57 protein-coding genes and 1 other RNA gene (2 of these 58 running past the window's edge) are annotated in these 56381 nt (G+C 57.5%); 27 read left to right on the top strand and 31 right to left on the bottom strand.

Annotated elements, in window-relative coordinates:
• From ilvC to HWX89_RS20165, 3 genes are all read right to left on the bottom strand, one after another.
• Positions 1-524, bottom strand: partial view of a ketol-acid reductoisomerase gene (gene ilvC, locus HWX89_RS20155; RefSeq protein ID WP_138790921.1) — the 5' portion only. It extends 496 nt beyond the left edge of the window; only the first 524 of its 1020 coding nucleotides appear in the window; it begins with the start codon at positions 522-524; its stop codon lies beyond the left edge, outside the window.
• Between the two features lie 49 nt (positions 525-573).
• Complete coding sequence (locus HWX89_RS20160; RefSeq protein ID WP_138790922.1) at positions 574-1227, bottom strand: TetR/AcrR family transcriptional regulator; 654 nt, start codon at positions 1225-1227, stop codon at positions 574-576.
• A 180-nt stretch (positions 1228-1407) separates the two neighbouring features.
• Positions 1408-2316 carry an AraC family transcriptional regulator gene (locus HWX89_RS20165; protein WP_138790923.1) on the bottom strand — a complete coding sequence of 303 codons (909 nt, stop codon included), beginning with the start codon at positions 2314-2316 and terminating at the stop codon, positions 1408-1410.
• A gap of 190 nt (positions 2317-2506) precedes the next feature.
• Here HWX89_RS20165 and HWX89_RS20170 point away from each other — a divergent pair, with 190 nt between their 5' ends.
• Entirely contained in the window at positions 2507-3553 is a 1047-nt protein-coding gene (locus HWX89_RS20170) for an NAD(P)-dependent alcohol dehydrogenase (RefSeq protein ID WP_138790924.1), read from the top strand.
• Positions 3554-3616: 63 nt separating this feature from the next.
• Here the strand turns inward: HWX89_RS20170 and HWX89_RS20175 are convergent, their stop codons facing one another.
• Both HWX89_RS20175 and HWX89_RS20180 read right to left on the bottom strand, forming a co-directional pair.
• Entirely contained in the window at positions 3617-4882 is a 1266-nt protein-coding gene (locus tag HWX89_RS20175; RefSeq protein WP_138790925.1) for an NAD(P)/FAD-dependent oxidoreductase, read from the bottom strand.
• 75 nt (positions 4883-4957) lie between these two features.
• Positions 4958-5713 carry a pyridoxine 5'-phosphate synthase gene (locus HWX89_RS20180; protein ID WP_138790926.1) on the bottom strand — a complete coding sequence of 252 codons (756 nt, stop codon included), beginning with the start codon at positions 5711-5713 and terminating at the stop codon, positions 4958-4960.
• A gap of 231 nt (positions 5714-5944) precedes the next feature.
• On the opposite strand from HWX89_RS20180, the gene HWX89_RS20185 reads away from it, so the two are divergent.
• Entirely contained in the window at positions 5945-6643 is a 699-nt protein-coding gene (locus HWX89_RS20185; protein WP_138790927.1) for a MerR family transcriptional regulator, read from the top strand.
• 9 nt (positions 6644-6652) lie between these two features.
• On the opposite strand, the gene HWX89_RS20190 is transcribed toward HWX89_RS20185, so the two are convergent.
• Positions 6653-7780 carry an ATP-dependent DNA helicase gene (locus tag HWX89_RS20190; RefSeq protein WP_138790928.1) on the bottom strand — a complete coding sequence of 376 codons (1128 nt, stop codon included), beginning with the start codon at positions 7778-7780 and terminating at the stop codon, positions 6653-6655.
• A 145-nt stretch (positions 7781-7925) separates the two neighbouring features.
• Here HWX89_RS20190 and HWX89_RS20195 point away from each other — a divergent pair, with 145 nt between their 5' ends.
• The 5 genes from HWX89_RS20195 to HWX89_RS20215 all read left to right on the top strand — a co-directional run bounded on the left by HWX89_RS20195 (position 7926) and on the right by HWX89_RS20215 (position 11486).
• Entirely contained in the window at positions 7926-9209 is a 1284-nt protein-coding gene (locus tag HWX89_RS20195; RefSeq protein ID WP_138790929.1) for an SDR family oxidoreductase, read from the top strand.
• A gap of 8 nt (positions 9210-9217) precedes the next feature.
• Positions 9218-9697: a DUF2269 family protein gene (locus tag HWX89_RS20200; protein WP_138790930.1), complete on the top strand. Its 480-nt coding sequence runs from the start codon at positions 9218-9220 to the stop codon at positions 9695-9697.
• 97 nt (positions 9698-9794) lie between these two features.
• Positions 9795-10169, top strand: coding sequence for a COG4315 family predicted lipoprotein (locus HWX89_RS20205; RefSeq protein WP_138790931.1), 375 nt, complete (start codon positions 9795-9797; stop codon positions 10167-10169).
• Positions 10153-10710, top strand: coding sequence for an RNA polymerase sigma factor (locus HWX89_RS20210; protein WP_178340844.1), 558 nt, complete (start codon positions 10153-10155; stop codon positions 10708-10710). The genes HWX89_RS20205 and HWX89_RS20210 overlap by 17 nt, the downstream gene beginning before the upstream one ends.
• Complete coding sequence (locus HWX89_RS20215) at positions 10707-11486, top strand: anti-sigma factor family protein (protein ID WP_138790933.1); 780 nt, start codon at positions 10707-10709, stop codon at positions 11484-11486. The genes HWX89_RS20210 and HWX89_RS20215 overlap by 4 nt, the downstream gene beginning before the upstream one ends.
• Positions 11487-11495: 9 nt before the next feature.
• On the opposite strand, the gene HWX89_RS20220 is transcribed toward HWX89_RS20215, so the two are convergent.
• Positions 11496-12089, bottom strand: a complete 594-nt coding sequence (locus HWX89_RS20220) for a LysE family translocator (protein WP_138790934.1) — start codon at positions 12087-12089, stop codon at positions 11496-11498.
• A gap of 166 nt (positions 12090-12255) precedes the next feature.
• On the opposite strand from HWX89_RS20220, the gene HWX89_RS20225 reads away from it, so the two are divergent.
• On the top strand, positions 12256-13101 hold the full coding sequence (locus tag HWX89_RS20225) for an aldo/keto reductase (protein ID WP_138790935.1): 846 nt from the start codon (positions 12256-12258) through the stop codon (positions 13099-13101).
• Between the two features lie 134 nt (positions 13102-13235).
• Here HWX89_RS20225 and HWX89_RS20230 read toward each other — a convergent pair whose 3' ends face one another.
• From HWX89_RS20230 to HWX89_RS20245, 4 genes are all read right to left on the bottom strand, one after another.
• A complete protein-coding gene (locus HWX89_RS20230; protein ID WP_138790936.1) occupies positions 13236-13769 on the bottom strand; it encodes an SRPBCC family protein in 534 nt (177 codons plus the stop codon).
• Positions 13762-14130, bottom strand: coding sequence for an ArsR/SmtB family transcription factor (locus HWX89_RS20235; protein WP_138791384.1), 369 nt, complete (start codon positions 14128-14130; stop codon positions 13762-13764). Before HWX89_RS20235 ends, HWX89_RS20230 begins: the two co-directional genes overlap by 8 nt.
• Positions 14131-14263: 133 nt before the next feature.
• The gene (gene ilvN / locus HWX89_RS20240) at positions 14264-14836 is read right to left on the bottom strand and encodes an acetolactate synthase small subunit (RefSeq protein ID WP_138790937.1); all 573 of its coding nucleotides are present in this window, start codon (positions 14834-14836) and stop codon (positions 14264-14266) included.
• A gap of 21 nt (positions 14837-14857) precedes the next feature.
• Complete coding sequence (locus HWX89_RS20245; RefSeq protein ID WP_138790938.1) at positions 14858-16651, bottom strand: acetolactate synthase 3 large subunit; 1794 nt, start codon at positions 16649-16651, stop codon at positions 14858-14860.
• 378 nt (positions 16652-17029) lie between these two features.
• Between HWX89_RS20245 and HWX89_RS20250 the strand changes: the two genes are divergently transcribed.
• Positions 17030-19024, top strand: a complete 1995-nt coding sequence (locus HWX89_RS20250; RefSeq protein WP_138790939.1) for an ATP-binding protein — start codon at positions 17030-17032, stop codon at positions 19022-19024.
• Between the two features lie 11 nt (positions 19025-19035).
• On the opposite strand, the gene miaA is transcribed toward HWX89_RS20250, so the two are convergent.
• Positions 19036-19932 (bottom strand): tRNA (adenosine(37)-N6)-dimethylallyltransferase MiaA, encoded by an 897-nt coding sequence (miaA, locus tag HWX89_RS20255; protein ID WP_138790940.1) that lies wholly within the window; start codon positions 19930-19932, stop codon positions 19036-19038.
• Here miaA and serB point away from each other — a divergent pair.
• Positions 19931-20821 carry a phosphoserine phosphatase SerB gene (gene serB / locus HWX89_RS20260; RefSeq protein WP_138790941.1) on the top strand — a complete coding sequence of 297 codons (891 nt, stop codon included), beginning with the start codon at positions 19931-19933 and terminating at the stop codon, positions 20819-20821. The two genes, miaA and serB, sit on opposite strands and share 2 nt — an antisense overlap.
• Positions 20818-21399, top strand: coding sequence for a GNAT family N-acetyltransferase (locus HWX89_RS20265; protein ID WP_138790942.1), 582 nt, complete (start codon positions 20818-20820; stop codon positions 21397-21399). The genes serB and HWX89_RS20265 overlap by 4 nt, the downstream gene beginning before the upstream one ends.
• 10 nt (positions 21400-21409) lie before the next feature.
• On the opposite strand, the gene HWX89_RS20270 is transcribed toward HWX89_RS20265, so the two are convergent.
• From HWX89_RS20270 to HWX89_RS20300, 7 genes are all read right to left on the bottom strand, one after another.
• The gene (locus tag HWX89_RS20270; RefSeq protein WP_138790943.1) at positions 21410-22159 is read right to left on the bottom strand and encodes an SDR family oxidoreductase; all 750 of its coding nucleotides are present in this window, start codon (positions 22157-22159) and stop codon (positions 21410-21412) included.
• An 85-nt stretch (positions 22160-22244) separates the two neighbouring features.
• Positions 22245-23789 (bottom strand): Do family serine endopeptidase, encoded by a 1545-nt coding sequence (locus HWX89_RS20275; RefSeq protein ID WP_138790944.1) that lies wholly within the window; start codon positions 23787-23789, stop codon positions 22245-22247.
• Positions 23790-24000: 211 nt separating this feature from the next.
• The gene (gene hflC / locus HWX89_RS20280) at positions 24001-24912 is read right to left on the bottom strand and encodes a protease modulator HflC (RefSeq protein WP_138790945.1); all 912 of its coding nucleotides are present in this window, start codon (positions 24910-24912) and stop codon (positions 24001-24003) included.
• A gap of 1 nt (position 24913) precedes the next feature.
• Positions 24914-26038, bottom strand: a complete 1125-nt coding sequence (gene hflK / locus HWX89_RS20285; RefSeq protein WP_138790946.1) for an FtsH protease activity modulator HflK — start codon at positions 26036-26038, stop codon at positions 24914-24916.
• A 141-nt stretch (positions 26039-26179) separates the two neighbouring features.
• Entirely contained in the window at positions 26180-26707 is a 528-nt protein-coding gene (locus HWX89_RS20290) for a dihydrofolate reductase (RefSeq protein WP_138790947.1), read from the bottom strand.
• Positions 26704-27498 carry a thymidylate synthase gene (locus HWX89_RS20295; protein ID WP_138790948.1) on the bottom strand — a complete coding sequence of 265 codons (795 nt, stop codon included), beginning with the start codon at positions 27496-27498 and terminating at the stop codon, positions 26704-26706. Before HWX89_RS20295 ends, HWX89_RS20290 begins: the two co-directional genes overlap by 4 nt.
• 96 nt (positions 27499-27594) lie before the next feature.
• Positions 27595-27903: a DUF2853 family protein gene (locus tag HWX89_RS20300; RefSeq protein WP_138790949.1), complete on the bottom strand. Its 309-nt coding sequence runs from the start codon at positions 27901-27903 to the stop codon at positions 27595-27597.
• A 138-nt stretch (positions 27904-28041) separates the two neighbouring features.
• On the opposite strand from HWX89_RS20300, the gene ssrA reads away from it, so the two are divergent.
• From ssrA to HWX89_RS20325, 5 genes are all read left to right on the top strand, one after another.
• Positions 28042-28411: a transfer-messenger RNA gene (gene ssrA, locus HWX89_RS20305) on the top strand.
• 129 nt (positions 28412-28540) lie between these two features.
• Positions 28541-29053, top strand: a complete 513-nt coding sequence (locus HWX89_RS20310; protein WP_138790950.1) for an SspB family protein — start codon at positions 28541-28543, stop codon at positions 29051-29053.
• A 47-nt stretch (positions 29054-29100) separates the two neighbouring features.
• Positions 29101-29304, top strand: coding sequence for a DUF4169 family protein (locus HWX89_RS20315; RefSeq protein ID WP_138790951.1), 204 nt, complete (start codon positions 29101-29103; stop codon positions 29302-29304).
• Positions 29305-29408: 104 nt separating this feature from the next.
• Positions 29409-29618 (top strand): ribbon-helix-helix domain-containing protein, encoded by a 210-nt coding sequence (locus HWX89_RS20320; protein ID WP_138790952.1) that lies wholly within the window; start codon positions 29409-29411, stop codon positions 29616-29618.
• A 176-nt stretch (positions 29619-29794) separates the two neighbouring features.
• Complete coding sequence (locus tag HWX89_RS20325) at positions 29795-30121, top strand: hypothetical protein (RefSeq protein ID WP_138790953.1); 327 nt, start codon at positions 29795-29797, stop codon at positions 30119-30121.
• Positions 30122-30165: 44 nt separating this feature from the next.
• Here HWX89_RS20325 and HWX89_RS20330 read toward each other — a convergent pair whose 3' ends face one another.
• From HWX89_RS20330 to HWX89_RS20345, 4 genes are all read right to left on the bottom strand, one after another.
• Positions 30166-33882, bottom strand: coding sequence for an AsmA family protein (locus HWX89_RS20330; protein WP_138790954.1), 3717 nt, complete (start codon positions 33880-33882; stop codon positions 30166-30168).
• 91 nt (positions 33883-33973) lie between these two features.
• The gene (locus tag HWX89_RS20335) at positions 33974-35386 is read right to left on the bottom strand and encodes an FAD-binding oxidoreductase (protein ID WP_138790955.1); all 1413 of its coding nucleotides are present in this window, start codon (positions 35384-35386) and stop codon (positions 33974-33976) included.
• Between the two features lie 135 nt (positions 35387-35521).
• Positions 35522-38674: an efflux RND transporter permease subunit gene (locus HWX89_RS20340; RefSeq protein WP_138790956.1), complete on the bottom strand. Its 3153-nt coding sequence runs from the start codon at positions 38672-38674 to the stop codon at positions 35522-35524.
• Positions 38671-39831 (bottom strand): efflux RND transporter periplasmic adaptor subunit, encoded by a 1161-nt coding sequence (locus tag HWX89_RS20345; protein WP_138790957.1) that lies wholly within the window; start codon positions 39829-39831, stop codon positions 38671-38673. The genes HWX89_RS20340 and HWX89_RS20345 overlap by 4 nt, the downstream gene beginning before the upstream one ends.
• 241 nt (positions 39832-40072) lie before the next feature.
• Between HWX89_RS20345 and HWX89_RS20350 the strand changes: the two genes are divergently transcribed.
• From HWX89_RS20350 to HWX89_RS20370, 5 genes are all read left to right on the top strand, one after another.
• Positions 40073-40483, top strand: a complete 411-nt coding sequence (locus tag HWX89_RS20350) for a carboxymuconolactone decarboxylase family protein (RefSeq protein ID WP_138790958.1) — start codon at positions 40073-40075, stop codon at positions 40481-40483.
• Positions 40484-40582: 99 nt separating this feature from the next.
• Positions 40583-43051 carry an ATP-dependent helicase gene (locus HWX89_RS20355; protein WP_138790959.1) on the top strand — a complete coding sequence of 823 codons (2469 nt, stop codon included), beginning with the start codon at positions 40583-40585 and terminating at the stop codon, positions 43049-43051.
• Positions 43052-43155: 104 nt separating this feature from the next.
• Positions 43156-43968, top strand: coding sequence for a glycosyltransferase family 25 protein (locus HWX89_RS20360; RefSeq protein ID WP_138790960.1), 813 nt, complete (start codon positions 43156-43158; stop codon positions 43966-43968).
• A gap of 258 nt (positions 43969-44226) precedes the next feature.
• A complete protein-coding gene (locus HWX89_RS20365) occupies positions 44227-44709 on the top strand; it encodes a DMT family transporter (protein WP_138790961.1) in 483 nt (160 codons plus the stop codon).
• Positions 44706-45131: a DMT family transporter gene (locus tag HWX89_RS20370; protein ID WP_138790962.1), complete on the top strand. Its 426-nt coding sequence runs from the start codon at positions 44706-44708 to the stop codon at positions 45129-45131. The genes HWX89_RS20365 and HWX89_RS20370 overlap by 4 nt, the downstream gene beginning before the upstream one ends.
• Positions 45132-45184: 53 nt before the next feature.
• Here HWX89_RS20370 and HWX89_RS20375 read toward each other — a convergent pair whose 3' ends face one another.
• Positions 45185-46462 carry a DUF2778 domain-containing protein gene (locus HWX89_RS20375; protein WP_138790963.1) on the bottom strand — a complete coding sequence of 426 codons (1278 nt, stop codon included), beginning with the start codon at positions 46460-46462 and terminating at the stop codon, positions 45185-45187.
• A gap of 417 nt (positions 46463-46879) precedes the next feature.
• On the opposite strand from HWX89_RS20375, the gene pncA reads away from it, so the two are divergent.
• The 3 genes from pncA (at position 46880) to HWX89_RS20390 (ending at position 48737) form a co-directional block, all read left to right on the top strand.
• Positions 46880-47506: a bifunctional nicotinamidase/pyrazinamidase gene (pncA, locus tag HWX89_RS20380; RefSeq protein ID WP_138790964.1), complete on the top strand. Its 627-nt coding sequence runs from the start codon at positions 46880-46882 to the stop codon at positions 47504-47506.
• A gap of 206 nt (positions 47507-47712) precedes the next feature.
• Positions 47713-48426, top strand: a complete 714-nt coding sequence (locus HWX89_RS20385; RefSeq protein WP_138790965.1) for an AzlC family ABC transporter permease — start codon at positions 47713-47715, stop codon at positions 48424-48426.
• A complete protein-coding gene (locus HWX89_RS20390; RefSeq protein ID WP_138790966.1) occupies positions 48423-48737 on the top strand; it encodes an AzlD family protein in 315 nt (104 codons plus the stop codon). The genes HWX89_RS20385 and HWX89_RS20390 overlap by 4 nt, the downstream gene beginning before the upstream one ends.
• On the opposite strand, the gene HWX89_RS20395 is transcribed toward HWX89_RS20390, so the two are convergent.
• The gene (locus HWX89_RS20395; protein WP_138790967.1) at positions 48727-50562 is read right to left on the bottom strand and encodes an aminopeptidase P family protein; all 1836 of its coding nucleotides are present in this window, start codon (positions 50560-50562) and stop codon (positions 48727-48729) included. The two genes, HWX89_RS20390 and HWX89_RS20395, sit on opposite strands and share 11 nt — an antisense overlap.
• A gap of 282 nt (positions 50563-50844) precedes the next feature.
• Between HWX89_RS20395 and HWX89_RS20400 the strand changes: the two genes are divergently transcribed.
• Positions 50845-51018, top strand: coding sequence for a hypothetical protein (locus tag HWX89_RS20400; protein ID WP_178340845.1), 174 nt, complete (start codon positions 50845-50847; stop codon positions 51016-51018).
• Positions 51019-51172: 154 nt separating this feature from the next.
• Here the strand turns inward: HWX89_RS20400 and HWX89_RS20405 are convergent, their stop codons facing one another.
• The 3 genes from HWX89_RS20405 to HWX89_RS20415 form a co-directional block, all read right to left on the bottom strand.
• Positions 51173-52051, bottom strand: a complete 879-nt coding sequence (locus HWX89_RS20405) for a 50S ribosomal protein L11 methyltransferase (RefSeq protein ID WP_138790968.1) — start codon at positions 52049-52051, stop codon at positions 51173-51175.
• Positions 52052-52170: 119 nt separating this feature from the next.
• Positions 52171-52770: an SCO family protein gene (locus HWX89_RS20410; RefSeq protein WP_138790969.1), complete on the bottom strand. Its 600-nt coding sequence runs from the start codon at positions 52768-52770 to the stop codon at positions 52171-52173.
• A gap of 138 nt (positions 52771-52908) precedes the next feature.
• Positions 52909-53067 (bottom strand): hypothetical protein, encoded by a 159-nt coding sequence (locus tag HWX89_RS20415; RefSeq protein WP_178340846.1) that lies wholly within the window; start codon positions 53065-53067, stop codon positions 52909-52911.
• A 228-nt stretch (positions 53068-53295) separates the two neighbouring features.
• Between HWX89_RS20415 and HWX89_RS20420 the strand changes: the two genes are divergently transcribed.
• Positions 53296-53763, top strand: coding sequence for a chemotaxis protein CheW (locus HWX89_RS20420; RefSeq protein ID WP_003522339.1), 468 nt, complete (start codon positions 53296-53298; stop codon positions 53761-53763).
• Positions 53764-53805: 42 nt separating this feature from the next.
• Here the strand turns inward: HWX89_RS20420 and HWX89_RS20425 are convergent, their stop codons facing one another.
• Genes HWX89_RS20425 through gcvA form a run of 3 tightly spaced genes read right to left on the bottom strand, consistent with a single transcriptional unit; the run spans position 53806 to position 55902 of the window.
• Positions 53806-54297, bottom strand: a complete 492-nt coding sequence (locus HWX89_RS20425) for a CreA family protein (protein ID WP_138790970.1) — start codon at positions 54295-54297, stop codon at positions 53806-53808.
• A 47-nt stretch (positions 54298-54344) separates the two neighbouring features.
• Positions 54345-54953, bottom strand: a complete 609-nt coding sequence (locus HWX89_RS20430; RefSeq protein WP_138790971.1) for a 3'-5' exonuclease — start codon at positions 54951-54953, stop codon at positions 54345-54347.
• Between the two features lie 46 nt (positions 54954-54999).
• Positions 55000-55902, bottom strand: coding sequence for a transcriptional regulator GcvA (gcvA, locus tag HWX89_RS20435; RefSeq protein WP_138790972.1), 903 nt, complete (start codon positions 55900-55902; stop codon positions 55000-55002).
• A 191-nt stretch (positions 55903-56093) separates the two neighbouring features.
• Here gcvA and HWX89_RS20440 point away from each other — a divergent pair, with 191 nt between their 5' ends.
• On the top strand, positions 56094-56381 hold the 5' end (the start) of the coding sequence (locus tag HWX89_RS20440; protein WP_178340847.1) for a DMT family transporter. The gene runs 627 nt beyond the window's last position; the window shows 288 of its 915 coding nt (coding positions 1-288); the start codon lies at positions 56094-56096; its stop codon lies off the right edge, out of view.

A 56381-nucleotide genomic window follows, 5' to 3' on the forward strand; every position in this document is an offset into this window, starting at 1 on the left:
CCGCCACCAACGCCACAAGCGTAGGAGAGAGCAACTTCAAGAGCGTTGCCCGAAGCGTTCTGGTGAACAGCAACGAGGCAAGGAACGCCGCCGCCCTTCTGGTATTCGCCGCGAACCGTATGGCCAGGGCCCTTCGGTGCTATCATGACGACGTCGAGCGAAGCCTTCGGCTCGATGAGGCCGAAGTGAACGTTGAGGCCGTGTGCGAAAGCAATAGCAGCGCCGTCGCGGATGTTGCCGGCGATATCGGCCTTGTAGATGTCGGCCTGGAGTTCGTCCGGGGTCGCCATCATGATGAGGTCGCCCCACTTGGCAGCTTCAGCAACGGTCATGACCTTGAAGCCATCGGCTTCAGCCTTCTTGACGGTCGGCGAACCGGCCTTCAGAGCAATAACGACGTTCTTCGCACCGGAATCCTTCAGGTTCAGCGCGTGAGCGCGACCCTGGGAGCCGTAGCCGACGATAACGACGTTCTTTGCCTTGATGAGGTTGAGATCTGCATCACGATCATAATAAACGCGCATTTGATGGTCCTTCCCTAATGCTTGTCTCTGTTTGTCTGAACCGGAACCCTCAGGCGACCTTGCCGCCCAGTTCCGAATGAACTTTTTCCGTTCCGTAAAGGGTCAGAAAGGCAACAACGGCCTTCTTCGCCCTTGCGGAGAAATCCTTGCCTGGCGTTTCGCCCAACAGCATGCGGACATGCAGGTCGGAAACGATCAGGCCGTAAAAACTGCGATACGCCTCTTCAACGTCATCGAACCGCAGGTAACCGGAACGGCGACCCGCTTCAATCAGCCCGCGGGCGCGCCGATCGATCTGGCGACGACCACGCTCGAGAAGGAGGTCGCCAAGCTTGGAGCCGTCGCGGCTCGCCTGCCCGATTGCGAGACGGTTGAGTGCAAGCGAAACATCACCTGCCAGAACGTCCAGCAGATCATGCGCAAACACTTCCAGATGATCGGAAAGCTGTGGAGCGGAAACGCGGTCGCCCGCCTTTTCGAAGGTACGAACCTTGCTCTGCTGAAAGGTAATCATCGCAGCCAGCAGACCGTCGCGGTCGCCGAACCACTTGTAGAGACTTTCCTTCGAACAGTTCGCGGCCCGTGCTAGGCCCGATGTCGTCAACGCTTTCTCGCCACCCTCGACCAGAAGACGCAATGCCTGATCCAGAACAACGTTCTGGCGCGGCGAAAATTCCTGCGCTGTGATCGATTCCGAGGCCACGCTTTTCCACTCCAGAGGCTCGATTAATGTACCGTACGGTACGGTTCGAGAGACGTTTATGCGGAGAGAGCTTTCCGGTCAAGCGCTTTCTTGAAGAAAGGAAAGAATTGGTGCGACGCAGCAATACAATGCGAGAGGCACACCAAACGAAAGATTATTACTCAGGTGGCGGACTGCTGCCTATTCGGCCGCCATCGTTTCCCTCGCAGCACCGATATCCCGCGACGGCGACACACCGTAGACGCGGCTATATTCGCGACTGAACTGCGACGGACTTTGATACCCGACGCGATGACCGGCCGTGCCGGCATCCAGCCGTTCCAGCAGCATCAGCCGCCGTGCCTCATGCAGCCGCAACTGCTTCTGATACTGGACCGGCGTCATGGCCGTGATGGACTTGAAATGGTGATGGAAAGACGAAACGCTCATCCCGACATGCTCGGCAAGTTCTTCGATGCGCAATTGGCGCGCAAAATTCTCGCGCAGCCAGGCGATGGCCCGGGCGATACGGTTGCCCTGACTGTCCGAAGCTACGATGTTCATCAACTGCCCACCGGCCGGCCCGGTCAGAATTCGATAGAGAATTTCCTGTTCGATCAGCGGTGCCATCGCCGGAATGTCATCTGGACGATCAAGCAAACGCATCAGCCGGATTGCAGCATCGAGCAACTCCGGCGTCGCCGTGTTGACCATGATCCCTCGCTGTCCGTTCACCTGTTCGGCGGGCCGCTCGATATGAGCTCGGCTCATCAGGTCCAGCAGCTTTTCACTGCTGAGCGCGAAGGAGATACAGAAATGCGGCACTTCCTTGCTGGCCTCGACCACACGCCAGGCAACCGGCAGATCAAGTGACGTCAACAGGTAGTCACCGGCACCGTAATTGATGGTATCCGTTCCTAATTGCAGGCTTTTTGCCCCTTGAATCACCATCGCGAGACAGGGACGGTAGCTGCCGTGACAGGGTGCGCTCGGTGCAGATCGCCGGCTGATGCCAAGCGCCTCGATTGCCGTCTGGTTTTCGCCGTCCTCGCTTGCATGGCGCCCGGCGAGGGAAACGATCTCGGAGTAGAGATTGAAAGGCAAGGTCATGGGAAATCCCCGTAAAAAGGCGGCGATATGTCTGATGACATCTATCTAGAGAGTGCTCCGGTTTCCGCAAATAGTACCGCATCGTTTTTTGCAGGATCGTGCAAAAAGCTTGGAGGATCGCTCTAACGCGTCGCAACCCATCCATAGCATGATCCGCCATCACTTTCCCAACCCCGAAAGGATACTTCAGATGGCTATTGCCAGAGGCTATGCAGCCACCGACGCGTCGAAGCCGCTTACCCCGTTCACCTTCGAACGCCGTGAGCCGAACGACGACGATGTTGTCATCGACATCAAATTTGCCGGCATCTGCCACTCCGACATTCACACCGTTCGCAACGAATGGAAGAACGCGGTTTATCCGATCGTACCCGGCCATGAGATTGCCGGTGTCGTCACCGCCGTTGGCTCCAAGGTCACCAGGTTCAAGGTCGGCGACCACGTCGGCGTTGGTTGCTTTGTCGATTCCTGCGTTGGCTGCGCCACACGCGACCTCGACAACGAGCACTATATGCCGGGTCTGGTTCAGACCTATAACGACGTCGACCCCGCTACCAACACTGCAACCCACGGCGGTTACTCCGACTCGATCGTCGTCAAGGAAGGTTATGTCCTGTCGATCCCGGACAATCTGCCGCTTGACGCCTCCGCGCCGCTACTGTGCGCCGGTATCACGCTCTATTCGCCGCTGCGCCGCTGGAACGCCGGTCCCGGCAAGAAAGTCGCGATCGTCGGCATGGGTGGTCTCGGCCATATGGGCGTGAAGCTTGGTGCCGCCATGGGCGCCGATATCACCGTTCTTTCCCAGACTTTGTCGAAGAAAGAAGACGGCCTGAAGCTCGGCGCCAAGGAATATTACGCCACGAGCGATGCCTCCACCTTCGAAAAGCTGGCAGGCACCTTCGATCTCATCATCTGCACCGCAGGTGTCGCGATCGACTGGAACGCCTATCTCGGCCTTCTGAAACCCAAGGGCAGCATGGTTGTGGTGGGCGCTCCCGAGCATCCGATTCCGGTCCATGCCTTCTCGCTCATCATGGGCGCACGAAACCTCTCCGGTTCGATGATCGGCTCCATCAAGGAAACACAGGAAATGCTGGATTTCTGCGGTGAGCACAACATCGTTTCGGAAATTGAGAAGATCAACATTCAGGACGTCAACGAAGCTTACGAGCGCGTCCTGAAAAGCGACGTCCGTTACCGCTTCGTCATCGATATGGCATCGCTCGACGCCTGATCCTTTAAAATTCGGGGCGGGACGCGAAAGCGCCCCGCCCTTTTTCTATTCTTTGCCGCGTTATCAGGACTCGTCCTTCAACGTTTCCTTCTGCGTGATGAGCCGGGCGCTGTGCTGGCCGCTCATGTAAATCCACAGCCAGCTCCACGCGACGGCAAGACGCGAGCGTGTACCGATCAGGAAGTAGATATGGGCCAATCCCCATATCCACCAGGCTATGCCGCCCTTCAGCTTGATCTTGCCGAAATCGATAACGGCAGCGCGTTTGCCGATCGTTGCGAGATTCCCCTGATGTTTATAGCGGAACGGCGCAGGCTCGGCTTTACCGGCAAGACGTGCCTTGATCAGCTTCGCTACATAACCTCCCTGCTGCTTGGCGGCAGGAGCAATCCCCGGGACCGGCTTTCCATCCTCTTGCGAGACGGCCGCGGTATCGCCGATGACAAAGATATTGGGATCGTCGTTCAGGTAGAGATGCGGGCCGACCACGGCGCGTCCTGCTCGATCTGCCGGCGCATCAAGCCACTTTGCCGCCGGAGACGCCTGCACACCCGCAGCCCAGACAACCGTCCGGCAAGGATAGTAGGTCTCGCCGACGGTCACCCCTTCATCCGTGCATGCCGTCACCGGCGTTCCAAGCAGCACCTCGACGCCGAGTTTTTCGAGGGCCTCCTTGGCATAGGTCGAAAGTTCTTCGGTGAAGACCGGCAAGACGCGCGGACCGGCCTCGACCAGCAACACCCGTGCCTTGGTGGTGTCGATATTGCGGAACTCCGGTGGCAACACCTTGTGGGCAAGTTCGGCAATCATGCCTGCCATTTCCACACCAGTCGGACCTGCACCGATAATCACAAAGGTCAGAAGAGCCTGCCGTTCCTGCTCACTGGTCGCGAGTTCGGCTTTCTCAAACGCCAACAACAGGCGACGGCGGATTGTCGTCGCATCCTCGAGCGTCTTGAGGCCGGGCGCAGAACGCTCCCATTCATCACGGCCGAAATAGGCATGCCGCGCACCCGTGGCCAGAACGAGTGTATCAAAACCGATGGTCTCGCCGGAACTCAAATGCACGGTGCGGGCATTACGGTCGATACTGGTGACTTCGGCCAAGAGCGTCGTCACTTCCTTGCGGTTGCCGTAAAGCCGCCGGATCGGCCAGGCAATCTCCGATGTTGCCAGAACGGTCGTGGCAACCTGGTAAAGCAATGGCTGGAAAAGATGGTGATTGCGACGGTCGATCAAGGTGATACGCACAGGAGCCCCCTCCAGCCCATGTACGAGTTGTAAGCCGCCGAAGCCTCCACCTACGACGACAACATGATTTTCTTGCATAGTCTTCTGCCTTTTTAAAAGCGCGCGCACGGAGCATACGCGCGACCGACTATAGGCAAAAAAAATTGACTTTAGTTATGAAATAGACTGCCCGCAGGCGCGACAAAAACGCCGTACCGTTTCGGCCATGCCGTATTCCAGTGCGTCCGCCGTCAATCCGTGACCGATCGAAACTTCGGCAAGAAACGGGATGCGTTCCATCAATTTCGGCAGATTGGCAACGGTGAGATCATGCCCTGCATTTACGTCGAGCCCGAGTGCCCTGGCGTGATCAGCGGTTTTTCCGAGCATTTCGAGAAGCGCTTCAGCGTTTTGCGGATCGTCAAAGCAGCCACCATAAGGTCCGGTATAAAGTTCGATACGGGCAGCACCTGTCTCAGCGGCAAGTTCCACCGGCTCACGCTCGCCGTCCCCATCGGCAAAAAGCGAAACGCGCATGCCACCGGCCTTGAGGCGCGAAACCACATCTTTCAGGAACGTCGCGTGTTTGCGAAAGTCCCAGCCGTGATCGGAGGTTGCCTGGGTGGGATCGTCAGGCACCAAGGTTACCTGCTCGGGTTGCGTCTGTTCACACAGGACGAGAAAATCCTCGCTTGGATATCCCTCGATGTTGAATTCCGTCTTCGGAAAGGAATCATCGATCAGCGCACGCAGCACGGGAAGGTCCGAAAAGCGAATATGGCGTTGGTCCGGACGCGGGTGTACAGTCAGGCCGCTGGCGCCTGCCGCCAATGCGATTCTCCCGAAATGCGCGACATCCGGCCAGGGAAGATCGCGACGGTTGCGCAACATGGCAATTGCGTTCAAATTGACGGATAGTTTTGCAGGCATGGCAATCGGCTCACATTCGGAAATCTCCTCCCTGTTTCACGCAGCTTGGGGGCATTCGCAAGGAGGGTCGCTAAAATTTTTAACATCACGGAACGAAAAGACAAAAGATACGTTCGTTATGTTTGATGCGTTAGGCATGATGCTGACACGTTAAAAAATGGGGTGGCCGGGGATCAGGCCGGCATAACCTCAAAGTCGGCGGAATGTCATTCCACGCAGAAGGGGGAGACAATGCGGGATGGTCGGATGCCGTTCAACAACCACGGCGACGAAGAAAGACTACACCAACGTCCGGGCAACTTTCTTCCGGATATCAGTTTACCGTCGTCTTTACCGCCCGAACCCGTCCCTATTGCCGACATGGCCAATATCTTCGGTGTCACACACCGCACCCTGCACTTCTACGAGGAAAAAGCGCTTCTGACCTCAAAACGGGTCGGCCAGATGCGCGTCTACTCCTACCGTAACGTGCACCGCATGGCGGTGATCAATTTCTGCCGCGAAATTGGCATCTCCGTTGCGACAATTACCGAGATCATGGAACGGCTGTTGCGCTCCTCCTCACAGGAGGAGGCTGATGATGTCTTTCATCACGCCCTGCGACAGCGAAAGAGAGAGTTGACCGCAGATCTCTCCACAATTCAGCGCCAGGTGCAGCAAATCGAAGATGTCCTGGTGATCGGCCCTGAGAGCGATGACGGCGATTACCGCCAGCATGGACACACGAACGACGTCCTTCTGACCGATAACGAGCGAAAATGCCTCGAATTGATGGCCGAAGGTTATGCACCTGTCAGGCTTGCGCGTGCACTGGGTCTGTCAGGCGACGAACTCAATGACCTTGAAACGAGGATTATCGGCAAGTTCAACGCCAGCAATCGTTTCCAGGCCGTCGCAAAAGCCGTGCTGCTCGGCGTCATCCGCGCCTGAGCAGCATTCTTAACGCACGATCGTCAGCCGTTCAGCCGCTCGGGTGACGGCCGTATAAAGCCATCTTTCGCGCGAATCGCGGAATGCGTAGCTCTCGTCAAAGAGAACGACATTGTTCCATTGCGAACCCTGCGCCTTGTGCACGGTCAGGGCATATCCGAAATCAAATTCGTCGTAACGCTTGCGCGTCGACCAGGGGATCTCGGTTTCCGTTTCCTCGAAGGCTGCCTTGAGCAGCTTTATCTTCGCCGCTCCGCGATCCATATCGTCGTCTTCGGGACGGATCATCAGGTTGATACCGGGTTTGACCGTTTCGCGAGAGGAACTCATCACCTGCCAGAGCGAACCGTTCAGCAGACCTTTTGCCGGATCGTTGCGCAGGCAAACCAGCTTGTCGCCGGACTGCGGGTAGTCTGCGGAAAAACCCTTCAGTTCGCGAAGTCGCTGGTTGTAGCGGCGACGCGTACGGTTTGTGCCAACCAGCACCTGATCGGCATCAAGAACAAGCGACTGCGTCACCTCGGACTTGGATATCACCTGTGCCGAACCATAATCGCCGCGCATGATCTCGCGGCCCTCGCGAACATCCATGGCAAGCTGAATGATCGGGTTGTCCTTCGCCTGGCGGTGAATTTCGCTCAGGAGGAAATCCGGCTCCTGCTCGGTGAAGAAACCGCCGCCAGTCACCGGCGGAAGCTGTCCGGGATCGCCAAGAACGAGGATCGGTGTACCGAAGCTCATCAGATCCCTGCCGAGCTGCTCATCCACCATAGAGCACTCGTCGATGATGATGAGGGCGGCCTTTGCAAGCGGACTTTGACGGTTGATGGAAAACATCGGAGCGACGGACGTCTTGCCGGTTTCCTCATCTTCAACCGTTTCCTCGCCACGCGGACGGTAAATCAGCGAATGGATCGTACGAGCGTTTGAAGCGCCGCGCGAGCGCAACACCTGCGCCGCCTTGCCGGTGAAGGCCGCAAACAGCACGTCACCGTCGACATTTTCCGCGAAATGTTTGGCGAGCGTGGTCTTGCCCGTTCCGGCGTAGCCGAACAGACGGAAAACCGGTGAACGGCCTTCCTTCAACCAGCGTGAAACAGCCTTGAGGGCTTCGTCCTGTTGCGGTGAAAATTGCATGCGCTCTCATCGCAGGATTCGAGCGCCAAGCGCAACAGAAAAAGAACGAAAGAAGAATCAGGCATAGCCTGAACACCCGCATTCTTTATTTCATCAGCCAGGAATGGCGATAGCGGCGGCGCGCATCCATGAATAGAGTTGGCGCATGAAAATTCTGATTCTTGGCGCGACCGGTTTCATCGGCTCTGAAATTGCCCGCAGGCTTACTGCCGATGGCCATGCCGTCACTGGTCTTGGCCGTACGACGGCATCCGCAAGACGGAAATTTGCCTTTGCTGAATGGGTTACCGCCGATCTTGCTCACATGACGCAGCCAGCCGACTGGCATTTGCTGCTCGGACGACACGACGCAATCGTCAATTGCGCCGGGGCGCTGCAGGACGGTCTTTCGGACGATCTTGCCGCCACACAGGAAAAGGCGATGCTCGCACTCTATCAGGCCAACGCCGATGACGGCAACAGGTTGATCGTGCAGATATCGGCCCGCACCACAGGGTCGGCCGCAGAGACACCATTCCTGTCAACCAAACAGCGTGCCGACGATGCCTTGGCCGCAAGCGGTGTACCGCACATCATCCTGCGCCCGGCTCTGGTGATTGGACGCAACGCCCATGGCGGGACAGCGCTGCTGCGAGCACTGGCAAGTATTCCCTGTTTAATTCCGCTCGTCCATTCGCAAAGCCCGGTGCAAACGGTCGCCCTGGACGACGTGACCGAGGCCGTTTCGCAAGCCATACGTGGAGAGATTGCTCCCGGAAGCGACCTGCATCTGGCCGCCGACCAGTCACTGACGCTAGGCGACCTGGTTGGGCTGCATAGACAATGGCTGGGACTGGCAGAGGCGAAAACCATTCCCTTGCCTGTATGGCTGGCAAAGCCGGTCAGTTGGGCAGCAGATCTGGCGGGTTTGCTCGGCTGGCGCTCCCCGCTCCGCTCCACCGCGATGGCGGTAATGTCACAAGGCGTGACCGCAGACGGCGCCCGTATGCAGGGCTTTGCGTTCAAAACTGTCAGTCAGACACTGGCCGGCAATCCGTCCGGCGTTCAGGATCTATGGTTCGCACGGCTCTTCCTGCTGAAACCCGTCTTCCTCGTCTGTCTTTCCGTGTTCTGGCTGCTATCCGGAGTGATCCCGCTTCTCGATCTGACGAGGGCATCCAGCCATTTCTTGCCCTTCATGCCGGAAACGTCAGCGCTGGTGCTGACATTGGCGACGTGCCTGATCGACATCGGACTTGGCATCGCGGTTCTGCTGAGGCCCTATGCTCTCAAAGCCATGCTCGGCATGTTGCTGGTGACCGCCTCCTATCTAGCCGGAGGCACCATACTCGAACCGATACTCTGGCTCGATCCTCTGGGGCCGCTTGTCAAAGTCCTGCCCTCCATCACCCTGACACTTGCCGCTATGGCAATCCTCGATGAACGATAAACCGCACCATGTTTGAAGAGATCATTCGCCTTGCCCACGTCATCGGCGCGACCGTCCTGTTCGGCACCGGCGCCGGTATCGCCTTCTTCATGGTGATGGCACGCAGAACCGAAAACCCGGCGCTGATCGCTCATGTGGCGGGAACTGTTGTCATTGCCGATACGGTCTTTACGGCGACAGCCGCTGTCTTTCAGCCGATTACCGGCTATCTGCTGGCCGACATCATCGGTTGGCCGCTGACCGAAGGCTGGGTTTTTCTGTCCCTGCTGCTTTATGTTTTCACCGGCATCTTCTGGCTGCCCGTGGTGTGGATACAGATACGGTTACGCGATATCGCCCGGGCTTCCGCCACGGCTGGCACACCTTTGCCTGCGCAATGGTTTCGTCTCTATCGCATCTGGTTAGCCTGCGGTTTTCCGGCATTTTTTGCGGTGGTCGGCATCATCTGGCTGATGTTGATGAAACCCGACATTCCTCTCTGGAGCTAGAGAAACTTTTTTCAGGCAGCCGGGAATAAAACACAGACCTGCGGTGTCTCATTGATCGTTGGCGAAAACATCGCCTGCAACCAAGGAGGATTGGTCCATGAATATCCGCTTTATCGCCCCCGCCCTCGTTCTGGCGCTTGCCGGGTCAGCTTATGCCGCCCCAATGGTCGAAACCGTCAAGACCGAAAAGGGCAACGTGCTTGCGGGCGCAAAAGGCATGACGCTCTACACTTTCAAGAACGACAAGAAGGGCGTATCCAATTGTTACGACAAATGCGCGACCAACTGGCCGCCCTTCTTCGCCACCGATAGCGACAAGGCAGACGGTGCCTATTCGATCGTGACACGCAAGGACGGCAAGAAACAATGGGCCAAGGATGGCATGCCGCTCTATTACTGGGTCAAGGACATGAAAACGGGCGATGCTACCGGTGATGGCGTGAACGGTGTGTGGGATGCCGCAAAACCCTGATGGCATGAGCGACAGACTGCGGGGGAATTTTTCCCCCGCTCCCGGCTCTTTCGAGGCGGAAATGCTGGCATTGATGCCGGCGCTGCGGCGTTACTCTCGCAGCCTCTCCCACACCGACGCCGATGGCGAGGATCTGCTGCAGGACTGCGTAGAAAAGGCGCTTGCCAATCGTCGGCAATGGCGCGGAACAGGTTTGAAGTCATGGGCTTACACCATCATGACAAACCTTTACCGCAACCGGCACCGGTTCGAGCGACGGCATCCATCCGAAAGCCTTGAAGACCACGAAAATATAATGGGCGGCGACGTGCTGGGCGACACGCTCGAAAACGACCGGCTTCATGGCGCCCTGGCGCTCTTGTCACCCGATATGCGCGCAGTGCTGATTCTGGTGACGGTGGAAGGCTACAGTTATCAGGAAGCGGCGGAAACGATGTCGATACCGGTCGGCACCGTCATGTCGCGGCTGTCACGCGCCCGCGAGACATTGCGCCAGCATCTGGCGACAAACAATATCATTCCCCTGCGGAGACCGAAATGAACAGGCTGGACGCCATTACCGAAGACGATTTGCATGCTTATGCCGACGGGCTTCTTTCCGACGAGCAGAAGGCAATCGTCGAGGCGTGGCTTTCCGAGCGGCCTGACGAACAGGAGCGCGTCGAAGCCTGGAAACAGCAGGCAGCAATGCTGCGCAGTGCCTTTGCGCCTTATGAGGCATCCCACCCCGATGACGCCACCATGCTGGCGGGGAAAATCGATCCCTCTTCCACACGCTGGAAGTCCGTCCTGGTGCGGACTGCCGCCGCAGTATTGATCTTCGCAGCCGGAGCGACAACCGGCAGACTTCTGCCCACCGGGGTGCCCGACAACGAACCCGGACTTCAAACAGCAGATATATCGACGCAGGCGAAATCCGCCTATCTGATCTATGCCAGTGAGGTACGCCATCCTGTCGAGGTCGGCGCCTCGGAACAGCAGCATCTGGCGACATGGCTGGGCAAGCGGCTGGGCTATCCCTTTGCCATCCCTGATCTGACGAAACTCGGTTACGATCTTGTCGGCGGTCGTCTGGTGCCAGTCAGCGGCAAACCCGGCGCCATGCTGATGTACCAGGACAAGACCGGAAAACGTGTCACCGTCCTCATCGGTCACAACGAAGAAAACCGCACCACAAGCTTCCGCATGGCAAGTGCTGATGGCATCGAGACCTTCTACTGGATCGACAACGAACTCGGTTACGCCGTATCGGCGGAACTGACGCAGGCGGAAGTCCAGAAGATCGCCGAGGAATGTTATCGCCAGTTTCCGACCTAGAGGCCGTGGCTATTTCAACATCGGCCACAGGCTGATCACCAGCAGCACGGCCATGGTGATGTTGAACCACTTCAGCCGGACGGGAACGGATAACCAGTCCCGTAACGCTGAGCCAAAACCTGCCCACGTCGAGACGCTGGGCAGATTGACGGCTGCGAAAGCCACCCCGACGAGCATCACGGTGAAGAAGTACTGATCTTCGTTCGTATAGGTCGCCATCGCCGTGACCGCCATGACCCATGCCTTCGGATTGACCCACTGGAAGGCGGCAGCACCGATGAACGTCATGGGCTCTGCCCCGGTCGTTCCATCGCTGAGACTTCTGGATGTGCCGATCTTCCAGGCAATCCAGAGCAGATAGATGCCGCCTGCGAATTTCAGCGCCGTATAGAGCAACGGGACCGAGTGCAGCAACGCACCGAGACCAAAACCGACACCGATGAGAAGCGACAGAAAACCCACGCCAATGCCCAGCATGTGCGGAATTGTCCGGCGAAAACCGAAATTCACGCCGGAAGCAAACAGCATCATGTTGTTCGGTCCGGGCGTAATGGACGTGGTGAAGGCAAACAACACCAGCGCGATGAAGGTCTCGATTGTCATGGCGTCTCCTCGAAGACAGGGAATTTATCCCCCTCGAGGTGGACTAGCCAGCCTTAACGCCTGATCGCCAGGGTCAATTCTTTTGATGGATCGAGATCTTGGGATTGTCTGTTGAGAAGGTGGGGCAAGTCGCTATTGTCCACTCATTGATCATGGGAGCACGCCGATGAACGACGATATTCCATCCGTATCCTTACCTTCGGGGAAAGAGATCCCTGCCCTTGGCCTTGGCACATGGAACATGGGCGAGCAACGCGCCGGTGAAACTCAGGAAATCCGCAGCATACGCAAGGCCATTGACGTCGGCATGACGTTGATCGACACCGCTGAGATGTACGCCGATGGCAGATCCGAAGAGGTCGTCGGCAAGGCGATTACCGGCCGGCGCGACGAGGTGTTTCTGGTCAGCAAGATCTACCCATGGAATGCCAGTGCTGCGGGCACGATCGAGGCTTGCGAGCGCAGTCTGGCCAGACTCGGCTCCGACCGCCTGGATCTCTACCTCCTGCATTGGCGCGGAGGAAATCCTCTGGAGGAAACCGTCGCTGCTTTCGAGAAGCTGAAAACGCAGGGCAAGATCGTTGACTGGGGCGTTTCGAACTTCGATGTCGACGATATGGAAGAACTCTTCGATGTCCCCGATGGCAACAAATGTGCTGCCAATCAGGTGCTCTATAACCTCTCCCGACGAGGACCGGAATTCGATCTCCTTCCCTGGTGTCAGGAACGCAGCATTCCGGTCATGGCGTACTCGCCGATCGAACAGGGACGCATCCTCGACAACCATGCTCTGATCCATATTGCCAAAGCCTATCAGGCCACGCCGGCCCAACTCGCATTGGCGTTCCTGCTGGAGCGCGACGGCGTCATCGCCATTCCGAAATCCGCAAGAGCGGAACGTGTCGAGGAAAATCGCGGCGCGATTGAGCTTGAAATCACCGAAGAAGACTGGGCAGCGCTCGATGCTGCCTTCCCGCCACCATCCCGCAAGATCGCTCTCGAAATGCTGTGATATGTCATGAAGATGACGGTGTTTCCGGAATCGGTCCGGCAACAGCTTGAATCAGATTATCAGAGCCGAACGACACTTTGAAGCCAAAGAAAGCCGCCCGGTCAACCGGACGGCTCTTGCATTCAAGAAAGCACTTAACGCGGAATTCTGTCTTCATATTCCTTTTTCAACACCAGCCACCGATCCCAGAAAGGACCGGGCGCCTTGTCGTGCAGGAGGTCGGCAAGAATATCGAGATGGACGTGCCAGCCGGAGCTGACACCCAGCATTTCCGCACGGTTGGCGAGCCGACGATGAACGAGCGTCAGCAACACCTCTTTGCCCAGGGCCTGCAGTTCGATCGACACTTCACCACTTTCATCCCAGCTAAACACAAGCCGGTGTGGCGGAATGACGGTTATGATACGGCTCGCCATCTTGTGCTCCTCCGAAAAACCGTCGGGGCGCTTGCCGGGTGGGTCCGTCAATTCATCGTTTCGCCAGACGAGTTCGAAGGGTGCCCCGGCGGCCAGTTTCATCTCACCGGAAGCCAGCCAGCGGCGGCGAAGATCGCTGTCCGTCAGATAGGACCAGACCCGCTCGATCGGTCCCGGCAAAAGTCGCTCGATCTTCACGGTCGCTGGCTCGACAATCCGGCCATAAGCGTCGGGCATTACAATATCAGTCATTGTCATTTCCTCCGTTTAGAATGGGTTTGTCCTGATCGTGCTCCCTGAGCATCTGTTCGAGAACATCGAGACGGCTGTTCCAGAACTGCCTGTAGAAATCGAGCCACTCATGCGCCTCCGCCAGCGGCCCCGGCGCCAGGCGACAAAAATGGGTGCGCCCCCTCACCTCCCGCTGGATGAGACCGGCGTTCTCCAACGTCTTGATATGCTTGGACGCTGCTGCCAGCGACATGTCGAATGGCTCTGCCAGTTGGCTGACCGTCCGCTCACCACGCGACAACTCGCGCAGCATCGTGCGGCGTGTCGCGTCGCCGAGGGCATGAAAGACGGTGTCCAGATGGGGAGCGAGTAATTCAACCATATTGTTGAATATAAGCGCCCGAGAGAAAAAGTCAACCAAGTGGTTGAATAACTCTGCAAGGGTGCCCGCCAAAACAAAAACGCCCGCGGTTTCCCACGGGCGTTATATCGGAAACAACGGCTTAGGGGCGTTTTTACATACCCTGCGAGCCACGGTTCATGGCAGCGATACCGGTGCGGCAGATTTCGATCAGGCCGAGAGGCTTGATGATCGCCACGAACTGGTCGATTTTCGAGGACTTGCCGGTGATTTCGAAAATGAAATGCTCGACCGTTGCATCGACCACCTTGGCCTGGAACGCATCGGCAAGACGCAGAGCCTCGGCACGGTCTTCGCCGGCACCGGCAACCTTGATAAGCGCCACTTCGCGCTCGATCGGCCGCTCCTGCCCCAACTCGCGAGCGCGGACTGTCAGATCGAGAACCCGGTGCACAGGAACGATGCGCTCCAACTGGGCCTTGATCTGCTCCAGAACGACCGGCGTGCCACGGGTCACGATGGTGATACGCGACAGATGCGCCTCATGTTCCGTCTCCGAAACCGTAAGGCTTTCGATGTTGTAGCCCCGGCCTGAAAACAGGCCGATGACGCGGGCAAGCACGCCGGGCTCGTTGTTGACGAGAACCGACAGCGTGTGGTTTTCCGCAACCGCCGTTTCCTTCTGGATGAAGTAGGCAGAGCCGGTGGGTTGTAGGTGTGCGTTCATGTCGTTTTCCTCTTCCCGCTCTTAAACCAGCTGACGGCCCTTGGCGTCGATGGCATTGGCAACAGCCTCGTCCGTCGCCTCATCCGGCAACAGCATCTCGTTATGGGCTTTACCAGACGGGATCATCGGGAAGCAATTGGCAAGATTGGCAACGCGGCAATCGAAGATAACCGGCTTCTTGACCGCAATCATCTCAGCAATCTTGTCGTCCAGTTCCTTCGGGTCGTCGCAGTACATGCCGACCGCGCCGTAAGCTTCCGCCAGCTTGACGAAATCAGGCATCGCTTCGGTATAGGAGTTGGACAGGCGGTTGCCATGCAGCAACTGCTGCCACTGACGAACCATACCCATATACTGGTTGTTCAAAATGAAAATCTTGACCGGCAGGTTATACTGGATGGCGCAGGACATTTCCTGAATGCACATCTGGATCGAGGCATCACCGGCAACGTCGATGACCAGCGCATCCGGATGGGCAACCTGAACGCCGATGGCGGCAGGCAGACCATACCCCATGGTGCCGAGGCCACCGGATGTCATCCAGTGGTTCGGTTCTTCGAAACCAAAGAACTGCGCTGCCCACATCTGGTGCTGGCCGACTTCGGTGGTGATGTAGGTGTCATGTCCCTTCGACGCCTCATACAGACGCTGAAGCGCGTATTGCGGCATGATGACATCGTTTGAGTTCTTGTAGGCGAAGGAATTGCGGGCACGCCAACGATCGATCTGCTGGTGCCAGTCTGCCGTCTGCGCTTTTTCAGGCTTCTTCGGCAGCGCACGCCAGAGGCGAACCATATCCTCGAGAACATGGCTGACATCGCCGATGATCGGAACGTCGACACGAACGTTCTTGTTGATCGAAGACGGATCGATATCGATGTGGATCTTCTTGGAGTTCGGCGAAAACGCATTCAGACGGCCGGTAATACGGTCATCGAAACGCGCACCGATACAAACCATGACATCGCAATCGTGCATGGTCATGTTGGCTTCGTAAGATCCGTGCATGCCCAGCATGCCGAGCCAGTTCTTGCCAGATGCGGGATAGGCACCGAGCCCCATCAGGGTCGAGGTAATCGGGAAATTGGTCAGCTCGACCAGTTCGCGCAGCAAGCGGGTTGCTTCCGGCCCGGAGTTGATAACGCCGCCGCCCGTATAGAAAACAGGCTTTTTTGCCTTCGACATCAATTCGATGGCCGCATGAATGGCGTTCAGATCGCCTTGGACCTTCGGCTTGTAGCTCTTCTGCTGAACAGCAGCGGAAGGCGGCGTATAGGTGCCGGTGGCAAACTGGATATCCTTGGGAACGTCAACGACAACCGGACCCGGACGGCCGGTCTGAGCGATGCGGAAAGCCTCATGGATGATGCCAGCCAGTTCGTTGACGTCCTTTACCAGCCAGTTGTGCTTGGTGCAGGGGCGCGTAATACCAACCGTGTCGCACTCCTGAAACGCATCGGAACCGATCAGTGTGGTCGGAACCTGGCCGGAAATGCAGACGAGCGGAATGCTGTCCATCAACGCGTCCTGCAGAGGCGTAACCGCATTGGTGGCACCAGGACCGGAGGTGACAAGCATGACGCCGACCTTGCCAGTGGAACGGGCATAACCTTCGGCCGCATGGCCGGCGCCCTGTTCATGGCGCACGAGGATATGCTGAATGTCTTCCTGCTGGAAAATCTCGTCATAAATCGGAAGGACTGCACCGCCCGGATAACCGAAGATGTGCTCCACACCGTTATCCTTGAGGGCTTTCAGAACGATTTCCGCGCCCGTCATGCGATTGCTGTTTTCCGTATTGTCCTTATCCGTCATTGCCTGTTCCATCCCGAGTTGGCTTTGGATATCGCTGAGCCTTACGGCCCGTGTGAAGACATAAAAAAAGGCCCCTAGAGGAGCCTCGTTTAGCGCATGGGTGCTTTCGCCGGATGGTTACACCATCCTGCCCATGCGCCGTCCCACCACGATAAGTACGTTAAGATTTTTCATGGGGCGGAGTGTTAGCCACAAACGCGGCAGCCGTCAACGCATATTGCGGAAAAAATCATCTTCCGTTCATTTTATTGCCAGAACGACCGCCAAAACGAAATTTTCGAACGATATCGCTACACCAGTTGTTAAATAGGTTCATCTTATTCTGGAAAGCACAGGCGCTGTCCGAAATGCGGTCTTGTCCAGCGCCCGGGATGACATGTGAACAACGGCGAGTTTTATTCATCGTCCAAGACGGACGAAAACGAGCGACGATCCAGCCAGCAAGCGCCCAATCGGCAGCTTGGGCGTGTGATCGCCTGCGATGGCGCACGCGCCACAATCGCCGCAGATACCGATCCCGGTTCCACCGATCTTTCACAACTCTGGTCCGTGGGCCGCCTTATCTCCATCGAGATGGGCACCAGCCGGGTTGCCGCCCTCACCTGCTCGATGCGCACCAAAGACGACGGCTGGTCGAGCGACGGTAGCAACACGTTGCTGATTGAGGTCGACCTGCTGGGTGAAGTCTACCGGACGGAAGATGGCAGCGAACGCTTCTCGACCGGCATCTCACGATATCCTTATCTTGGCGCCGTGGCGCATCGCATCCGCACAAGCGATCTCTCGAAAATCTACGATAGCGGCAAGCGCGACGCCTGTGTCATTGGCAAGCTCACGCAGGACGATGCCATCGACGCAACGATCAGCATTCCGCAGATGCTGGCCAAACACTTTGCCGTCGTCGGCTCCACGGGTGTCGGCAAATCGACCGCTGTTTCATTGCTGCTCAACAAGGCAATCGAAACCGACCCGAAACTTCGTATCCTCATTCTCGATCCGCATAACGAATTCGCCGCCGCCTTCCCCAGCAATTCCGTCGTCATCGACACCGATACGCTCGATCTGCCGTTCTGGCTGATGCGACTGGATGAGTTTGCCGAGGTAGTGTTTCGCGGGCGAAAGCCGGTTCCTGAAGAGATGGACATCCTTCGTGATCTTATCCCCGATGCAAAACGGGTTTTCCGGGGATCAGAGGGCTCTGCCGTTCGGCGCAGTTCCGACAAGAGCGCGGTCACCTCGGACTCACCCATTCCCTATCGGATCGCCGATCTGCTGGCGATGATCGACGAACGCATCGGCCGACTTGAAGGACGCAGCGACAAGCCCGCATTGCGCTCGCTCAAAATCCGTATCCTCTCGGCGATCAATGATCCGCGCTATCACTTCATGTTCTCCAGCAACACGATCAGCGACACGATAATGGAAACGCTGGCACATATTTTCCGTGTTCCCGGCGATGGCAAACCGATCTCTGTCTTCCAGCTCTCCGGCATTCCATCTGAAGTCGTAAACTCCGTTGCCTCGGTGCTTTGCCGCATGTCGTTTGAACTCGCCGTTCTGGCACGTGGTTCGCTGCATATGCTGGTGGTTTGCGAGGAAGCGCACCGTTATGTTCCGGCAGACCCGGAGCGCGGCTTTTTCCCGACCCGACAGGCGATTGCCCAGATTGCCAAGGAAGGCCGAAAATACGGCATTTCCCTCGGCGTCATCAGCCAGCGGCCGAGCGAACTGGATCAGACGATCCTGTCGCAGTGCTCGACGGTTTTTGCCATGCGTCTCTCCAACGAGAACGACCAGAAGATCATTCTTTCTGCGGTGCCGAACTCGTCGACATCGACCACAAGCTTCCTGTCGTCGATCGGCAATGGCGAAGCAATCGCCTTTGGTGAGGCTGTCAGTGTGCCTATGCGGATGCGCTTTGACCGCGTTCCCACTGCCAAGCTGCCGAAAGCCAGTGGCGCCACCACCCACGCAGTACAGGAAACGCCTGATACCGTCGATCTGAGCTCCATCGTCACACGCATGCGGGCCGCGGCAAAGCCAACGATCTCCGGCTTCCAGCAGAGCTTCGATGCCGCATTCCCGGTCTCCGAGACACCGGAACCGCAGGAGACTGAAGAAACACAGAACTGGCGACAGGAACTGCACAGCCCGTCAAATACGGTTGAAGGCACGCGCGGCTACGAACCCTATCGTCCAGACATGTTGCCCGGACGCAGTGCGCAGCCTGCCCAAGCCGACCCAGTCAACGACCTGCGGAAAGCCTCTTTCCAGTTGCAGGCGCAGAACGCCCCGCCACCAGTCGAAAACAGACCGTCGCTGCGCGAAAGTCTGCTCAAAAAACCACTCGGCAGTCTTTATCGCAAAGATTGAAGCCGTCAGCCTCACGGCTGAATGCGCTCCCAATCCTCTCCCATCTGGTTCCGAAACCAGGTCATCTGGCGTTTGGCGTATTGGCGTGTCGCAGCCGCTGATTTCTCGATGACCTCGGCTTCGCTCATCTGACCCGACAACATCGCTGCGATCTGCGCAACACCGATCGCCTTCATCGCTGTCGCATCTTCCGGCAAACCAAACGCCAAAAGCGCTTTCACCTCGTCCACAGCACCGCTTTCCATCATCTTTTCAAAACGGCTGTTAATGCGGGCATGCAGCACGGGGCGTTCTGGCAGAACGACAAATTTCCGGGCGCGGTCGGTGTCGACAATCACGGGACCACGCGCCTGCTGGAAATCGCGGATCGATTTTCCGGTGGTTTCAAGAACCTCGAGAGCGCGCACAATGCGCTGGCCATCGCCTTCTTTCAGCACTCGCGCCATTTCGGGGTCGCGACCGACAAGCTCCTTGTGGAGAACCTCCGCTCCCTCCTGCAACAAACGGTCGCGAAGTCCGTCCCGAATAGCGGCCGGAATGGCTGGCATATCCGAAAGACCGCCTGTCAGCGCCTTGAAGTAAAGCCCCGTCCCGCCAACGATTACGGGAAAACGACCTTCCCCGCGCAACTGCTGCAGAAGCGCGGCAATGTCGCGCAGCCATTCACCGGTCGAATAAAGCCGGCTTGCTGCAACATGGCCGTAGAGAAGATGCGGAACACCCTCCATTTCGTCCTCGGAGGGCCGCGCTGTCAGCACCTGAAGTGTGTCGTAAACCTGCATGCTGTCGGCATTGATGACGACGCCACCCCGCTCCCGTGCCAGACGAAGCGCAAGCGCGGACTTGCCGCTTGCCGTCGGGCCGGTTATCAGGATCGCATCAAAATTCTCATCAAGGTTTTTCATCATGGCTCTCGTTGCCACGCTTATCGCCAATCCGTCAAATCCTGTTCTGACATCTGCCCTCGGCGAAGCGGCCGCGAAGGCCGTGAAAGCCTCCGGTCTCTACTGGCTGGCAGACGGAATTGCCTGCGATATCGTCCTGCCTGAAGGAACGGATATTGCTTCAGCCTATGATGCCCTGCGCGCATCTGTCGGTGGTGAAAAAATCGACGTCGTGGTTCAGGACCAGGAAACACGCCGCAAGAAAATCCTGATTGCCGATATGGACTCGACCATGATCGGCCAGGAATGCATTGATGAGCTGGCCGCTGAAGTCGGCCTCAAGGAGAAGGTCTCCGCGATCACCGCTCGTGCCATGAATGGCGAGATCGCTTTCGAACCGGCCTTGCGCGAACGCGTTGCCCTGCTCAAGGGCCTCCCCGTTTCCGTCGTCGACGATGTCATTGAAAAGCGCATCACGCTGACGCCCGGCGGCAGGGAACTGATCGCCACCATGAAGGCCAAAGGGTATTATACGGCGCTCGTTTCGGGCGGCTTCACCGTCTTTACAGGTCGGGTCGCAGCCATGCTCGGTTTTGATGAAAACCGCGCCAACCTGTTGGGTGAAGCGGATGGACAGCTCGACGGCACCGTTGCCGAACCCATTCTCGGCAAGCAGGCAAAGGTGGATGCACTAAACGACATCGCCTCGAAGCTTGGCATCACGCCGGATGAAGCAATGGCGGTTGGTGATGGCGCCAACGACCTCGGCATGCTGCATCTTGCAGGCTCCGGCGTGGCCCTGCACGCCAAGCCGGCCGTCGCGGCCGAGGCCCAGATGCGGATTGACCACGGCGATCTGACCGCGCTGCTTTACATTCAGGGCTACCGCAAGACGGATTTCGTCAGCGCATGATCATTCGCGAGACACCTCGGCTCATTCTGCGCGAATGGAAGGAAAGCGACCGTGACCTGTTCCGTGAAATCAATGCGGACGCCAAAGTCATGGAGTTTTTTCCTTTCCGTCGCAGCCACGCGGAAGCGGACGCGGTCCTCGAAACCATCAATGGCATGATCCGTGGCAGCGGCTACGGCTTTTATGCCGTAGAGCTCAAGGAAACCGCAGAGGCAATGGGTTTCTGCGGCATCTCCCCCGTCATGAATCTCGACCCGCCCTTCCCGCTCGGCACGATGGAAATCGGCTGGCGGCTGGCGACACGCTACTGGGGACATGGCTATGTAACGGAGGCGGCAAAATCGCTTCTGGCGATGGCCTTCGATGAAAAGGAGACGCCGGAAATCGTCTCCTTCGCCGTCCATAACAACCATCGCTCCACCTCGGTCATGGAGCGGATCGGTCTGAAACGTGATCCATCGCGCGACTTCGACCACCCGCGCGTGCCCGAAGCCACCCATTCTCATCTTCGCAGGCACGTCACATATGCGCTGAGCCTCGAAGAATGGCGGGCGACCAGAAGCGAGACCGCAAAGTAAGCGACATCAGCTATTTCACCGCCGCGTTGCCACCATCGGAATAAAGCGCCGAACCTGCCACAAAGCTGGACATCGAACTGGCGAGAAACAGCGCGGCCTGCGCCAGCTCCTCCGGCTGCGCAATGCGTTTCAAGGCATGCAGGCTTGCCGCCCACTCCTTCTGCGCATCATCGCCTGCCATCGCTGTATCGACCCCGCCCGGCAACAGCGCATTGGCGCGGATGCCACGTGCGGCATAATCCGCCGTAATGCCCTTCACCAACCCCATCAGCGCCGCCTTCGACGCGCCGTAAGCCGCCATGCCCGGTAAACCGACGCTTGTCCCGACGAAGCTGGACGTAAACACAAGCGAGCCGCCACCGCGTTTCAGCATCGACGGGATCTGGCTGTGCGCTCCCAGATAGGCCGAGGTCAGATTGGCGGTCAGGGTGTAATGCCACTCATCCGGTGTCAGCTCCGCAAGCAGCTTCATGGCACCGACCGCGCCCGCATTATTGACGGCAACATCGAGACCGCCAAAAATCGCCTCGGCCGCATCGACCAGACGAGCGTGGGTTTCCGGCAATCCGACATCGCCCGTCACGGCATGGGCACGGCCACCACGTTCCGCAATCGCCAGCGCAACATCTTTCAACGCCGTATCTCCACGTGCGTTGATGACGACGGATGCCCCGTGTTCGGCAAAAAGCAAAGCCGTCGCCCGGCCGATGCCGGACGACGCGCCAGTGATGATTGCAACCTTATTGTTCAGCAGTTTCATATCCTTGCCCTCCATTGGCGAGAGCAAGGAATAGGATCACGTCACCGCGTCAGCCACCCGTTTCCTGCCGGGTGAAGCGAATGTGTTATTCGATTGGAAGTGCGACAACCCGTAGATTGCCCTGCGCGTCGGCCACCATCATGTGCGCGTTCTTGCGCCCTTCGGATTTCAGGCCATTGACACGAACCAGCACGTCACCCGGAACCTCCATGAAGTCCTGTCCGACTTCGACGATCACATCGCCCGCCTTCATGCCTTTCTGTTCCGCAGGCGAGCCAGCATCGACGGATGCGACCAGAACGCCTTCGACGCTTTCGGCAATGCCCTTTTCTGTGCGCAGTTCATCGCTCAGCATCACGAGGTTCATACCGAGAACCGCTTGAGGAGCTTCGCGGACCTCAGGGGTCTGATCCTGTGCCTGATCGTCCGCGCCATCATCATCTTCCGGTACGACGACGGAGCCGTCTCCATCCTCGCCCTGCTGTTCGTCTGCAGACGCCTTTTCGTCAGCCGCATCCTGCAACTGGCCAAGCTTGACCCGCACGGTCTGCTCCTTGCCATCGCGCAGAACCACCACATCGACTTCCTTGCCGACCGGGCTTTCCGCAACGATGCGCGGCAGGTCGCGCATTTCGTGAATATCCTTGCCGTCGAATTTCAGGACAACGTCGCCGGCTTCGATCGGCCCGTTTTCAACCGGACCACCCTTTACCACGCCGGAAATCAGCGCGCCCTTGGCTGTCTCCATGCCAAGGCTGGCCGCCACATCATCGGTAACCGGCTGAACGCGCACACCGAGCCAGCCGCGACGCGTTTCACCGAATTCGATCAGCTGCTGAACGATGTTCTGGGCAAGCTCCGTGGGAACCGCAAATCCGATGCCGATCGAGCCGCCGCTTGGCGAAATGATCGCCGTGTTGATGCCGATAACCTCGCCCTTCATGTTGAAGAGCGGGCCGCCGGAGTTACCCTTGTTGATCGCCGCATCCGTCTGGATGAAGTTGTCGTAGGGACCGGCATTGATGTTTCGTCCACGTGCGGAGATCACACCGACTGTCAGCGAACCGCCGAGACCGAACGGGTTACCGATCGCCATCACCCAGTCGCCAATGCGCATGCTGCGGGAATCGCCGAACTTGACGGCTTTCAATGGTGCCTTTGGCTCAACTTTAAGGACCGACAGGTCCGTTTTGGTATCGGTGCCAACCAGCTTCGCCTTGAGCTTCGTGCCATTCGGGAAAATGACCTCGATCGCGTCAGCGCCTTCAATGACGTGATTGTTGGTGACAACATAACCGGTGGGGTCGATGACGAAACCCGAGCCAAGCGAACTGACCTTGCCGCCATTGTCAGGCTTCTGATTGTCGAAGTAATCCTTGAAGAATTCCTGGAACGGCGAGCCTTCCGGCAGGCGTGGCGGTGTCGGCCCTTTGCCCTCGGTCTTGACGTTCTGGGACGTCGAGATGTTCACGACCGCATCCAGCAGCGGTGCCGCAAGATCGGCGACCGATTCCGGCCCATTGCTTTGCGCTCTTGCTGCAACCGGCATGGTAAGGCCGCCTGCAACGACAGCGATGCCGGCAACGGCGGCAATGCTGTTGCGGAAGGGCGAAAGAAGGGTCAGGGCCATAAGAGTCCTCGCGTTTCAAATAGTATCGCCTGATTATATGCTCAAAGCATAAGGCGGAATGATGAAGTGTAAAAATACCTTTTCGTGAACAGGCAATTCCTCCCGCCCCGCACAATCAAGCCGTACAACAAACCGCAACAGGTGCAAGGGCCGCGCGCAGAAATTCAGGCGCGCAAAAGAAAGAGGCCGGTGTGACCGGCCTCGTTTCAGATCAGTTCGCAGGCGCGGCAGGTGCCGCTGGCGGCGCGCCGTCGATATTGTTGAAGTAGCGGAAGAAGGTCGAGTCAGGCGAAAGCACCAGCGTCGTACCATTCCCGTTCAACGCCGTGGCGTAAGCCGCCATGGAACGATAGAACTCGAAGAAGCTCGGATCGCGCTGGAACGCTTCACCGAAAATCCGGTTACGCTCGGCATCGCCCTCACCGCGCAGCACTTCCGACTGACGGCTCGCATCCGATTCCAGTTCAACAACCTGACGGTCGGCGATAGCGCGACGGCGCTGGCCTTCTTCGTTACCGCGTGCGCGGATCAGTTCCGCCTCGGCCAGACGTTCCGCCTTCATGCGGTCGAAGGTCTGCTGCGAGACTTCCTGCGTCAGATCGGTTCGACGAATGCGCACGTCGACGATGCTGAGACCAAGCGATTCCGCATCGGGACGCAGATCGTCGCGAACGTCCTGCATCATCGATGCACGTTCATCAGACAGTGCAGCTTCAAAGCCGCGCAGACCGTAGACCCGGCGAAGCGAGGCATCGAGACGGGTACGGAGACGCGATTCTGCCGACATCTGGTCGCCGGAGACGGTTTCGCGGAAGCGTCGGGCATCGGTAATGCGATAGACGACGAAAGCATCGACTTCGTAGAACTTGCCGCCTGAGACCTGAACGCGGATGTTGTCATGATCGAAACGCAGGGCGCGGTTTTCGATGTACTGAACGCGATCGGCATCCATGAAGGCGAAAGGCAGCTTGAAGTAGAGGCCCGGCTGGGTCTTCACATCCTGAATTTCACCGAAGCGCACAACGATGGCCTGCTGGCGCTCGTTAACGACGAAGACCGACGAATAACCGAAGAACAGGAGAACGGCGAGGCCGACGAGAATGGCCGTAAAACGGTTACTCATATCAGTTGCCCCCCTGCTGTGGTGCGCCAGGATTGCCGCGCATGATTTCGTTCAGAGGCAGATAAGGTACCACGCCCTGCTTTTCGTCGATGATGACCTTGTTGGAACCCTTCAGAACCTGCTCCATGGTTTCCAGGAACATACGCTGACGCGTAACATCAGGTGCTGTGCGGTACTGGTCGTAGATAGACACGAAGCGCTGAGCCTCACCCTGAGCCTCGTTGACGACACGCGACTTGTAAGCGTTCGCTTCTTCGAGGATCTGCGCAGCCTGACCGCGTGCGGCACCAAGCTTCTGGTTGGCGTACTGGTTGGCTTCCTGGACGAAACGGTCTTCATCCTGTTCGGCGCGCTGTACTTCGTCAAACGCGTCGGCAACTTCGCGCGGCGGAGCCGCATCTTCGATTGCCACGGCATTGATGGAAATGCCGGCACCGTAACCGTCCATGGTAGCCTGGATGATGGCGCGCACGTCGGCAGCGATAGCCTGACGGTTGTCACGGAAGATGTCCTGCGCCGGACGACGGCCAACAACCTCACGCATGGCGCTTTCGGAAACCTGCTGCAGGGTTTCGGACGGGCTGTCGACGTTGAAGAGGTAGGACTTCGGATCGGAAACGGTAAAGAGCACCGAGAACTGGACGTTGACGATATTCTGGTCACCCGTCAGCATCACGCCGCTGCTCGAAGACGACGATGCGCGTGCACCGATGTTCTGCTGCTGCTCCGTAACCTTGACGATTTCCACCGTCTCGATCGGCCAGAGATGGAAATGCAGGCCAGGCATCGAAACTTCATCCTTCGGACGACCGAAACGAAGCTCTACGCCGCGCTCATCAGGCTGAACGGTATAGATGGACTGGATACCGAGGAAAACGAGAACAACAAGGGCGATGATCGCAACGACGCCGCCGTTGAAATTGCCCGGCATGACGTTCTTGAAACGATCCTGGCTGCGACGAATGATCTCTTCCAGATCCGGAGGGCCACCATTGCCGCCACCGCCGCCACCGCGAGGCCGGTTCGGTCCCTGCCCCCACGGGCCGCCGCCGCCCTGATTGTTACCTCCACCGCCGCCGCCGCCCCAAGGGCCGCCGCCGCCTCCATTTTGATTGCTCCAGGGCATCAATACCTCTTTATATAAGCCTCCCGCCTCCGTTCGAACCGGTCGCTCGCGTCCGGCGGGAATATCGACCTCGTTATAGGAAGGAGAAGCGCCTGTTTCAACGCAGAGGTGGTAACTAAATACCCGATCAGGGTAAATAGTTCACTTTGACGCGGCTCTTCGTAAATAAGTGGCAAATCTGACGGGGTAATTGTCCTTTTCCCCGGCAGGAGCGGCAGTTTCATCGACTTTCTCGAAAACCGAGGGATCGATTTCCGGGAAAAATGTATCGCCTGCGAGCGCTACCTCCACATGGGTGACGGAAAGTTGATCGGCTAACGACATAGCCTGGCGGTAAATTTCTCCGCCGCCGGCCACAAACACCTCATCGACGCCCGACTGGATAGCCTTGCTTTTCGCTAGCGCCACAGCCTCCTCCAGCGAAGATGCAACCTCGACACCTGCGGGGCGGTAGGTGCTGTCGCGGCTGACGATGACATGCGGCCTGCCTGGCAGGGGGCGCTCTCCGACAGACAGGAACGTCTTGCGCCCCATGATCAGCGGCTTGCCCATCGTCATCGCCTTGAAGCGTTTCAGATCGGTCGAGAGTTTCCACGGCATGTCGAGATCACGGCCGATCACGCCGTTTTCCGAGACCGCGACGATAATCGTGATGCGAGGCTCACTCATACTGCGATCGGTGCCTTGATGCTTGAATCAGCCTCATAGTTTTCGAGCGTAAAGTCCTCGAATTTAAAGGCGAACAGATCCTTGACATCAGGATTGATCCGCATGGTCGGCAATGGCTTGGGCGTGCGTGTCATCTGCAGCTTCGCCTGCTCGAAGTGGTTCGAATAGATATGCGCATCGCCAAGCGTATGCACGAAATCGCCGGGCTTCAGGCCAGTGACCTGCGCCACCATCAACGTCAGCAGCGCGTAAGAAGCGATGTTGAAAGGCACGCCAAGGAAAATGTCTGCCGAACGCTGGTAAAGCTGGCAGGAGAGCTTGCCGTCAGAGACATAGAACTGGAACAGGCAATGGCAGGGCGGCAGCGCCATTTCGTCAACCAGCGCCGGGTTCCAGGCGGAAACGATGTGACGGCGTGAATTCGGATTGGTCTTCAGGCTTTCAACGAGAAGAGCGATCTGATCGATATGACGGCCGTCCGGCGCAGGCCACGAACGCCACTGGGCACCATAGACAGGTCCGAGATCGCCATTTTCATCCGCCCATTCATCCCAGATGGTCACACCGTTGTCCTTGAGATAGGCGATGTTTGTCTCGCCTTTCAGGAACCAGAGCAGTTCATGGATGATGGAGCGCAGATGCAGTTTCTTCGTGGTGAGAACCGGAAAACCTTCGGAAAGATCAAAACGCATCTGATAACCGAACACCGAACGCGTGCCGGTGCCAGTACGGTCTCCACGGTCGGAGCCGGTTTCCATCACATGCCGGAGAAGGTCGAGATATTGTTTCATGCGGTCCGCCGTCGTTTCAGTCACTATACGGAATATAGTGGCAAGCGACAGCGGAACCAACGACAGATTGGGGTTTTCCCAAAAAAACGGGACGCCTCAAAGCGTCTGGAGTTTACCGAGTTCCTTGGCAACCAGATAATAGAAAGTCACGCGAGATTTGGAGCGATCCGCCGCCATGGCTTTCGCAACGGAGGCGATCGCCTGATCGGCGCTGTCGTCGGTCACACCGAGTTTCTTGCCGCACCAGCTTGCCTTGACCCGGCCAAGTTCGTCGGCGTCGGATGCAGACACAAGTGAAGAATCCCGGTTGCGCAAGGCAATTCCGAGGTGCTTGACGATCTTGCCAACGATAGCCTCGTCGGCCGCTGCATCGTATTTTTTCACATCCGCTAAGTAGTCAGTCATATCTGCTCCTTGTGCGCCCCGGCCCGGCGTTTCTTAAAAGCGACCGGTTGCAGGGAGAATGTGCCAGCAAATTCTTCGCGTCAAGGATGCGCCAAAGTGCACATAAGACAGGGATGGCTTCATCGATTTGTCACCTTCCCCCTTTTCTACGCCATCGGAAACGCCTATATGAGCCGTGCCGGGATTTATCCCGGCTATGGCGATAAACGGTCGGTGTAATAAACCTATTGGACCCGGGGGCGGTACCCGGCGCCTCCACCAAAAACCGGCGGGCCTTGTGAGGCCGGCTTTTGATGGGGGCGAAATAGGATCGACAAGGGCGTAAAGATCGAACTTTTGCTCGGCATGATACCGCCGTTATCGGGTCACAAGTGTAGTTGCAAACGACAACAACGCTAAGGAATACGCTCTCGCTGCCTAATGGCGGTGCGGGAATTCCGCTCTAAAGCCCTTACGGTTAGCCCCGTAAGGCGGGGTTCGGAGGTACCTGGCAACAGAAACCTCCACCTTCTCCATTTTGCCGGAATTCGTTTTATGATAGCTGACTCGCATGCGACGTCGGCTTTTCCGTTGATGCGGTTTAAGACATTGCGTATACTTGGTTAAAAGACGTTCGAATAAGGAAAGACAGGACCGCATGGGGCAGGATCATATCCGTTACGACATTCTCGCACAGGATGCCCTTCGCGGCGTTATTCGCAAGGTATTGAGTGAAGTTGCCGCAACTGGCCGCCTCCCCGGCGACCATCACTTCTTCATCACCTTTCTGACGGGTGCACCCGGTGTGCGCATTTCCCAGCATCTCAAGGCGAAATACGCTGAACAGATGACAATCGTTATCCAGCACCAGTTCTGGGACCTGAAGGTGACGGAAACCGGCTTTGAAATTGGCCTTTCCTTCTCGGATACGCCGGAAAAGCTGGTGATTCCCTATAACGCCATCCGTGGTTTCTACGATCCGTCCGTGAACTTCGAACTGGAGTTCGACGTGCCGCTGTCCGAAGAGGAAGAGGCCGAAGACGCCGAGATCACAGCTTACCCTGTGTCGCATGAGGCAAAGCCTGCAGCTTCCGCTGAACCCGCCAAGGCTGGTGAAGAGAAGAAGGAAGGCTCTGTTGTCTCGCTGGATGCCTTCCGCAAGAAGCAGTAAGCCACTTCACCGGATCTGACGATCGAAACTTGAGGAGTGATATCCGCATGGCCGCCGATATCGTCAATCTGCGTCAGTTCCGGAAACAGAAGGCCCGCAGCGAAAAGGACAAACAGGCGGAACAGAACCGCCTGACCTTTGGCCGCACCAAGGCGGAGAAAAATCTGACATCCGCTCTGAATGACAAGGCGAAAAAATCGCTGGATCAAGGTCGCCTCGAAAAGCCCGAGGATGAGGCGAGCAAGGACTGACGCGGTCGAAGAACCGTATCGAAAAAGAATCGAAAAACAGGGATTTGCGGACGAATCATGATGCAGATGTCCAACCGGAAAAGTGAAGACCGGAGGCCAGTCTGATGATCCGCAAGCACTCGGCGACGCTACACGGCCATCGCACCAGTATTTCTCTGGAAGACGCCTTTTGGGATGAACTCAAAGTCATCGCTGAAAAACGCAAGATCAGTTTCGCCGCTCTTCTTGCAGAGATCGACGACAATCGCCCTGCCGACAGCAATCTCTCCTCTTCCCTTCGCGTTTTCGTACTCAACTGGTTGAAGGGACGGTAGCGCTTTTGCGCCCGCCAAGGACTACGAAACAATTCTGCCAAAAACTCATAACGGCGTGAAAGCATTCATTAATCATTCGCGGTCTAATTTGCACTGCAAGGCATTTTTGTATTGCGTAGCCTTGTTTCAAGTTTTCTCAAGTCTCCCTCATTCTTCTCTTCCAGTGAGCCGCAACAATGGTTTCTGCCGTTTCCGGAGCAGGCGCTGCCGCATCCGTTCTTTCTTCGTCCTCCACGTCTTCATCCAGCACCGACGACCTGAAAGCCCAGATTGCCGCCAAGCAATCGGAACTCAGCGAAGCTGCTGACGAGAAGGCAAAGGAAGAACTCAAGGCTGAAATTGCGACCCTGAAAGCGCAGCTCGAAGCGTTGGAAAACAGCTCGAAGTCGCAGTCATCCGGCAGTGCGGCCAAAGAAGGCAGCCTTTCTGGAGAAAGCGACCGGATCGGCACGACAAACTTCAGCGAAGAGACGCCGTTCGGCGAACGCGAAGCCTACGTATAATTTCCAGCCAGCCTGAAAATCCCCAAAGGGGATTTTCACTGCCCTCAGGGCGTCGCGGCACCTTCCGGGGGAGCCAGTTGCCGTATGGCATTTTCAGTCGGCGGAACGGTCAGAACGGGAGCAGATTGCTGCTCAGGCGCAGTCTGTTGCTGTTGCTGTTGCTGCTGTTGTTGCTGCAACCGCTCCTGCTGTTCCTTCTCCTGACGCAAACGTTCTTCCGCCTGCGCCTTGAGACGCGCCTCTTCCTCGGCCTTCGCCTTGGCTTCTGCCTCGGCCCGCTCCTTGGCAGCCTGACGCTCTGCCGCTTCAAAGCGATAAAGCGCAACTTCACGACGTAGGCGCTGCTTCTCGAGCACGCTCGCCTGCATCGCTTCCACCCGCCGCCGCTCACGCTCGAATGCACGCAGGGAAAGATAGCCCGTCAGACCTGCGACATCAGTGGTCAAAGCAGGTGCGGCAAGCGCGCCGGCGTAACTCAAGCGGATTGAAGGCTCAGCGCCTGCAAGCGCCTCAGTGCCAGGATTGAAAAGCAGATCGAGATCGCTCTTCAATCCTTGCGCGGCAATGTCGATCGTTGCTTCCCCGGAGAGCGTGACTTGAGGCTGCTCCACCCGAATATTTGAGAAACGAAGTGCGCCACCACTCAAGGAGAACGGCAAAGAAACATCACCGAGCGGAATTTCGCCCTGCCAGACCGTCTGGTCGACAAGAGGACGAACCTTGGCGGCGTCGATCGGCGGCTGCAACGCATCGGCCGCCTGCAGGATTGGCTGGAAGGCTGCGGGGTTAAGCCCCTTCACCACGAGACCAGTTGTGCGAATCTCACCCGATCCGCCGGCAGATTTGAGAATCTCGCCAACACTTTTCCCGGTGGATTCGGCAGTGAGGTCAACCGCAACGCGGGCGGTCGCAACGGGACCATTCGCATTCGCCCAGAGAATCGATTGAGGATCGGCATCGGTGACAGCAATCTTGGTGCGGAAAATCCCCGCGCCTTCTCCAGTCGACATGGCAAGCCTGCCGGATACCTTGCCACCGAGGAACGCGCCTGAGACATCATCCATCGAGAACGTACCGGACTTCTGCGACAGCGTTGCAGATAGGCCTGTAATGGCGCCAAATGGCCCGGCATCGAAGTTCTCCGCCTTGAACGCCACGGACGCATCGAGATCGGGAAATGCTGCCATGGCCAGTGGCTTGGCATTCAGCGCACCAGTTTCGGGATCGATCACCGGTCCGTAAATCGCATCACCGAACCAGGCCAGATCGGCATTTTTTACAGAGAGATCACCCGTGACCGAATGGGGCGCATTCCGCGGCAAGGTCAGATTGCCGGAAACGGGATTACCGCCCGCCTGACCATTGATCGAAGAAAGTACGACCTTTTCCGCATCAACTGCTACCTTCGCCCCAGCCTTCAGCGCCATACCTCCACCAAGTTGCGGCAGACCGACCGCATTCATGATGAGATAAGGCTCGATATCGGCGCTCTCCAGGGCGAGGTCGGCTTCGCCGTTCCCGAAATCGGCAGCACCAAGCGCGAAGGAACCATTGGCAGAAAAATGGGTCCGCTCTGTCGAAAAACGAATGTCGGTCTGCGCGGCAGAACCGAGCGTACCATTCAGCTTGACGGAAAGAAGGCCCTCGCCGTCAGCATCGAATGGAAGGGGATCGAGCCCAGCCTGCCCGAACAGGATCGCGGTCGACTGGTTTTTCAAAACGGCTTCAAGCGTCATTGCCGTATCATCGGTGATCGACAGGAAATCGGGCATCTTGGCGACGGCGGACAGTCGGCTGCCATTGACGGTGCCCGATACAGCGACGTTTGCCCCGCCATTTTCGCTGTTGACAGAGACGTCGACCGCCAGGTCGGAATTGGCGTACCAGGAGGCACTGGCGGCAAGCCGGTTCAGCAACGGATGGTTGGGAAGCTTCTGCTGCAGCATTGCGAAGAATGGCTGCATATCGGCTGCATGCAGGTTGACGGTGCCCTTGCCCGCATATTTGAGCAACGAACCTTGCAACTGTCCACGCGCCCGCACCTCGGCGCCGGCGACATCACCGGCGGTCAGATTATCGAGCGAAAGCACGCCTCCAGCCAGCGTGAATGCTGTCTGGACGTGATTGGCGGCAACGCCCGCCATGTTGAACCGGTCTGCCTTGAATTTTGCTTCAATACGATGATCAAGCACAGAACTGCCGACCTGATCGCCGAGCACCAGGCTGCCAAGTGCTTTCAACGCATCGACATCGATTTCATTGCCGGAAAGATCGACGGAAAGATTGGATGTCTTGCCATCCGAGCGGCGGTCAAGCTCACCTTTCAGGGAGGCATCGCCAATGGCGAGTTCCAGATTGGCAAAACGCTGGTGAAGCGTCGTCAGCGAAACATCCGACGAGAAGCCAGCCGCATTGAGCTGGCGGATCGCCGGATCGACCGACCCGGACAACCAGTTCGCCAGACCAGAAGGCTGGTTGGAAGCGACAAGCAGATTGCCGTTGAAAGCAGGCCCACCCGTCAGGGCAAGCGATCCCTTGGCCTCAAGTTGCGTTCGGCCCGGCAAGGTGGCGACCGCATTGACGATCTGCCAGCCGTCGCCATCTGGACGAACGTCGAGACGAATATCGCGGATGGTGGTGTCATCGGACACCAGCGCGGGAAGACTGATGCTTGCCTTGCCCGGAACCGGCGGCACCGGTATCCGCGCCACCATGGCCGCAAACGCTTCGATCCGCTGGCGAACCGACGTTGTTGGCATGCGAGACGTTTTTCCGGTCTGCACGGACGGAGGGGCAAAACGTCCCACGTCAATCTGCTGGCCATCGGCTGTCAGAAGAAATTCCGGCTTTGCACCCGTGTCGAGGGTCGCTTCTCCCGTAACGATATAGGGGTTTTCGCTTCCGCCAAGTTCCATCCGGTAACTGGGGATGCGCACGCTTTCATTGGTCAGTTCGAAATTGCCGCGGGTGCGCGGAGCAGAGAAGATCGACTGCGCAGCCTCCTGCTTCTGCTTCTCGTCCTGCCGGAACAGGAAGGAAAAGGAGCCGCTATAGACAGGTTTGCCAAGCGCTGCGGAAACAGCACCATCGAGGTCAATCTCGACCGGATGGTCATTCGGCATAATGCGAAGACGCAGCCCCATACGGCCGGCCGCATGATCGGGCTCACTGCTGGACAGCGAAAACGAACCTGAATAACCGTCAACCGTCGCGTGGCCTTCGGCCTTCCATGGACCGATGAGCGAATTTGCTGACATGTCGGCGTTGAGGCCTGTAACAATGCGATTGCGGCCGGACTGCTCATCGATAAACTCGATCTGCCCGCCTTCTATCTCGACGCTTTCGAGGACAACGGTGCGAGCCGGAATTTCGGCCCGGCTGCCGCGCATCCAGTCCAGGGTACCGTCTTTCAACAGGCGCACGCGTGCCTTCGGCTCCTCGATGCGCATATCGAAGATACGCGCTTCGCCGGAGAGGAATGGCGCAAGCTCGGCATCCATCGAGAACCGCGCAATCTGAATGAGAGGCGATCCGTCCGCATCCGTGCCGGCGCGCACATCATGCAGCGTAACAGAAGGAAACGGTAGAAGCCGCGCTTCTACCGGACCATGGACGACGACCTTTTTGCCAACGATGCGGCTTGCCTGGTCTTCAAAATCACGCCGGAAATCCGTCCAGTCGATGAAATAGGGAATGAGCAGCGCTGAAAACAACGCCACCACAAGCAGTCCGCCCAGAAAAACCAGTATGCGTCCGAGCACTTGACCTGCATCTCCCTTCGCGAAGCTGAAAATCTATTGCCTTTTGCCTTAGCGGCAATCAGCCTTTTGTACCAATCAAATATGAGACTATTCAGGAAAGCCGGAACAGTTTACCGGGATTGAAGATATTGTCGGGATCAAGCGACGTTTTGATGGCACGCATGACATCAAGTGCATTGCCCGCCTCTTCAGCCAGAAAACTCATCTTCCCCTGCCCGACACCATGCTCACCGGTGCAGGTGCCATCCATGGCAATGGCGCGGCGGTTGAGCCGGGCAACGAAGGCTTCCGTCTTTGCAACGCTCTCCGCATCCTTACCGTCGAAAAGCACAAGCACGTGGAAGTTGCCGTCGCCAGCATGGCCTACGATCGGTGCCAGCATGCCGTTTTCGAGAATGTCCCGCTGGGTCTCGACAACACAATCGGCAAGCCGTGAAATCGGCACGCAAACATCTGTCGAAAGGCCATCGAGATGAGGAGCGAGCGCGCGTGACGCCCAGTAAGCATCGTGCCGGGCTTTCCAGAGCTTGTTGCGCTCGGCGGCATCGCTCGTCCATTTGAAATCGGTGCTGCCGAATTCTCCGACAATCTCGGCAAACTGTTCGGACTGCAACGCAGCCGTTTCCTCCGTTCCGTGGAACTCTACGAACAGCGTCGGCTTTTCCTGATAGCTCAGTCCGGAATAGGCGTTGCAGGCCCGGACCTGAACCTCATCCAGAAGCTCGATACGAGCAACGGGAATGCCCATCTGGATCGTCATGATCACTGCATCGCAAGCCGATTTGATCGTATCGAACGTGCAGACACCGCCCGCGATCTTTTCCGGAATGCCCTGCAACCGAAGTGTGACCGAGGTCAGCACACCAAGCGTGCCTTCGGCACCGACGAAAAGCCTTGTCAGATCGTAACCGGCAGAGGATTTGCGGGCACGGCGCGCCGTGCGGATTTCTTCACCATTCGCAACGACGGCGGTAACCGCGAGCACATTGTCTTTCATGGTGCCGTAACGCACGGCATTGGTCCCCGAGGCGCGGGTCGACGCCATGCCGCCAATGGAAGCATTTGCGCCCGGATCGATGGGGAAGAACAGACCCGTATCGCGAAGGTAGGTATTCAGGTCTTCACGCGTGACACCCGGCTCGACGGTCACATCAAGATCCTCGGCATTCACCGCAAGGATGCGGTTCATCCTGCTGAAATCGATGGAAATACCACCGTTCGGCGCGTTAACCTGACCTTCCAGAGAGGAGCCGGTTCCGAAGGGAATGACCGGCACCTTGTGTTCGGCACAAACCTTTACGACGGTTTTCACGTCGTCGGCGCTTTCGGCGAAAACGACACCGTCTGGCGCCTGCAATGTCAGATAGGTTGTGGTGTGGCCGTGCTGCTCACGAAAGGATTGTCCGGTCTGAAACTTGTCTCCGAACTGCTGCTTGAGGATACCGAGGACAGCGGCGATACCGTCTTCATTGCGTTTTCCCGCCACCACATCCTTCAAAGCCATCGCTCAATCTCCGCCATAACATCTGCGCGTAACGGACTCAGTCCGTTAACGAATTTCGACAGGTGGTATGGGATACACTCTGGGCTTTGTCCAGCATTGCAACGCTGCCGGAAAGGAATTTCCGGCAATCGTTTTCTATTCGGCAGCCAGCAGCGGCTTGTCTTCCTCCAGCGCCTTTCGGCGTGCCGCCATCTCGAGTTCGCGATGCAGACGGATCTCCTCGTCGGCCTGCGGCTTGGCGAAACGGGCAATCAGAAGATACGACACCGGTGTGATATACAGCGTCACCAGCGTCGCAAAGCCAAGTCCTCCGACAATGACCCAGCCAAGCGCGATACGGGCTTCTGCACCAGCACCCTGCGCCAGAACCAGCGGCACGCCACCTAGAATGGTGGCAATCATCGTCATCATGACCGGGCGCAGGCGGATGCTGCAAGCCTTCTCGATCGCTTCACGCACCGTCGCTCCCTGATCGCGCAGGTGATTGGCGAACTCCACAATGAGAATACCATTCTTGGCCATCACCCCGACCAGAAGCACGAGACCGATCTGGCTATAGACATTGAGGCTCGAGCCGGTGACCAGCAATGCGATCACGGCACAAGCGAGCCCGAGCGGCACTGTCGACATGATGATGATCGAACTCAGGACGCTTTCGAACTGCGCTGCCAGCACCAGGAAAATAATGGCGATGGCGAAACCGAAGGTCAGCAGCATACCGCTGGAATTTTCCTCCAGCGTCGCCGCCTCGCCAAGCGGCAGCAGACGCGCACCGGCCGGCATAATGGACTGAGACAGTTCATTGACCTTGGCGACAGCCTCGCCCAGCGACACGCCATCCCTGAGGTTGGCAGTAAAGCCAACAGACGGAAGCTGCTGTTCGCGATTGAGCTGCGGCGCAACCGCGTTTTCCTTCAGGCTGGCAATGACGGACATCGGCACAATCTTGCCGTCACCCGTCTTGAGGAAGACGTTTTCGAGATCCGTTGGGTCGTTGATTGGCCGCGTCGAAGACAGGAGACGAACCGGGATCGCATCACCGTCGACGAAGACGTCAACAATGGAGCGCCCTTCAAGGAGTGACTGCATGGCGCGCGACAGACCGGTGATATCGATACCGAGGTCGGAAGCGCGTTCACGATCGATCGAAACGGAAAGCTGAGCCTGGTTAGGTTCGTTATCGAAACGCGGCGTATCGAACAGCCCGCTCTCTTCCATCGACAACAACAGCTTCTGCGTCGCTTCTGTCAGAGCCTGATAGTTGCTGCCCACCATCGCCATCTGCAGGCCGTTGCCGGCACCACGAATGCGAAGGCTGTTCGGCTGCATGGCGTTGCCGCGCAGTGCTGGCACCTTGTTGGCAGCCGATGTGACATCCGCAGCGATCTGGTTCTGCGTCCGCTCGCGATCAGCCCACGGCGCGAGCGTCAGAACCATGAAGCCCGTATTGGACGAACCGTTCATGCCGGTAATGGAATAGATGTTGCGGATTTCTCCACTGTCGCGAAGCGGCTGAAGATTCTCTTCGATCCGCTGCAACTGATCGCGCGTATATTCCAGGCTGACGCCCTGCGGAGCCGTAACGCGCATCATGATCGACGAGCGGTCTTCACGCGGGGTCAACTCATTCTGGATCATGCCGAAGGCAATCCACGACAGGCCCGAGAAACCGAGAGCAACTACAATCACAATAAGCGGATTGTTGAGGCACGATGAAAGGGTGGACTTGTAGGTAGAGGCAAAGACATTGCCGAACCATGCAAGCGGCCCAGTCGGTTCTTTCAGGCCATGCTTCAGCATTCTGGACGCGAGCATCGGGCAAAGTGTCAGGGCCACGACCGAGGACAATCCGACAGCGAAGGCGAGTACGAAACCGAATTCGCGGAACAGACCACCAAGCTGGCCCGGCAGGAACGATAGCGGAATGAAAACTGCTGCCAGCGTCGCGGTCGTCGCCAGAACCGCGAAAAACACTTCCTGAGTACCAAGGACCGCGGCCGCGCGTGGCCCCATACCCTCTGCACGGCGGCGCACGATATTTTCAAGAACGACGATGGCATCATCGACGACCAGACCCGTCGCCAGCACGATGGCAAGCAGCGTCAGGATGTTGATCGAGAAGCCGACCATATAGATGGCAACGAGTGTACCAACCAGCGCAACCGGCATGGTGATTGCCGGAATAAGCGTCGCCCGCCAGTCACGAAGGAAGAGGTAGAGGACAACGACAACGATCAGCGCAGAAAGCCCTAGCGCCAGTTCGACTTCGTGCAACGCTCCTTCGATGAAGACGGCGTCATCACTGGTGACGACGACACGCGTTCCCTCGGGAAGGTTTGGCGTCATGGCATCAACCGCAGCCTTTACGCCTGTCGAAATATTGAGGGTGTTGGACTGCGCCTGACGGATGACGCCGAGACCAACGCCCTGCACACCGTTGGACCGCAGCGAAGTGGATTCATCGTCCGCACCGAGCATGACAGTCGCAACGTCGCGGAGGCGAATATTGTCCTTGATAAGCAGATTGGAAAAATCCTCCGGTTTGGTCAGGCTTGCCGTTGCACGCACGACGATGTCCTGCGTCGTGCTTTTCAGCGACCCGGCCGGGACGTCCAGCGCGGCACTGGCCAGCGCATTGGACACGTCCGTTACCGTCAGCCCCCGGCTTGCCAGAGCCGCCTGATTGAGATCGACGCGGAAGACTTTTTCCTGATCGCCGTAAAGCTCGACATCGGCCACGCCGTCGACAGAGGCCAACCGGTCGATGATCTCGTCATCCACCAGCTTGGTCAGGTCTTCCATGCTGAGCGTAGAAGATGTGACAGCCAGGCGCATGATCGGCTGGCTATCAGAATCCGCCTTGATGATCTGCGGCTCGTCGGCATCGTCAGGCAACTGGTTCGTTACGCGGCCAATGGCATCGCGCACATCGTTCGCTGCAACGGCCAGATCGACATTGTCGCCAAATTCAAGCGTCACACGGCTGGTGCCGAACTGCGACTGGGACGAGATCGTCTTGACGCCGCTGACGCGCGCCACAGCACCTTCAATCGTCTGCGTGACTTCCTGGTCGATCGTTTCGGGAGCGGCGCCGTCATAGGTTGTACGAACACTGATAACAGGACGATCGACATCCGGCAATTCGCGGACTTCGACACCCACAAGCGCTGCAAGCCCGGCCACGACGAGAAGCGTATTGATCACCGCTGCCAGAATGGGGCGGCGAACGAAGAGCGCAGTGAAGGCGAGTTTTGAATCCTGACCGGACGGCGGCGTCTGTGCTGTCATTGGCTGGCAACCTCCGCCGGTTTTTCATTGGCGACACGCACGGCACCGCCCTCTCTCACACGCTGCAGCCCTTCAGTGACAACGGGCTCACCCTGCGCCAATTCACCCCTCACCAGAACGGCATCGGGGTTGCGCTGCACGATCTGCACCCGCACCTTGGAGGATTTTCCCTCGGCAACGCGCCAGACGTAAGACCCGTCAGCATCCCACTGAACAGCCAGAGGATCGACCGAGGCATAGGCCTCGCCGCTGAAATGCATGGTGACGCCAAATGACATGCCGGCGCGCAACTCATCCTTCGCATTGTCAAAACGGGCACGAATCCGGATCGTGCGGCTCGCTTCATCGACCCGGTTATCAACCGCCTCGATTTCACCCTTGAAGGTTTCCCCAGGCCGCGAGATCGATGTGGCGTCCACCGGCATACCAACCGATATCGCTGTCGTGAAGCGTTCCGGGGCCCAGAAATTGACAAGAATTCTGGAGCGATCGTCGATGCTGACAATGCTCGACTGCGTCGTTACGTTATCTCCGATGTTCACCGCGACGATACCGGCAATGCCATCGATGGGAGCGACGATGTCACGGCGCCTGAGGTTGAGTTCCGCGGTGCTGAGTGCAAGTTTTGCAGCCTCCTCGCCAATCTGGGCATCGAAGACATCGAGACGCGACATCGACTTCAGATTCTTGTAGGAATTCGACTTCTCGATTGCGCTCTTCAAAGCCACCTGTGCCTTGTCGCGCTCGATCACCTGCTCGTCGTCATCCAGCCGCGCCAGCACCTGGCCCTTTTTGACCTTGGCACCCGAAGAAATGAGGATTTCCGAAATCGTGCCTGAGGTCTGCGGCATGACGACGACGGACTGAATGGCTTCGCCGTTACCGATGGCATTCAAACGGTCATTGACCGTGCCCTGCTTCACAGGCGCGGTAACGACCAATGTTGCGTTTCCGCCGCTACGGCCTGCACCGCCATTCTGGCCTGGTTTTGCAGCCTGCCCGGGGGTGGCCTGCGCCACCTCGACTGGAGCAGCTTTCTCGGCGCCAATGCCGAAACTTGCGAGCACATTTCGGGCGTCGGGCGAAACAAACGCCCAAAAACAGAGCCCCGCCCCAACGACGGCAAGGCTGACACCCACCTGTTTCCAGACCCGCATATATCTCTCCGATTGATCCGCACAGCAGTATTGTTTCCGGTCGATGATAATCACCGGGATTAATTGCAGTATTCCCACTTGCCAGTTTCAAGGCAACGCACAAATACGTTCCTTACGTAATTGTAATTTGAATGGTTTTATGGCCGTACCGACAGGGCATCGCATTGCCATCGCAAATATCTGCTGTTGCGGTAATCTCCCGATCCATTGCCCTACGAAGCAATGACGACAGGAGGAAACAGTGAGCACCGTAGAAAAACACCCAAATCCTGAAACAGATCCGCGCGTCAAAGCAGTCTTCGACGACATCCGCGCCACCCGGAAATCGGATTTCATCAACAATATGTGGCTCTATCTCGCCTTCGATGCCGACCTTCTGGAAAAGACCTGGGCCGAGGTTAAAGCGGTTATGGCGACGCCGTCAGCGCTCGATCCCCTCGTCAAGGAAATGCTTTACATCGCAGTTTCGGTGACCAATGGATGCTCTTATTGTGCTCACTCCCACACGGCGGCGGCAAAAGCCAAGGGCATGACTTCAGCCGAACATGCGGATTTGCTGCGGGTGATTGCTCTTGCCGCCAAGACAAACCAGCTTGCGACGGCGCTGCAGGTGCCCGTTGACCCTGCCTTCGACGCAGATAAACCCGCCTGATCGAAAAATGCCTTGGAATAGGCGTTTTGGCGGGCGATACCGGAATAAAAGCAGAACGTGGTTCTGGCCTTTACATCCCGAATCACTACATTGGGCCGCATGAGCAAAAGTTTCGACGATATGCCGTTCTTCGATGAAGAACCCTCCGAGCCACGCCGTCAGTCACCAGCAGCCCCCTCCGCTGGTGGACTGGGCATCGCTGCGCGCGCCATGGCAGCCCGCGATCAGGCTCGTCCCGCTCCCGATTATCTGTCCGGTCTCAACCCCGAACAGCGTGAAGCGGTGGAAACGCTGGATGGCCCGGTCCTCGTTTTGGCTGGTGCAGGCACCGGCAAGACCCGCGTTCTGACGACACGTATTGCCCATATCCTGGCGACCGGCAGAGCCTATCCAAGCCAGATCCTTGCGGTGACCTTCACCAACAAGGCCGCCCGCGAAATGAAGGAGCGTATTGGCGTTCTGGTCGGCGGCGCTGTCGAAGGCATGCCGTGGCTCGGCACCTTCCATTCCATCGGTGTGAAACTGTTGCGACGCCATGCCGAACTCGTAGGCTTGAAAACCGACTTCACCATTCTCGATACCGACGATGTCGTCAGACTTCTGAAGCAGCTTATTCAGGCCGAAGGTCTTGATGACAAGCGCTGGCCGGCAAAACAGTTCGCCGGCATGATCGACAACTGGAAGAACAAGGGGCTGACACCGCCCGATATTCCGGAAGGTGACAGCCGCGCGTTTGCGAATGGAAAAGGTCGTGAACTCTACGCTGCCTATCAGGCGCGATTGAAGACATTGAATGCCTGTGACTTCGGCGACCTTCTTCTGCATCCCATCAGCATCTTCCGCCGCCATGCGGATATCCTGAAGGACTATCACCAGAAGTTCCGATATATTCTCGTTGACGAGTATCAGGACACCAACACGGCCCAATATATGTGGCTGCGGCTGCTGGCGCAGCGCGCCAAGGGTGAGACGCAGAACGTTTGCTGCGTTGGCGACGACGACCAGTCGATCTATGGCTGGCGCGGTGCGGAAGTGGACAACATTCTGCGCTTCGACAAGGATTTTCCAGGCGCCAAGGTCATCAAGCTCGAACGCAACTATCGTTCGACCGAGCATATTCTGGGCGCAGCCGGGCATCTGATCGCCCACAATGAAGGCCGTCTCGGTAAGACACTGTTCACCGAAAAAAGTAGCCCGGATGACGAAAAGGTCGTCGTGCACGCAGCCTGGGACTCGGAAGAGGAAGCCCGTGCGGTTGGCGAGGAAATCGAGCAGCTTCAGCGCAAGAACCACAAACTCAACGACATGGCGATTCTGGTCCGCGCCTCGTTCCAGATGCGCGAATTCGAAGACCGCTTTGTCACGCTTGGCTTGAACTATCGCGTCATCGGCGGCCCGCGCTTCTATGAGCGCATGGAGGTTCGCGATGCCATGGCCTATTTCCGGATGGTCTGCCAGCCGGCGGATGATCTTGCCTTCGAACGGATCGTCAACACGCCCAAACGTGGCCTTGGCGACACGACGATCCGCGCGCTTCACGATTATGCCCGCGCCCGCGACATTCCGATGCTGGCGGCAGCAGCCGATATCATTGAAACCGATGAGTTGAAGCCTAAAGCACGCAAAGCGCTGTTCGATGTCGTACAGGATTTCCGCCGCTGGCAGGGCCTGCTCGAAAACACCGAACATACGGCGCTTGCCGAACAGATCCTGGACGAAAGCGGCTACACGGCCATGTGGCAGGCGGATAAATCTGCGGAAGCGCCGGGCCGGCTCGAAAACCTCAAGGAACTGATCCGTTCCATGGAAGCCTTCGAAAGCATGCGTGGCTTCCTCGAACATGTCGCTCTTGTCATGGATGCCGAGCAAAACGAGGAGCTCGACGCCATCTCCATCATGACCTTGCACTCGGCCAAGGGGCTGGAATTCGACACCGTCTTCCTGCCCGGCTGGGAAGAAGGTCTGTTCCCGCACCAGCGCGCCCTCGACGAAGGCGGTCGCTCCGGTCTGGAGGAAGAACGGCGCCTTGCTTATGTCGGCATCACCCGCGCCAAGAAACTCTGCCACATCTGGTTCGTCTCGAACCGACGCATTCATGGCCTGTGGCAATCCACCCTGCCCTCGCGTTTCCTCGACGAATTGCCTCCGGCGCATGTCGATGTTGCCGCTTCCGACAGTAATTACGGAGGATACGGCGGGCGCGGTGGCTATGGCCAGTCACGCTTCGACAAGGCAGATCCATTCGCGAACAACTATTCCACGCCGGGCTGGAAACGTGCCCAGCAGAACCGGTCCGATGCCACCCGTGACAATTGGGGCACGCGGTCCGGGCATGCGGTCGAGCGCATCGGCTACGGCGAAAGCGGTCCTCGCACCCGCACCATCGACGGTGAACTGGTGGCGAAATCTGTCGCAGACACGCCATCCAGATTTTTTGTTGGGGACCGTGTGTTCCATCTCAAATTCGGCAATGGCAATATTGTCGCGATAGAGGGGAACAAACTGACGATCGATTTTGACCGCGCCGGACAAAAGCGTGTCCTGGATGGGTTTGTGGAAAAAGCATGAAAACCGAAGAAAAGTTTTGATACAAAACTTTTCGCGTAGCCATGAGTTCAGCGCTGCAATAAAGAAAATGCCGACATAGATGCGCAAACTTGGTGAGGGCTGTTTTGCACATATTGCCGACTAGCAAGAAAAAGCTCGCGGTTTTCCTCATCAATATGGATGGTGCGAAAAAACGCCTTGAGGATATGACGTCCCGCCTCGAGGCTGCTGGACTGACTGCGGACCGTATTCCCGGTGTTAACGGCAGGGAACTGAACTATCCCATCCCGGAATTCAGCGAAATCTCCTATATGCTGATGCACGGTCGCCGCACCTCGCCACCGGAAATCGGTTGTTATCTCAGCCACATCGCCTGCGTCCGCAAGTTTCTCGAAACTGACGCTGATCTCGCCTTGATCCTGGAAGATGACGTCGCCTTCGAGCCTGACTTCGTGGAATCGCTCGATCAGGCATCTCTCTTTGGCAATGACTGGGATTTGTTGCGCCTGACCACCGTCAGCAATGGGCGGAAATTTCCGTTCCGCACACTTCCCAATGGTCGCTCGCTGGCGATCGCGCTGACGCGGGAAAAGGGATCGGGCGCCTATCTCGTCAATCGCAAAGCGGCAAATTGGATATCAAGGCTGGTGCCGATGCGGCTCGCCTACGATATTGCCTTCGATCTGGAATATCTTTCCGGCATCAAGGCCGCTTTCATCGCACCGCTTTGCGCGACGCAGGATGCGGATGGCGAAAGCCAGATTCAGAACAATCTGCGCATCTATCGCCTGCCGCGATGGCGATATTTCACAGTACTTCCTTACCGCGCCTACCTGGAAACAAGCCGATTCATCGTCAGGGGTGTTCGCCTGGCGTTTGCAAAACTTCGTGTTGCGCTGGAACGCGGAAAACCGGTCAGGAAAGGACTGGCCGGCTAGGCACCTCAGACCTCTCCCGGTGTGAAACCGATGAGATAGATTGCCGCGACAACAGCGGCGACGATGAAGATGGAAATGACGAAAATCGTCATTCGTTTAAGGGGCTTGCGTGTCGTCTTTTGCATGGGACGATAACGGCCCGCCGTCGGCATTTGTTCCACACGCGATGACATGCCGGGAAAACCCGGAAATTTGTTTCCTCTTCAACGGCATATCGGTTAGAGCTGAATCACATCTCCAGCTAGTCTCCGGCTTCCCATGACTGACACGACGCATCCCCGTCTCAATCCGCTCCACCTTGCTGCCGCTTTCGCCAGCGGTTGTCTTCTGACGCTGATGGTGCACTTCAATGGCCAGCTTGCCCATTATGGAAACGCGCTGTTTTCGTCCTGGACAGCCCATGGCACCGGCACGGTAGCAGCATTGATCTATCTGGCGATCCTGCGTGGAAGGACCGAAGTGGACGGAACAGCCAAGCCGAAGGCACCGCTTTGGGCCTATTGTGGTGGTGTCGTCGGCGCGGCAATCGTCATACTCACCTCCACTGCCGTCAACTCGCCGCTGGCGCTGTCGGGCACTATCGCACTTGGGCTCGGCGGACAGGTGATTTTCAGTCTTCTGGCGGATCTCCTCGGTCTTTTCGGCCTTCCGAAACGACGCCCGGATATGCGCGACATGGCTGCTGTCGCGCTGATCCTCGGCGGCAGCGCGCTCATCATTCTTGTCGGGAGAGCATCATGATCCTCTGGATAGCGATGGCTTTCACGGGCGGTCTTTTCGTGGCACTGAGCCGCCAGATCAACGGTCGGCTCAGCCTTTCCAACTCACCGCTGATTGCATCGTTCTGGAACCATATCGTCGGCTTTGTTGTGCTGACGATCATCGGGCTGATCTTTGGCGGTCTGATACCGCCGGGTGCAGCCGATGCACCTTGGCTCGCCTTCATCGGGGGGCCGATCGGCGTGGTTTTCATTGCGTCGGGAAGCTGGCTCATCCCCCGTATCGGCGCAGTCAACACCGCCCTGCTGGTCATCAGCGGTCAGATGGTCTCAGGTGTTTTGCTGGATCTTTTCAGTGAGAACCCACCGAATATGTGGCCAAGCGCACTCGGTATCCTGCTGATCCTGGGTGGAATGATGCTGACCCAGCGGCGCGGCAAGTAGGACGTTCTAACGCCGATCTCTACCGCAGACGCCTGTGTCTTGTCGCAACAAGGTCAGGAGTCCGACCCACGCGAGAACATGTCGAGCAGTGTCTTGCCGCTTTTCGCGCCGCCATTACCACCGGTGCTGGCCAGTGTGGGGCGGTTGCCGTTCAGCTTCGGCACCACGACCATGCGCTTCACCTCACCGCGCTTGAACGCTGCGAGGAAGCGTGAGTAATCGCGGAACACGACGCAACCATTCGATTCACCACGTTTCGCCAGCATGTAGGTATGTGCCAGCAGACCGTTGCGGCCGTGCGGATTGACACCGTTTTCCGGCGTCAGGCGAATGGCTTCCACACCATGAAATAACGCTTCGCGCATGGTCAGCTTGTAGCTGGATGGCGGCGTGGAACCACGCATCTTCACGTGAACATACTCAGGATTGTCGCGCATCTTGCCGATACCAGAGTGCGCTTCGAGCTTCTCACCATTCGGCATATGCACGACACCGGAAGAGATATCGTAGATAGCAGTTCCACCGCCGCGATCCGGCCATGGAACAGCATCCATCTTGCTGGGCTCACGCACCGGATTGTCGGGCTTTGCGAATGCAAGCATCGCACCCGTACTCTGCTTCGGCTGCGCGGGGGCACGGGCCGGCACCGGAACCTCGGCAATTTGTGAGGACTGATCCTGGGTTTTCGGCAAAGCCGGACGTGGCGACGGTTCGACAGTTTCCGCAGCAGCCAGTTCCGGCCGGAAACTCGGCAACGGAACATCGTTGGGAAGCACAGTGCTGGCTTCTTCTTCAATCTGCGGCCGTGCTAGAGCAACCTCAAAGGCAGGGTGTTCGGCGACAGGACCGCGATAAGCGACTTCAGAGGTCCGACCCAGGGCAGAATCGACGATGGCTGCCGGTTTCAGAGCAGCAACCTCTCGGACATGCGCCTGCGCTTTCGCGTTGGCGGCAGCACCGAAACGGTCGGTAAACTCCTTCGAATTGATCTGAGGCGCCAGGCTCGCAAGACGCTGCGCCTTTTCATTGCCACGGCCCTGATCATTCAGGCGGGAAAATTTGCGGACGTGAATGTTCCGTTCCGCGGTCTCGACAATTGCGGTTTCAGCCGATCCCAGCCGGGCAACAAGTGTCTTTTCGAAATTGCCGACACCATGTGAGGCAGCCGCCATGGTATGCAGAGACGCAAAGGCCGTGATCGCACACAGGCCTGCAAATGCTCCGCCGGCCAGGAGGGCCGAAATACGGCCAAGAGATGAGGATTTTCCTCTCTTGGCGGAAGACACACCGGCAAGGCCGGAGCCACTATAGGCTGCAGCAGAAAACGCCATGATACTCGTTACTCGAACCGTTCACGCAGATCCGGCTGAAGCCGGAGGAAATTTGGGGTATCCGAATCGCGGACAATGATCTCGCCGGTTTCGGAACTGACTGGTTCGAAGCATGACGAATTATGGTAACCAAATCCTTTACGTGCCCCTGAAAAAACATGTCATCAAGATCAGCGCATTAAGGCGACAGGTCGTGCGGCATATCTTTTCCGTACCCTGAAGGGACAGAGCACCTTCTTCGCCGCGTGGTCAGGTAACGGGCGACTTGGCCGAAAATTTGCTGCAATTGCGGCAGGACCGGGACAAGTGTCATTGACACTCTGCGCCGAATGCCTCTTGCCAGAAGGCGGTTCATAAAGGACTTGATCGAAAAATCGTGGCTTGGCATCCTCCTGGTAACAATTCGGGAGGTCCATCATGAAGGCTCTGTTGCTCATCGATATTCAGAACGGTTTTTGCCCTGGCGGTAATCTTGCCGTTGCTGATGGTGACAAGGTGGTCCCGGTCGCCAACGCCTTGATCGACAATGGCGGATATGACCTCATCGTCGCCTCGCAAGACTGGCATCCGGAAAACCACGGCAGTTTCGCATCTCAACATCCCGGCAAAAAGCCTTTCGACATGGGTGAACTGTCCGGAAAACCACAAATGATGTGGCCAGATCATTGCGTGCAGGGAACGGCAGACGCCGAATTCCATCCCGACCTGAAGACGGAAGCTTTCGACTATATCCAGCAGAAGGGCGAGAACCCTGCTGTCGACAGCTATTCCGCCTTTCGCGACAACGACCAGTATGCGGCAACAGGTCTTGCCGACTATCTTAGCCGCCAGGGCGTTACCGTACTGGATATCTGTGGCCTGGCGACGGACTATTGCGTCAGCTTCTCCGTTCTTGACGCCATCGACATGCTCCCTGGCGTCAAGGTTCGATTTATCGAGGACGCAAGTCGCGGAATTGACCCCAAAGGCATAAAGACCGCGATCGCCTCCATGCAGGCGAAGGGCGCAACGACCATTAAAAGCCGGGACATATTGCGCGCCTGATCGCACCCAGGCACAGGCCACGTACCGACCCAGTCTTTATTGCTGATGAAGGCTGACTGTCATTGGGCAAGGACAACAAATCCATTTCCGGACGATGCGGCGACAATCCCCTTCATGTTCAAGGGAATCAATCGATCCATTCATCCAATTCGTTTGCCATCCAGCATGCGGGGTTATAGGAGCAGCGTCATCAGGAGTTATCACAGATGTTTGACGCAGATTTTCGCGAAGGCCTTCGAAACGGCCTTCCGATTGCCCTTTCCGCCGCGCCCTTCGGTGCTCTTTTTGGCGCCGTTGCCGTGGACAATGGTCTGAGCGTGGTCGAGGCAACCATTATGAGCGGCACCGTTTATGCGGGTGCCAGCCAGCTTGTCGGCATAGAACTGTTCGGCCAGAAGGTTGCGCCGTGGTTGATCGTGCTCTCGGTTTTTGCGGTCAACTTCCGTCATATCCTCTATTCCGCGGCCATCGCGAAGATGATTGCGCACTGGAGCTTTGCCCAAAAGACGGCAGGCTTTTTCCTTCTCGTCGACCCGCAATTCGCCGAAGCCGTCAGGCGGTATGAAAACGGTCAGACGCTTGGATTTTCCTGGTATGTTGGTTTTGCCACGCCAGTCTATGTATTCTGGCTTGCGATGACGATCATTGGCGCATCGCTCGGCAACCTGATCGGCGATCCCAAAGCGATTGGCCTGGATGTCCTCCTGCCGATCTACTTCATGGGCATGGTCCTGAGCTTCAGAACACGCGCCAATTTTTACCCCGTCATGTTGGCAAGCGCGGTCGGAGCCACGGCTGCCTATCATTTCGTTGGATCACCCTGGCATGTCAGCCTTGGAGCGCTCGTCGGCATCCTCGTTGCAGTTCTCTACCCGCCGTCGCCGGACACGAGCGGCGCGAACGAGGGAGAAAACCGATGAGCGACATTTTTCATGCTGACACGCTCCTGCTGATTGCCCTCGCGGCCATCGCCACCTATCTGACGCGAATTGGTGGTTACGTGTTGATGACACGCATGAAGTCCATTCCACCACGAATGGAGGCGGGCCTGAATGCCGTTCCCGTCGCGGTTCTCACCACGCTCGTCGCACCCGCCTTTTTCGAAGGCGGATACGAGGTCAAGATCGGAATGGTTGCCGCGCTGATTGTCTGCCTGCGTTTTCAGGGACTGACCATGCTCGTGGCTGGCTGGGCGGTTGTCATCGCCCTGCGCCATTTCGTTATCGCATAAGGGGCTTTGTGGCCTCTACCAGCCATGCCTTCACGTTTGCATCGCTTATCAGCGGCGAAACCTTTTCGGACACGGTGGCGTGGTAAGCATTCAGCCACTCCAGTTCCTCGTCGGTCAAAAGTGACGTAACGATCAGTCGGCGATCGATCGGGCACCAGGTCAGCGTCTCGAATGACAGCATCGGCTGATCGCCACCCTCCACATCTTCCGCCTGACGGACATAAATCAGGTTCTCGATACGGATGCCGAAAGCGCCGGGTCGATAATAACCGGGCTCGTTCGACAGGATCATGCCGGGCAGCAGTTCCTGTGTTGCAAGCCGCGAGATACGCTGTGGCCCTTCATGAACAGAAAGGTAAGAGCCGACACCATGCCCGGTTCCGTGCGCGTAATCGGCACCGGCTTTCCACAAAGCGATACGCGCCAGAGGGTCGAGATCGCATCCGCGCGATCCCTTTGGAAACTTCGCCAGGCTGATAGCAATCATGCCTTTGAGTACCAGCGTGAAAAAGCGCTTCTGTTCGTCCGGCACGGAGCCGATCGCAACCGTGCGCGTGATATCTGTGGTTCCATTGACATATTGTGCACCGGAATCGACGAGGAACATCTCGCCATCCTTGAGAGCACGATCGCTCTCCGTCGTCACCCGGTAGTGAATGATCGCGGCATGTTCCCCTGCCCCGGAAATCGTATCGAACGAGACATCCTTGAGCGGGTTCTGCATGGCCTGCCCCACCCGTGCGCGTGCCGCCTCAAGCGCTTTTACGGCCTCGATCTCGCTGATGCTGCCCGGTTTCTGGCTGTCCAGCCAGCAGAGATATTCGACCATCGCCGCACCATCCTGAACGTGCGCCGCCGCAGAGCCGGCAAGCTCCGCTTCGTTCTTGCAGGCGCGCGGCAACCGGACGGGATCGACCGCCTCGACAAGATCGCCACCAGCCGCGGTGATTGCACGGGTCAGGGCAACGGGCGCCAGATCGATATCGACCATCACACGCCCACCAGCGCTGGCAATGGCATGCAGGCGTGGTTCGATCTGGGACGGTGGCAACTGCGTCGCAAGCTGTGCCAGATAAGCCTCGACCTCGATCCCGGTTTTCCGCTTATCGAGGAAAATATCGGCCTTTCCATCCGCATAAATGATGGCACGTGCCAGCGGGTGCGGTGTGTGTGGAACGTCGTTGCCGCGAATATTGAAGATCCAGGCAATCGACGACGGGTCCGTCACCAGCGCGGCCTGAGCGCCTTTTGACTGTACCGTCTCGGCTACCGCGGCGATCTTGTCTTTCGCGAGCTTGCCGGTAAAGGCATCCGGCTGGATCGTCACCGGTTCCAGCGGCTCGGACGGACGACCTTCCCACAGTGCATCCAGCGGGTTCTTTTCCAACAGAACCACCTTGCCACCCTTGCCGACCAAGGTTTTTTCAAAACGCTTCAGCTCCGCATCGGTGTGGAGCCAGGGATCGATGCCAAGACGAAAGCCTTGCTGGGCATGTTCCGATAACCAGATCGATGGCGGAGCACCGACGAGATCGCCGCCGCTGAAGACAGATTGATCGACCTGCGACGTCAACTGCGTCGTGTAACGGCCATCAACGAAAACGACCGCTTGATCGCGCGTGACAAGCACAATCCCCGCAGACCCTGTAAAGCCCGTCAACCAGGCCATCCGTTCCGATGCCTCAGGCACATATTCGCCCTGATATTCATCGGCGCGCGGCACCAGAAAACCATCGATCCCCAAAGCATCGAAGCGGGCACGAAGGGCGTCAACGCGGGCCTTGCCGAATTGCGGCGCGGATTTGTTTTCGAAGGTCTGGAACATGAGTGTTTTCCGGATGCTGTCATCTTGATGTGGTGATTGGCATGACCGGCAAAGCGGTCACGGCAGCCGACAATGGCATGCCGGCAGACAACGTTTCAAGCAATGAAATTGGCACAAAAAATATGCATTACGCATTCCATTAGTCATACATTGGATCGACAGACATGCGAAATACGCATACCTACCGTGAAATCAGACCCCTAACCAAGCAAAATGGCATCGCTTATATTCAGATCATCGAGCGGGGAGACAAACTTCTCCGTACAACCAAGGATTTGAAAAATGGCAAAGTCTTTCCTCCGCACGGCTTTCGATCGCGTTATTGAAGCACGCGAGCGTCAGGTAAGCCGCCACGTCGACGCAGCCCTGCTCAACCTCGACGACAAGTCGCTCGAAGCGCTTGGCATGAACCGCGCAGAGCTTCGCCGCAAGGCAAAGTCCAGCTACGTATTCTGATTGCCTCCAGGCGCGGATCTCCTCCCTCCACCGCGTCTGAGACTGGAATACGTGTACCCGCTTGAGTTCCTCCTCCTCGACTCGCGGGTTAGATCAGCAAGACTGATCACAGGCGGCGCGAAAGCGCCGCCTTTTTTATGCTGTGAAGAAGAGTTCAGTCCTTGCGAAGATGCAGTGTGACCCAGCCGTTGCGCCAGATCGTGCGGACATGCGAGAGCCGCGCGCCGTTATAGGCGGCAAGCACCTTCCAGCGTTGCGACGCCAGAATTCCAGACAGAATGACCGTACCGCCCGGCGCCAGGTGCGAAACGAGCTGTGGTGCCATCTTGATCAACGGCCGCGCCAGAATATTGGCGATGATCAGGTCAAACGGGCCGTGTCTGCGAAACGCATCGGAATGGAAACCTGGAGCGGTCTCCAGCGTCATACCGGAAGCAATACCGTTCAAACGAACGTTTTCCTTTGCGACCTTGACGGCAATCGGATCGATATCGGTGGCAAGAACCGGGATCGGCCGCATCTTGCGAACGGCAATTGCCAGCACGCCGCTACCGGTGCCGAGATCGAGCGCGTTGCGAACCGTGCGGGCGCGAAGCACATCTTCGATCATTTCCAGGCAGCCGGCCGTCGTGCCGTGGTGACCGGTACCGAATGCCTGTCCGGCCTCGATTTCGATCGCAAGATCGTTGGCCCGAACCTTGTCGCGATCGTGCGAGCCATGAACGATGAAACGCCCTGCCCGAACGGGCTTCAGGCCTTCAAGCGACTTCGCGATCCAGTCGATATCCGGGACAGCTTCCTGTTCAATGACGAGGCCGGAGAAAGCGGGCTCGAGCAGCGCTGCGAAGCGCTCGCGATATTCCTCCTCCTCCTCAGCCATGAGATAGATCGACGCTTCCCAGATGTCGCGTTTCTCGTCCACTTCGGTCGTGGCGATCGCAACATCCTCTTCGCCGAAATAATCCGACATGAGATCGAGAATTTCACCGGCCTTGATTTCGGTCGTGGTGACGTAAAGTCGAATTTCGCTCACGGCGGGCTGCTTTCCTTGGCTGCGGGTCTGCGTTTGCCTTTGCCACAAAAAACCCGCAAGTCCAATAACCCAGCGTGAAACTCGGCTCGGTTTTGTCCGCGACGCGATGTATTTGCGACTTAGCTTTTCAGAAGATTTTTCAGCTTCTCAACGGCAACATCAGGGTTTTCACCATAAGCGATGGTCGACACAAAGCGTGAATTCGCATCGAGCAGGATCACCGATGCCGTATGATCCATCGTGTAGTCACCGTTCGGATCCTTATCATCGACCGGCACCTTCTTGGCATAGATGCGATAGCCTTTGAGCGTCTCTGCAATCCGCTCGGGCGAACCGGTGACACCGATAATCCGCTTTGAGACATTCGAGACGTATTGCTGCATGATTTCAGGTGTATCCCGCTCGGGATCGACGGAGATGAAATAGGCCTGCATCTTGTCACCGGCCGGGTCGACCTGCTCCATCCAGCCATTCAGCTCGAAAAGCGTCGTCGGGCAGACCTCAGGGCAATGGGTGAAACCGAAGAAAAGAGCAGTTGGCTTGCCGGAGAAGTTCTTCTCAGTAATCGTCTGACCATTCTGGGCCGTCAGTTCGAAGGGCACGCCGTAAGGCGCCTCCACCATCTGCTCACGCGACTTGGTCATTTCCAGCGTCAGCCAGCCAATGACACCGCCAAGAACGACGACAACGGCCCACAATGCGATGCGAATATTTCTCATGTTTCGATCCTGCCCATCAGCGAATACCGCCGACCTTCGCCGTCTGGATAATCAACCGTGACAGCGGCCGCAAATCAACTCGACGTATTTCCGCCGACCGCGCTGATTTGTCACAAACATTCGACGCCGATCAATCTCTCAGAAACACCAGGAAATTCCGCTCTGGACGGCGGAAAGGAAAATGTCCGTACCATGCTTCACCCATCCGTCGAACGTCAGAAGCACGACGGCCAATCCGGCAGCGGTCGCGATGCCGGCAAGCGCAAATTTAAGCGGACTGGAAAGAAGTTCGTTCATGACAACGATTATAACCGGCTTTCTGCCACGCGAGAACACCCAAAAATACGTGCCGTTTCGAGGCACATCGGCGCAAATGTTAGGGAATGTTTAAAAGCTTGCAGCGCATTATCGCCGCCAGCGGTTTTCAAGCACCGACATGATGTCCTCCGGGGAAACTCCCGCTACCGCATAGAGCCTCCATATCACACAGGCCTGCCAGAGAGCCATCAGGGGAAAGTTCCGGCCATGTCCAACGCCATCAAGCAATCCGGCGCGTATCTCGAAATCGTTTCCTTCCATCTCGGCGATCAGGAATTCTGCATCGACATCATGGCGATCCGCGAAATCCGCGGCTGGGCGCCGGTTACGCCGATGCCGCACACACCGCCCTACGTCTTGGGCCTCATCAACCTGCGTGGCGCCGTCATCCCTGTCATCGACATGGCAGGCCGCCTCGGCATGAAGATGACCGAACCGTCCGAACGTTCCGCCATCATCGTCACCGATATTGGCGGCAAGCTTGTCGGCCTGCTGGTAGAGCAGGTCTCCGACATGATGACCATCCGCTCGGAAGATCTGCAGCCGGCACCAGATATCATCCCTGAAGAACAGCGCAGTTTCTGCCGCGGCATCGTCGCACTGGAAAAAAGCATGGTCTGCTTCCTCAACCTCGACACCGTCATTGCTGACGAGTTGGCGCGCGAAGCCGCCTGACGGGACCAAACAAAAAATCGAGATTGATTTGAACGGCAGGCCTCACGGCTTGCCGTTTTTCCATGTGACCGGCTGATTGTAGAGCGGCACCGTGGAGATCGCCATCTTGGCAGAACCGTCTGTCAGTTCCCTGGCGTGGATAAGATAGATCAGGGTGTCATTCGTCTTGTCGTAGACACGGCTGACAACAAGCTTTTTCCAGACCAGAGACATGCCCTGCCGAAAAACCTCTTCACCGCCCTTGGACAGATTGATGTCGCCAATCTCGACCGGGCCGGTCTGGCTGCAGGAAATGGCATTGTTCGACGGATCTTCAAACCAGTTGCCATTTTTCAGCCGGTCGATGACACCACGTTCGAAATAGGTGACGTGGCACGTCACCCCACTGATTTTGGGATCGGCGATAGCCTCGACGACAATGTCGTTGCCGATCCAGTCGACCCCGACCTCGCCAACGACTTCGGAATGCGCGACTGTCACCGGTAGCACAGCCAGAAATCCTGCAAAAAGCGACAGCAAACCCTTCGTCTTCATCGCATGTTCTCCATTGCACCCAGATGAAAGATAGGAAGTCCGACCGGTCAGGCAACCCGCGAAGCGACGCGTTTTTTCATGCTGCACGGCTCGTAGCCGGTGGCCGTCAGCCGACCGGCTACCATGCCGATCCTGTCCGGCACCTCGCGAATATCCGCAACCTTGAGTGCCTTTGTTGCAGCGATCGCGGCTGCAGCGCAAACCACGGCATCTTCCGCCGCATTGTGATGCACAAAACGAAGCTTAAGATGATCGGCGATGACGTTGAGTTTGTGAGATGGCAGTTGCGGCCACACGCGCTGGGAAATCTTGACGCTGCACAAATAGGACAAGCGCGGATAACGCTGCCGATATTTGTCGAATGAAGCCCGCATGACGCTGAAATCGAAGGCTGCGTTGTGGGCAATCATTGTGGCGTCGTGAAAATCGTCAATGAACTCTTCCATGACGTCCGGGAACTCCGGCGCATCCTCGACATCAGCCGGACGAATGCCGTGAACGGCAATATTGAAAGGCGAAAACCGCATGTCCTTCGGCCGGATGAGCCGCTCCTCGACCCGGACGATCTCACCCTGTTCTATCCATGCCAATCCAACGGAGCAGGCGCTTCCCCTCTCCTCATTGGCGGTTTCGAAGTCGATGGCGATGGTTTTCAAGAGTGATTCCCGTTCTTTCAGCATCCCGGCATAAACCGGTTTCGCCTCAAAGAGAACCGTCAGTGGCTGAGCCGGCCTCGGAAAGCATCCAGTCTCTCAACTTCACGAGATCGGGATTATCCAGCGCCCGTTGCGGGAAAACGAGGAAATAGGCCAGCGTGCTGGTGATATCCTTCTCGAACGGCGCTAACAACGTCCCTTCAGCAAGCTCCCGCGACACAAGCGAACGCCGGGTGAGTGCAACACCATGCCCTGCTTTGGCAGCATCAAGCGCACCGTTGCTGTCGATGAACACGGTTCCGCCGGATGCATCGACATCCATCGCTCCGGCCGTTTCCAGCCAAAGCCGCCATTCGTTCCGGTTTTCATCGTGCAGAAGCGGAACGGATTGCAGATCGCCGGGGGTCCGAAGAGGGCCACGTTTTTCGATAAGAATTGGCGAACAGACCGGCAAGGTGCTGTCATCAATGAACCTGATGCTCTCCAGCCCCTCATAGCGGCCATACCCGTGCCGAACGGCTAGGTCGACATCATCCTTCGAGAAATCCACCAGACGATTGGTCACGCTGATGCGGACATCGACATGCGGGTTCTGTTGCTGAAATGCCGGAAGTCTTGGCATCAGCCACTGCGCGGCGAAGGTTGGCGTGCAGCTCAAGGTCAGAACCGAGATCCCGGACCTGGCCGTCAGTTCCGCCGTCGCCTCGCGCATCATCCGAAACGCCGTGCGAAGCGCGCCGTAATATCGTTCCCCTTCACGCGTCAACTGAATGCTACGGGGCCGGCGGAAAAACAGCTGCACGCCGAGACGGGATTCGAGTTCGCGGATTTGCAGGCTTACGGCACCGGGTGTCACGCTCAACTCGTTGGATGCGAGTGTTACACTGCGGTAGCGTGCTGCCGCCTCAAATGCCTGCAAGCCTTTCAAAGATGGAAGTTCGGCAGCCATAGTTTAGTTCACCTCAATCATCCAGCGAGAAACAATCGTTTGAAAACCAAAAGAAATCGGAGATAAATAAGCATAAATCAGCCAGAACAACCAGATCGACAAGAGAATTTGTCGAGGAAAACTCAACTCATATCGGGTGGTGTTTGGCCGATTAGTTTGGGAATATTCGACTTTCGGAGAGGGAGACGATCATGTCGACACCAAAACAAATGGACGCCAAGGAATGGGGGATGCTGGTCACACTATCCCTGCTCTGGGGCGGATCGTTCTTCTTTATCGGCATCGCAGTGAAAGAACTGCCACCGGTGACGATTGTGACATTGCGAGTTTTCCTGGCCGCAATCGCACTGCTGATTGTTTGCCGCGTCATGGGCCTTCATTTGCCCCGCCAGGGAGCCGTATGGCGCGCCTTTTTCGGCATGGGCTTGCTGAACAACATCATTCCCTTCTGCCTGATCGTCTGGGGCCAGACACATATT

The sequence above is a fragment of the Rhizobium sp. RM genome, assembly GCF_013390595.1.
Classification (GTDB): Bacteria; Pseudomonadota; Alphaproteobacteria; order Rhizobiales; family Rhizobiaceae; genus Agrobacterium.

Bases quoted from the DNA above. Each gene is read 5' to 3' on its own strand.
- HWX89_RS20165 (WP_138790923.1), bottom strand. From the start codon at position 2,316: ATGACCTTGCCTTTCAATCTCTACTCCGAGATCGTTTCCCTCGCCGGG.
- HWX89_RS20170 (WP_138790924.1), top strand. From the start codon at position 2,507: ATGGCTATTGCCAGAGGCTATGCAGCCACCGACGCGTCGAAGCCGCTT.
- HWX89_RS20175 (WP_138790925.1), bottom strand. From the start codon at position 4,882: ATGCAAGAAAATCATGTTGTCGTCGTAGGTGGAGGCTTCGGCGGCTTA.
- HWX89_RS20180 (WP_138790926.1), bottom strand. From the start codon at position 5,713: ATGCCTGCAAAACTATCCGTCAATTTGAACGCAATTGCCATGTTGCGC.
- HWX89_RS20185 (WP_138790927.1), top strand. From the start codon at position 5,945: ATGCGGGATGGTCGGATGCCGTTCAACAACCACGGCGACGAAGAAAGA.
- HWX89_RS20190 (WP_138790928.1), bottom strand. From the start codon at position 7,780: ATGCAATTTTCACCGCAACAGGACGAAGCCCTCAAGGCTGTTTCACGC.
- HWX89_RS20195 (WP_138790929.1), top strand. From the start codon at position 7,926: ATGAAAATTCTGATTCTTGGCGCGACCGGTTTCATCGGCTCTGAAATT.
- HWX89_RS20200 (WP_138790930.1), top strand. From the start codon at position 9,218: ATGTTTGAAGAGATCATTCGCCTTGCCCACGTCATCGGCGCGACCGTC.
- HWX89_RS20205 (WP_138790931.1), top strand. From the start codon at position 9,795: ATGAATATCCGCTTTATCGCCCCCGCCCTCGTTCTGGCGCTTGCCGGG.
- HWX89_RS20210 (WP_178340844.1), top strand. From the start codon at position 10,153: ATGCCGCAAAACCCTGATGGCATGAGCGACAGACTGCGGGGGAATTTT.
- HWX89_RS20215 (WP_138790933.1), top strand. From the start codon at position 10,707: ATGAACAGGCTGGACGCCATTACCGAAGACGATTTGCATGCTTATGCC.
- HWX89_RS20220 (WP_138790934.1), bottom strand. From the start codon at position 12,089: ATGACAATCGAGACCTTCATCGCGCTGGTGTTGTTTGCCTTCACCACG.
- HWX89_RS20225 (WP_138790935.1), top strand. From the start codon at position 12,256: ATGAACGACGATATTCCATCCGTATCCTTACCTTCGGGGAAAGAGATC.
- HWX89_RS20230 (WP_138790936.1), bottom strand. From the start codon at position 13,769: ATGACTGATATTGTAATGCCCGACGCTTATGGCCGGATTGTCGAGCCA.
- HWX89_RS20235 (WP_138791384.1), bottom strand. From the start codon at position 14,130: ATGGTTGAATTACTCGCTCCCCATCTGGACACCGTCTTTCATGCCCTC.
- ilvN (WP_138790937.1), bottom strand. From the start codon at position 14,836: ATGAACGCACACCTACAACCCACCGGCTCTGCCTACTTCATCCAGAAG.
- HWX89_RS20245 (WP_138790938.1), bottom strand. From the start codon at position 16,651: ATGACGGATAAGGACAATACGGAAAACAGCAATCGCATGACGGGCGCG.
- serB (WP_138790941.1), top strand. From the start codon at position 19,931: ATGGCTCTCGTTGCCACGCTTATCGCCAATCCGTCAAATCCTGTTCTG.
- miaA (WP_138790940.1), bottom strand. From the start codon at position 19,932: ATGATGAAAAACCTTGATGAGAATTTTGATGCGATCCTGATAACCGGC.
- HWX89_RS20265 (WP_138790942.1), top strand. From the start codon at position 20,818: ATGATCATTCGCGAGACACCTCGGCTCATTCTGCGCGAATGGAAGGAA.
- HWX89_RS20270 (WP_138790943.1), bottom strand. From the start codon at position 22,159: ATGAAACTGCTGAACAATAAGGTTGCAATCATCACTGGCGCGTCGTCC.
- HWX89_RS20275 (WP_138790944.1), bottom strand. From the start codon at position 23,789: ATGGCCCTGACCCTTCTTTCGCCCTTCCGCAACAGCATTGCCGCCGTT.
- hflC (WP_138790945.1), bottom strand. From the start codon at position 24,912: ATGAGTAACCGTTTTACGGCCATTCTCGTCGGCCTCGCCGTTCTCCTG.
- hflK (WP_138790946.1), bottom strand. From the start codon at position 26,038: ATGCCCTGGAGCAATCAAAATGGAGGCGGCGGCGGCCCTTGGGGCGGC.
- HWX89_RS20290 (WP_138790947.1), bottom strand. From the start codon at position 26,707: ATGAGTGAGCCTCGCATCACGATTATCGTCGCGGTCTCGGAAAACGGC.
- HWX89_RS20295 (WP_138790948.1), bottom strand. From the start codon at position 27,498: ATGAAACAATATCTCGACCTTCTCCGGCATGTGATGGAAACCGGCTCC.
- HWX89_RS20300 (WP_138790949.1), bottom strand. From the start codon at position 27,903: ATGACTGACTACTTAGCGGATGTGAAAAAATACGATGCAGCGGCCGAC.
- HWX89_RS20310 (WP_138790950.1), top strand. From the start codon at position 28,541: ATGGGGCAGGATCATATCCGTTACGACATTCTCGCACAGGATGCCCTT.
- HWX89_RS20315 (WP_138790951.1), top strand. From the start codon at position 29,101: ATGGCCGCCGATATCGTCAATCTGCGTCAGTTCCGGAAACAGAAGGCC.
- HWX89_RS20320 (WP_138790952.1), top strand. From the start codon at position 29,409: ATGATCCGCAAGCACTCGGCGACGCTACACGGCCATCGCACCAGTATT.
- HWX89_RS20325 (WP_138790953.1), top strand. From the start codon at position 29,795: ATGGTTTCTGCCGTTTCCGGAGCAGGCGCTGCCGCATCCGTTCTTTCT.
- HWX89_RS20335 (WP_138790955.1), bottom strand. From the start codon at position 35,386: ATGGCTTTGAAGGATGTGGTGGCGGGAAAACGCAATGAAGACGGTATC.
- HWX89_RS20340 (WP_138790956.1), bottom strand. From the start codon at position 38,674: ATGACAGCACAGACGCCGCCGTCCGGTCAGGATTCAAAACTCGCCTTC.
- HWX89_RS20345 (WP_138790957.1), bottom strand. From the start codon at position 39,831: ATGCGGGTCTGGAAACAGGTGGGTGTCAGCCTTGCCGTCGTTGGGGCG.
- HWX89_RS20355 (WP_138790959.1), top strand. From the start codon at position 40,583: ATGAGCAAAAGTTTCGACGATATGCCGTTCTTCGATGAAGAACCCTCC.
- HWX89_RS20365 (WP_138790961.1), top strand. From the start codon at position 44,227: ATGACTGACACGACGCATCCCCGTCTCAATCCGCTCCACCTTGCTGCC.
- HWX89_RS20370 (WP_138790962.1), top strand. From the start codon at position 44,706: ATGATCCTCTGGATAGCGATGGCTTTCACGGGCGGTCTTTTCGTGGCA.
- HWX89_RS20375 (WP_138790963.1), bottom strand. From the start codon at position 46,462: ATGGCGTTTTCTGCTGCAGCCTATAGTGGCTCCGGCCTTGCCGGTGTG.
- pncA (WP_138790964.1), top strand. From the start codon at position 46,880: ATGAAGGCTCTGTTGCTCATCGATATTCAGAACGGTTTTTGCCCTGGC.
- HWX89_RS20385 (WP_138790965.1), top strand. From the start codon at position 47,713: ATGTTTGACGCAGATTTTCGCGAAGGCCTTCGAAACGGCCTTCCGATT.
- HWX89_RS20390 (WP_138790966.1), top strand. From the start codon at position 48,423: ATGAGCGACATTTTTCATGCTGACACGCTCCTGCTGATTGCCCTCGCG.
- HWX89_RS20395 (WP_138790967.1), bottom strand. From the start codon at position 50,562: ATGTTCCAGACCTTCGAAAACAAATCCGCGCCGCAATTCGGCAAGGCC.
- HWX89_RS20400 (WP_178340845.1), top strand. From the start codon at position 50,845: ATGGCAAAGTCTTTCCTCCGCACGGCTTTCGATCGCGTTATTGAAGCA.
- HWX89_RS20410 (WP_138790969.1), bottom strand. From the start codon at position 52,770: ATGAGAAATATTCGCATCGCATTGTGGGCCGTTGTCGTCGTTCTTGGC.
- HWX89_RS20415 (WP_178340846.1), bottom strand. From the start codon at position 53,067: ATGAACGAACTTCTTTCCAGTCCGCTTAAATTTGCGCTTGCCGGCATC.
- HWX89_RS20420 (WP_003522339.1), top strand. From the start codon at position 53,296: ATGTCCAACGCCATCAAGCAATCCGGCGCGTATCTCGAAATCGTTTCC.
- HWX89_RS20425 (WP_138790970.1), bottom strand. From the start codon at position 54,297: ATGAAGACGAAGGGTTTGCTGTCGCTTTTTGCAGGATTTCTGGCTGTG.
- gcvA (WP_138790972.1), bottom strand. From the start codon at position 55,902: ATGGCTGCCGAACTTCCATCTTTGAAAGGCTTGCAGGCATTTGAGGCG.